We start from the raw sequence: 57,520 nt of genomic DNA, 5'->3' as shown, positions 1-57,520 counted from the left end.
AGCCCGCCGAGCAGCCTGCCGCCAGCGTGGACCTCACCGCCTTTTATGAATCCCTGGCGGCAAACAGCACCAACATGCCCGCCATGATGCAGGCGGACGGAGAGACTCTGGATGCCTTCTACACCGGCCTGGGTGACATCAAGACCCGCCAGTGCGGCGTGTACATGGCCATGATCTCCGCGGCCGTGGGCGAGATCGCCCTGGTGGAGGTGGAAAACGCCGCCGACGTGCAGGCGGTGAAGGACATTTTCCAGGCCCGCATCAACTACCAGGTGGGCGATGACGCCAATCCCGGCGCCGCCTGGTATCCCGCCAGCATCGAGGGCTGGAAGAACAACTCCCGCATTGTCTCCAACGGAAATTACGTCATGATGGTGGCCCTGGAGGGCGCCGATGACGTGGTGGCCGCCTTCAACGCCCTGTTCGCGTAACAGCAAATGCCCCGGCACCGCGAAACGCGGCGCCGGGGCGTTTTTCATTCCAGTCAATCCTCCGCCAGGGCGAAGGCGGTGCGGACGAAGTCGTCCACCTCCTCCAGAGTGTCGAAGCAGGCGATGGCCACCTGGTTTCCCATGGTGCCCGCCAGGGCGTCCGGCATGCGGGTGAAGAGCTTTGCGTGGCTGCCGCAGCGCTCCTGGAGCTGGGGCAGGCTCAGCCGGTAGTGGTTCTCGTCCCGGCGGCCGGCGTAGATGCAGTAGGTGTGTGGGCCGTCATAGGTGTGGCGCAGCTCATCAAAGGCCACCATGTCCGCCCAGATCTGGTACACGTCGGCGCTCTGGCTGAAATTCAGCATATCCGGCGTAAAGCCGCCGGCGGGGCGCATGTTGACCTCCAGGGCCACGATGTCCCCCCGCTTGCCGAGGCCCTCCTTGCCCTCCGTCAGCCGGAAGAACTCCAGGTGGAAAAAGCGGCTGGCGGCGCCGAAGGCCTTCAGCGTGGCCTTGCCCGCCGCCTCCACGTCGGCGGGGACCTCCTTGTCCACGTAGTAATACGTGGGCACGCCCTCATTCACCATGTCCATGATGGAGTTGCGGGTGATGTGGCTGGCGGCGAAGAGCACCTCCCCGCGGGAGTCGCACACGCCGTCGTAGGTGGTGACCACGCCGGTGACGTATTCCTCCATGAGGTAGGGCACCGGCGGCAGATCATTGAAAAAGGCCACGGTGTCCTCGTCGCTTTGCAGCTTCCAGGTGGCGATGGCGCCCACGCCGTTGTCCGGCTTCACGATGACGGGATAGCCCACCTCATGGGTGAAGGCCAGAGCGTCGTCCAGGGTGGTGACGGGGCAGCACCGGGCGCAGGGGATGCCCGCCTTGCGGTAATACTCCTTCATGGCGAACTTGCTCTTGTACTTTTCGATCTCGTGGGACTTCAAGCCGGTGGTGATGTTGAAGTCCGTCCGCAGCCGGGCGTCCAGCTCCAGCCAGTATTCGTTGTTGCTCTCCACCCAGTCGATCTTGCCGTACTGGCCGGTGAAGTACCCCACAGCCCGCAGCACCTGGTCATAATTTTCCAGGCTGTCCACCCGGTAATACTCTGTCAGCGCCCGCTTCAGATCCGGGTGCAGTCCCTCATAGGGACAGTCGCCCACGCCCAGCACGTTGACGCCGTTTTCCTTCAGCCGGATGCAGAACCAGCGGTACGCCTCCGGAAAGTTCGGAGAAATAAAGACAAAGTTCAAAGTGAGCCCTCCCTGTTTATCACTTTATAGTATTGAATTATAGGCTCTTGCCGCCGCGATTGCAAGAGGAATTTCCAAGAGCCGCTTTATCTTGCCGCCACGTCCTTTTTATGGTAGGATACTGTCAGCAAAGGAGGAACTGCCCATGCACACGGAATATCACAAGGAATACAGTCCCCGCCTGGGCCGGGATATGGAATTTAAGGTCTACGGCCACGGCGGAAAGCCGGTTTTGGTCTTTCCCTGCCAGAACGGCCGCTTCTATGACTGGGAGGGCTTCGGCATGCTGGACACGCTGGAAGACTATCTGGAGGGCGGCAAGCTCCAGCTGTTCACCGTGGACACCATCGACGCCGAGACCGTTTCTTTGGTGGACGGCGACCCGTACACCAGGGTCCGCCGCCACGAGGCCTGGTACAACTACATCATGGAGGAGCTGCTGCCCCGCATCCGCCAGATCAACGGCACCGGACAGGACCTGCTGGTCACCGGCTTTTCCATGGGTGCCTATCACGCCGGCAACTTTTTCTTCCGCCGCCCGGACGTGTTCGACAGCGTCATCGCCCTGTCCGGCGTCTACGACACCCACGACATGTACAATGGCTACATGGACGAGGTGGTCTACGTCAACGACCCCTGCGCCAGCCTCTCCGGCATGCCGGAGGACCATCCGTACATCCAGCTGTATAACCAGCGCAAGATCATGATCTGCGTAGGCCAGGGCGCCTGGGAGGACCTGCTGCTGGCCGGCACCCGCCGCCTGGACGAGGTGCTCCGCCGCAAGGGCATCCGCGCCTGGGTGGATTACTGGGGTTTGGACGTGAACCACGACTGGCCCTGGTGGAAAAAGCAGATCCGCTATTTCCTGCCCAACGTGGTGGGGCAGCCTTGAACCGCGGCGAAAATTTCACCAGACAAAAGCAGCTTGCCCCGCAAGCTGCTTTTTGCGCGGTCCGGGTCATATTTCCCGTTTTTTTCGTGGTGCAGCCGATCAAAACCGCTATTCCGGGAAAGGCTGTCAAAGCGCGTCGTTTTTGCGAACGAATCAGGCAATGCGCAAAATACTTTGCAAACAGCAAAAAACAAGTATACCGGGAAGCGAGAATCTTTCCTTACGGGGTGGAATACAGTGACTGGAACCAAAAATTTAACGCCGCGCTTCAGCTTGCAGCAGATGCTCTATTGGGCGCTTTACGCGGGCCCCATCAGCTTCGCGGCGGCGTATCTTCTGGACAAGGGCTTCCGGCCGGCCCAGGTGGGTGTTGTTCTGGCCTGCGCCAACTTCGGCTCCTGCCTGCTGCAGCCGGTGCTGGCCAGCTATGCCGACCGGGCCAGACGGCCGGTTTTGCCGGGACTTTTGACGGCGCTGGCGGCGCTGAGCTTCTGCAGCTTCGCGGCCATGCAGCTGCTGTCTCCGCCGCTGCCGGTTTTTGCGGCGCTCTATCTGCTGGGGGTCCTGTCCTTTGACGTGATGGTCCCTCTTTTGAATTCCCTCAGCGTCTATTACAGTCTGCGCAATTACACCATCAACTACGGCATCGGGCGCGGCATCGGCTCTCTGGCGTTTTCAGCCGCCGCCTTGGCAGTGGGGCACATCATGGAATGGGCCGGCGCGGACTGGATGCCGCGTATAGAGCTGGTGCTTTTGGTGCTGTTCATTCTGGTCACACTGGGCTATCCCAAGGCGGACGGTACTCCTCCGGCGGCGGGCGGCAGGCAGAAACGAAGGAGCGGCTGTTCTCTCGGTGTCTTTTTTCTGCGGTACAAATGGTACAATCTCTCCTTGCTGGGCGTGCTGTTCCTGGCCATGTTCCACGCAATGACGGAGAATTATCTGACCGAGATCGTGCGGCGGCTGGGCGGCGGCAGCGGCAGTGTGGGCGTTGCCCTTTTTGTGGCGACGCTGGCGGAGGCGCCGGTGCTGTTCTGCTTCAGCCGCATCCACGGCCGGTTTTCCAGCGGCACGCTTTTGAAGATCTCCGGCGTGATGTTCACGCTGAAAGCAGTGCTGTTTCTGGCCGCGGACAGTATTCCCGCCATCTATTGCATTGAGGCGCTCCAGCTGGTCACTTACGCGCTCCTTTCGCCGGTGCAGGTGTATTACGCCCGGGAGCGGGTTTCACCGGAGGATATGGTCAAGGGACAGTCCATGGCCACCGCTTCTTACGCGCTGGGCTGCGCCCTGGGCAATCTGACCGGCGGCCAGCTGATCGGCGCCTTGGGCGTCACGGCGATGCTGGCGGCGGGCGTTGCCATGGCGGCGGCAGGAACGCTGATCCTGTTTCTGACCCTGGGACGAAGAGACCGCCTGCCGGAAGAAAGCGCATAAGGTCCCCTGCCGGCCGGCGGCGGAAACGGAAAAATGAAAAGCGCTTCCTTTTTATACCATACTTGCACAATTTTGAGTGGTGGCTTCAAAAAAGGTTCCGCCAAATTGTGGAATCCGTTAAGAAAATTTGTGGAAATCTCCCCTAAAAGTAAATAAACGTCGAACGATACCGCACATCAGCGGCTTTTCCCGGAAACGCGGACAACGTCACAAAAGAAGAGAAATTCGCCAATTTTGCAAGTTCCCCTGTGTCGACTTGCAAAATCAAAAGGGGAACGGAGGGAGAAAACGTGCGGAAGCTCTGAAAAACTGGAAATCGCGCAGTTGCAGAAAGGCGCAAGAAAGTCTGGCGTCCGAGAGCATCTTGCACAAAAATTTAAGGATTAAGCTTTCCCTATTGACGAAAACCACCAAAGAGGACTATAATTTGAGCACAAGGATCTTGCAAAATAGACTTGCAGAACCGATTTAATTGAGGAGGATGTTTGAAATGAAGAAATTTGTCGCGTTGCTGCTGGCGCTGGTCATGGCGTGCAGTCTGGCTGCCTGCGGCGGTTCCAGCACCCCCGCCACTCCCGCCAGCTCCGACAGCAGTTCCGCCGGGAGCGAGACCGTGGAACTGAATGTGATCGCTGCCCAGTACGGTCAAAACACCAACGCCTGGTGGGATAACTTTGTCAAGGAATTCAAGTCTGCGTATCCCAACATCGACTTGACTGTGGAGGTCGTCTCCTGGAACGACATCTATACCAAGGTCAACACCCGCATCGCCAACGGCCAGGCGCCCGACATCCTGAACATCGACGTTTTCGCCGACTACCAGGCTGACGGCCTGCTCCTGCCCGCCAAGGACTTTGTCTCCGAGGAGACCTATGCCAAGATGTATCCCGCCTTCCTGGAGCAGTCCAATGTGGACGGCACCATCTGGGCCATTCCCGACCTGGCTTCCGCCCGCGCCATGTACTACAACGCTGACATTCTGGAGGCTGCCGGCGTGGAAGTTCCCACCACCTGGGAGGAGCTGACTGCGGCCTGCGAGGCCATCAAGGCCTATGATTCCAGCATCTATCCCTGGGGCATTGATATGACCACCGACGAGGGACAGGCAGCCTTCGCGTACTACACCTGGAACAACGGCGGCGGCTTCGTGGACGCCAACGGCGAGTGGGCTTTGAACAGCGCCGAAAACGTTGAGGCGATCGAGTACGCCATCGGCCTGGTGAACGCCGGCTATACCAACACCGACCCCGCCAACGACACCCGCTATGCCCTGCAGGATATGTTCGGCGCCGGCCAGGTCGCCATGATGATCGCCCCCAACAGCCTGCCTACTTACGTGGCCGACGGCGGCTATGAGGTCAACTACGGCGTGGCCGCCATTCCCACCAACACCGGCTCTTCCGTCTCCGCCGGCGTGATGGACCGCTTCATGTGCTTCGACAACGGCTATTCCGACGCCGAGATGGAAGCCATCAAGACCTTCTTCGATTACTTTTATGAGGACGAGCGCTACTCCGCATGGGTCGAGATGGAGGGCTTCCTGCCCGCTACCTCCACCGGCGGCGAGATCCTGGCTGCCGCTGACGAGAGCATGGCCGCGTGGGTCGACATCGTTGGCTCCAGCAACTTCTATCCCACCGCCAAGGCTGAGTGGGCCGATGTGAAGCAGGGCGTCATCAATGTGGAGCAGCAGGCTCTGCTGGGCGGCAACGTTCAGGAGCTGCTGGACGCGCTGCAATCTGAGATCGCCGGATAAGCCGAAGGGTACGTTCCCTTCCATCAGTTAAGCAAAGACACGACCATGGGCCGGGCTGTAATGGCCCGGCCCATTTTTTTCCGCAAAGGACCTCCCGCCTGGCAGGCGGAAACAGGGAGCCGCGCAGTCTATTTCAAAGTGCTGCCCGCTTCCGCACTTTGAAATGGATTGCGGCGCGACAGGAAAGCATACCGCTCTGTTCAATTTTTTAAGGGGGTGTATCCGTGAAAAAGAAATGGAGAACCGTAGAACCCTATATTTGGATTCTGCCCAGCATTATCCTAATGGCGCTTTTTATCATTCTGCCCATCTTCTATGTGTTTAAGATGTCTGTCAGCGAGGTCAGTAAGGCAGGCTTGATCAAGGGCTTCGCGGGTCTTGCCAATTTTACCAAGGTTCTGAAAGGCGCGGCCTTTGGGCTGGTGCTGAAGAACACCGTCATCTGGACAGTGGCCGTCGTGGGCCTGTCCACGCTTTTGGGCTTTATCCTGGCGATGATCCTGAACAACAAATTCCATGGCCGTAAAATCGCCCGCGCCATCGTGGTGTTCCCCTGGGCCACCACCCTGGTCATCCAGGCAAGCGCGTGGAACTTCATCATCAACACCGACTACGGCACGCTGAATACGCTGCTGCTCCGTCTGGGGATCATCGATCATGCCGTCAACTGGACGCCCACCGCCGGCGCTTACTTTGCCTGGGAGATCGCCTGCGGTATCTTCGTGACCATTCCCTTTGTCACCTTTACCGTGTTGTCCGGCCTCCAGAGCATCGACAGCTCCTATTACGAAGCCGCCACTGTGGACGGCGCCAACTTTTGGCAGAAGCTGTCCAATATCACCATTCCGCTGGTGCGTCCATCCTTGACGGTGGCCACTGTGCTGAACATCATCTATGTCTTTAACTCCTTCCCCATCATCTGGACCATGACCAAGGGCGATCCGGCCAACCACACCGACACACTGGTGACATACCTCTATAAGCTGGCCTTCTACAACGGCAAGCAGGGTGAGGCCGCCGCGGTCTCCGTCATCGGCTTTTTGATCCTGCTGGTCTGCGCCAGCGTCTATATGGTCAGCACGCTGCGAAAGGAGGACAAGTGATATGAGTACTCCCAACGCCATTGGCAAGAAGCCGGTATCGGTGAAAAAGACGATCCTGCGGCTGCTGTTGTATTTTGTTGTCCTGGATGTCTGCGTCATTACGCTCTACCCTTATTTCGCCATGCTCTGCACCGCCTTGAAGAGCCGTGCCGAGATCTTCTCCATGGAGGGCACGATCCTGCCTGTCCATGCCCTGTGGTCCAACTTCATTGACATCTGGAAAAAGGCCCCCATGGGGCGGTACATGCTCAACTCCGTCCTGATCGCCGGCGGCTCCACGCTGATCGCCATGATCTGCGGCATTCCGGCGGCCTATGCGCTGGCCCGGATGGATTTCAAGGGGCAGACTGCTTTCCTCGGCTTCATCATTGTTTCCCAGATGTTTGCCCCGGTGGTCCTGCTGATCGGTATCTACAAGGTCATGATGGTGCTGCATATGACTGACAGCATCATTGGCTTGATCTTCTTGAACGCGGCATTCAACCAGGCCTTTACCATCTGGCTGCTGCGGGGCACGTTCTTGAGCATCTCGCCCGAAATGGAGCAGGCCGCCAAAATCGACGGGTGCAACAAGCTCCAGGCCATGTTCCGGGTGCTGCTGCCCGTGGCCGCCCCCGGCATCGTCACCACGTTGATCTTTATCTTCATCAACGCCTGGAACGAGTATACCGTGGCGCTGACCTTGATCGCCACCGATACATACAAGCCGCTGACCGTCGGCATCAACATCTTCAACGGCTACAATATGATCGAATGGCAGTGCCTGTTCGCCGCATCCCTGTTCGCCATCATTCCCGTGGTCATCCTCTTTATGTGCATTGAAAAGAACCTGGTCAGCGGCCTGGCTTCCGGCGGCGTGAAGGGATAATAGGCCCATCTTTCAGAAGTGAAGTGATTATGATGCGTTCTGCGGATGCAAAAGCAAAAATCAGTATCAGCGACAACGAATGGCTGGATGGCTATACGCCTCCCTGCAATGACTGATGAGGAACAAAATTTGATACTACAAAGGAGCAGTATACAATGAGAGAACCTGTATTGGTCATTATGGCTGCCGGAATGGGTTCCCGTTTCGGCGGATTGAAGCAGATCACCCCAGTCGACGATCAAGGTCATATTATCATTGACTATTCCCTGTATGACGCGTGGAAGGCCGGCTTCCGCAAGGTGGTATTCATCATCAAGCATGAAATTGAAGCGGATTTCAAAAAGGCCGTGGGCAGCCGCATGGAGGAATTCTTCGATGTGCGGTATGTGTTCCAGGAGGTAGACAAGCTCCCCGAGGGCTTTTCCGTGCCGGAGGGCCGGACAAAGCCCTGGGGCACCGCCCATGCCATCGCCTGCGCGAAGGATGCCATCGACGGTCCCTTTGCTGTTTTGAACGCGGACGACTATTACGGCACCACCGCCATCAAGACCATCTACGACTTCCTCAAGGAGGAGCGCCGGCCCAACGAGCACGCCATGGTGGGCTACCTGGTGCGCAATACGGTCACGGAAAACGGCTACGTTTCCCGCGGCGTGTGCACGGTGGAAGACGGCTTTTTGAAAACCGTGACCGAGCGCACCCACATTGAAAAGCGGGGCGGCGACGCCGCCTATACCGAGGACGGAGCGCACTATGTGGACCTGCCCGGCGACACCGTGGTATCCATGAACCTCTGGGGCTTCCAGCAGGAGCTGCTGGAGCAGTTCGTGGACGGATTCCCCGCCTTTTTGGAGGAAAACCTGCCTAAGAACCCCTTGAAATGCGAGTACTTCCTGCCCTCCGTGGCCAATGCCCAGATCCAGAAGGGCCTGGGCACCATCCGCGTTCTGCCCACGGAGGATGTGTGGTATGGCGTGACCTATTCCGAGGACCTGCTGTCCGTGAAGAACGCCATCCAGACCATGAAGGACCAGAAGATCTATCCCCAGGAGCTGTGGATGCAGCCCTCCGCCGCCTATCACTTCCCGCTGGAGGGTGCGCCCTTCTCCCTGGAGCGCTATGGCTGCGGCCACATCAATCAGACGTATCTGCTGGTCACCACCTCCGGCCGCCGCTATATTCTCCAGCGCATCAGCGACGCCTTTGACGTGCCCGCCTTGATGAAGAACATCGAGGCCGTGACGAAGTTCACGGCGGAGCACACCAGCGACCCCCGAGGCGCCATGAAGCTGGTGCCTACTCTGGACGGAAAGAGCTATTACCAGGACGGGACCGGCTGCTACCGCGTCTACGATTTCGTGGAGGACAGCATCTGCCTCCAGGCGGCGGAGACGCCGGAGGACTTCTATGAGAGCGCCGTGGCCTTCGGCTCCTTCCAGCAGCTTCTCTCCCAGTTCCCGGCGGAGACCCTCAGCGAGCCTATCCCCAACTTCCACAACACCATTGACCGCTACCGCATCTTCCATGAGACGCTGGACAAGGACCCCTGCGGCCGGGCCAAGGACGCCCAGCCGGAGATCGCGTTCGCGCTGGCCCGGGAGCAGGAGGCCGGCACCCTCCAGCGGATGCGGGAAACTGGCGAGCTGCCCCTGCGGGTGACCCACAACGACACCAAGCTGAACAACGTCATGCTGGACGAAAAGACCCGGAAGGCGCTGTGCGTCATTGACCTGGACACGGTCATGCCGGGTCTGAGCGTCTATGACTTCGGTGACTCCATCCGTTTCGGCGCGGCTACCGCCGCGGAGGATGAGACGGACCTGGGGAAAATGACCATCGACCTGGAGCTGTTCCGCATTTACACCCGGGGCTTTTTGGAGGCCTGCCCCGGCTTGACGGATAAGGAGATCGAAATGCTGCCCATGGGCGCCAAGACCATGACCTTGGAGTGCGGCGTCCGCTTCCTGACGGATTACCTGGACGGCGACCACTATTTTGCCGTGCACCGGGAAGCCCACAACTTGATCCGCTGCCGTACGCAGTTCAAGCTGGTTTCTGAGATGGAGGCCAAGTGGGAGCAGCTGGTGCAGATCGTAAAGGAGGAAGCCGCAAGATGACGATTTTGGTAACAGGCGGTATGGGCTATATCGGCAGCCACACCTGTGTGGAGCTGCTGAACCGGGGGCTGGATGTCGTCATCGTGGACAACCTGGTCAACTCCAGTTCCGAGTCCATGAAGCGCGTCCAGGCCATCACGGGCAAGACGCCTGTGTTCTATGACCTGGACGTTCGGGACGAGGAGAAGCTCTCCCGGGTCTTCGAGGAGCATCCCATCGACTGCGCCATCCACTTTGCCGGGCTAAAAGCAGTGGGTGAGAGCGTGGCAAAGCCCATGCTCTATTATGACAATAACCTAAACTCCACCATCACCCTTTGCCGGGTCATGGAGAAGTACGGTGTCAAGCGCTTGATCTTCTCCTCCTCCGCCACCGTTTACTCCGGAGACAACGAAATGCCTTTAACGGAGGACTCCAAAACCGGCAACTGCACGAACCCCTATGGCTGGACCAAGTATTTCGGCGAGCAGATCCTCCGCGACCTGGCGAAGGCCGACCGGTCGTGGAGCGTGGTGCTGCTGCGCTACTTTAATCCGGTGGGCGCCCATGAAAGCGGCACCATCGGCGAGGACCCCAAGGGCATCCCCAACAATCTGATGCCCTTTATCTCCCAGGTGGCCGTGGGCCGCAGGGACCATCTCTCCGTGTTCGGCGACGACTATCCCACGCCCGACGGCACCGGCGTGCGGGACTATATCCATGTGGTGGATCTGGCCCGGGGCCATGTGGCGGCTATCGACTATCTGATGAGCCATACCGGCTCGGAGGTGTTCAACCTGGGTACCGGCACCGGATACAGCGTGCTGGACATGGTCCACGCCTTTGAGGAGGCCAACGGCGTCAAGATCCCCTACGAGATCACCCCCCGCCGCCCCGGTGACCTCCCCACCTGCTACGCGGACCCGAAAAAGAGTGCGGAGGTGCTGGGCTGGAAGGCGGAGCGTACACTGGTGGACATGTGCCGGGACAGCTTCCGCTGGCAGAGCCAGAACCCTAACGGCTACGAAAAATAACAGCATTTACCGCGCACGGTAAAAATCAAACACCTCTGTTGCCCGCCCCGGCTTCAGAGGTGATTTGATGAACACGAAAAACCTCTGAAATCTTTTGACAGAGTTGCGTTTATCTGTAAGGAGTGCTGATGTATGAACCTGTATGGAATTGAGATCGACAGCAAGAATGTACCCGAGCTGGACCCCGCATTTATCCCCATTCTGAAGTTCAACCGCGCTTTCTTGAAGGATGCCGCCAAGCCCGTCTCCATCGCGGTGGAGCGAGCCGGCGGCCAGATCGCCACCACCCACACCTTTATCCACGGCACGCCGGAAATGGCCGCCGCCGACCGCTATTATATCGACCGCCTGGTGAAGACTGAACTGTGGATGAAGGGCGGCTACAAGGTGTATGTGAACGACAAGGACATCTACGACTATCTCCGCGGCGTGTACTGTGAGGGCGGAGCACGGGCCTTTGACTGGGAGTTCATGGCCGATGTCTTTGAAAAGCCCTTTGAGGTGGTCTTGACCGGAGACATCCCCGAAACGCTGGATAAGCCCGTTCCTATGGGCGGCCATCTGGAGGGCTGCCGCATCGGCTTTGACGCCGGCGGCTCCGACCGCAAGGTCTCCGCTGTCATCGACGGCGAAACGGTTTTTTCCGAGGAGGTCGTGTGGCTGCCCAAGGTCAATCCGGACCCCACCTACCATTACGAGGGCATCGTTTCCGCGCTGAAGTCCGCCGCGGCCCATATGCCCCGGGTGGATGCCGTGGGCGTCTCCTCCGCCGGAATCTACATCAACAACCGCACCATGAAGGCCTCCCTCTTTCTAAAGGTCCCCAAGGACCTGTATGAGGAGAAGGTGAAGGACATTTATATCCGCGCCATCACCGACACCTTCGGCGACGTGCCCTACGCCGTCGCCAACGACGGCGATGTGTCCGCTCTGGCCGGCACCATGAGCCTGAACGACAACAACGTGCTGGGCATCGCCATGGGCACCAGCGAAGCCGTGGGCTATGTGGACGAAAACGGGCAGATCACCGGCTGGCTCAACGAGCTGGCATTCGTCCCCGTGGACGCCAGCCCCGACGCCATGCAGGACGAGTGGTCCGGCGACATCGGCTGCGGCGTGAAGTACTTCTGCCAGGACGGCGTGAACAAGCTGGCGCCCCGGGCCGGTATTGAACTGGACGAAAGCCTGTCCCCCGCCGAGAAGCTGAAGGTCACCCAAAAGCTGATGGAGGCGGATGATCCGCGGGCTGCCAAGGTCTACGAGTCCATTGGCTGCTACCTGGGCCACACCCTGGCGTACTATTACGAGAAATACGGCTTCCGCTATGTGCTGCTGCTGGGCCGCGTCATGAGCGGCAAGGGCGGCGACCTTCTGCTGGAAAAGTGCCAGCAAGTACTGAACGACGAGTATCCCGAGGCTGCCGCCGGCTTCAAGCTGACGCTGCCCGACGAGAAGTTCCGCCGGGTGGGCCAGTCCATGGCCGCCGCCAGTTTGCCGGAGCTGAAAAGGTAAACGGCCGCATCGGTTTCAGCCGAGCTGGCACTTCTTTCGGAACACGGAGGACGTGTCTTGCTTTGCCGATGCCACAGGCTGCCGCGATATCACGCAGGTCAAGCGGGGCTTGGCATCGGTCAGCGGCACAGGTAAGGCAGATACGGCTTCTGTGCCCCGTTGTCCCCGCTTCCATTCTCCAGCTCCGCAGGGAGACTGGGCTTATGCGGCGGACGAGGCTGTCCTGCCCGCGTTCTGAGTCTTTATACGGTTTTCTATGCAGCAAAAACCTCCGGCTAGCCGGAGGTTTTTGCTGCATAAGCGAGAACGTTTTTGAGGCATTGACTTCCCGTCCCGCACCCAACCGCGAACCCAGCGAAGCGAATCGCGGTTGGAAAGGAGGATCGACGGAGTGAATGAGCGATGACTTTTTAAAATAAAAAGTCGTCGCGAACGATACGAAGTCCGCGACGTGGAAAGCGCGAACACTTTCGAGGCACAGCTTTTAGGTCTGCACCCAAAACCAAATCGAAGCCCAGCGCAGCGGGTTCGATTTGGAGAGGAGGAGCAGCGAAATGAGCGCGCTCTGACTTTTGTAAAAAGTCGGAGCAAGCGATATGCAGCTTGCTCCGACGTGGTGCGGGCATGGGGACTCGAACCCCAACGCATCACTGCACGAGAACCTAAATCTCGCATGTCTACCAATTCCATCATGCCCGCAAATATGAGCGGCAGGGCTGCCTGCCGCTATTTTGTTATCCTCTGTTTTTACACGGCGAGGAACCGAGGCGGAGCGCAACGCTTGATCCGCGCTTATAAAAACAGGACAAGCCTGCTTTTACCATAGGCTGAATGCGGCCAGTGACGAAACAGAAAACCTTCCCTGTAGTGACAGCACCCAAATCTCGCATGTCTGCCGATTCCCTCACAGGCGCGTATTGCGTTTTCAAAAGGCCCAAAGACAAATGTAGTATACCACATTCTGCACCCTTGAACAATAGGAAATTCTGCGCTACAATGAACAAAGAATGATAAAGAGAGGTCCTTTGTTTTATGTCAACTCCTTGCGTCGCCGCGATCCATGACATGTCCGGCTTCGGCCGCTGCTCGCTGACAGTGGCCATTCCCGTTCTCTCCGCCATGGGCGTCCAGTGCTGCCCCCTGCCCACCGCGTTCCTCTCCACCCACACCGGCGGATTTGAGAACTTTACCTTTCTGGATATGACAGACGAAATGCCCAAAGTTGCCGCCCACTGGAAATCCCTGGGGCTCCGCTTCCAGGCCGTTTACAGCGGCTTTCTGGGCAGCGAACGGCAGATCGGCATCGTGGAAGATTTTATCCGGGATTTCCGCACGCCGGACAGCGTCGTGGTGGTGGACCCGGTCATGGGCGACCACGGTGATGTCTATCAGACCTACACGCCCGCCATGTGCGCCGGCATGGCCCGCCTTGCGGAGCAGGCGGATGTCATCACCCCCAACTTGACGGAGGCCGCCCTGCTGCTGGGCATCCCCTATGACGCCCTCCCCGCCGGGGAGGACGGCTGCCGGGAGATCGTGGAGCGGCTGAGCCTGGGTGGCCGCCGTTCCGTGGTGCTCACCGGCGCCTCCACCGCTCCCCACCTCACCGGCGCCATGTGCTTTGACGCCGCCTCCGGCCGCACAGAAGCGGTGCAGACCCGCCGCGTGGACCGGGAGTTCCACGGCACCGGCGACGTATTCGCCAGCGTTCTCACCGGCGCCCTGGTCCACGGCCGCTCTCTGGCGGAGGCAGCCGGACAGGCGGTGGAGTTTATCCGCGCCTGCGCGGAACGGACTGCCGCCGAAGGCCTTCCTCTCCGGGAGGGCGTGGACTTTGAGCCGCTGCTGGGGTTTTTGACAGGGGGAGCGTCATGACCGCCATGCCCTCCCTGCGCCGCGTCAACGTGCTCTACACCCTGGTACAGCTGACCTACTGGGCCGCCTTCGCCGCCTTTGCCGGCTACCAGACCGCCCTGCTGCTGGGCCGGGGCTTTTCCAGCGGAGACGCCGGCGTGTTCGCCGCCACCCGCTGCCTTGCCGGCATCATCGCCCAGCCGCTGCTGGGTGGGTGGGCGGACCGTCACCAGACCGTTCCCCTCAAGCGCATCCTCTGCGTCTGCCTGGGGCTGGGTTTGGCGGTGAACGCGGTGTTTTACTGCACCCGCCTGGATTTCTGGGGCACCGGCCTTATCTTCCTGGCTCTGGGCGTGCTGGATCTGAACATCTATCCCCTGCTGGACTCCTTGGCTGTGCAGTTCATCAACGCCGGTCTGAACGTGAATTACAGTCTGGGCCGGGGTCTTGGTTCCTTTTCCTACGCCGTGGCCTGTGTGGTGTTGGGACGCCAATCCGCCGCCTGCGGCACGGAGTCCGTCCTGCTGACCCACATGGCTCTGCTGGTGCTTCTCATGGCCATCATCGCCGTGTATCCCACCTTCCCCACAGAGGTTCTGCCGCCTCAGACCCAGCGTACCCGCCCTCACTCTATCGGCCAGATCCTCCGGTCCAACCCGTCTTTTTCCCTCATGCTGGCGGCGGTATTTTTTGTCATGACCGCCATTATGCCCATTGTCAGCTTCACGGTGAACATCATCACGGACCGGGGCGGCGACACCTCCCACCTGGGACTGGCCCTGTTTCTCATGGGCGCCTCGGAGCTGCCCGCGGCGCTGCTGTTCCCCCACCTGTGGCGGCGGCTGGGCAGCCGGGGCATGATGGTGCTGTCCGTGGCCTTTATGGCGCTTAGGCCTCTGCTGTTTCTGCTGGCGCCTTCTCTGCTGTGGGTCCTGCTGGTCCAGCCCAGCCAGATGCTGGGCTACGGCCTCTTTACCCCCGCCTCTGTCTATTACGCCAACGAAAACGTCTCCCCCGCCGACCGGGTCCAGGGCCAGGCCATCATGATGATCGCCTCCAACGGCCTGGGCGGCATGGTCGGCAATCTCATCGCGGGCTATGTCATCGACCTGGGCGGCGTCAACGCCATGCTGGCGCTGTGCACCGCCGTCGGCGCCCTGGGCCTTTTGCTGGCCCTGGCAGCCGTCCGCCTTTCCCGCAGGCAGGCGTAACGCCTTTTTCGTGTTTTTTTTTGCGGCTTTAGGCCGCATCATAAGGAGGTTTCATATGAAAGTACTTCTGCTCAACGGCAGCCCCCACATGGACGGCTGCACCGCCGCCGCTTTGCGGGAGGTTGCCGCCACCTTGGAATGTGAAGGGGTGGAGACGGAGATCCTCCACGTGGTGGGCCAGCCCATCCGGGGCTGTACCGCCTGCCGCCGGTGCAAGGAGGCTCCCGGCCGCTGCGTGTTTGACGACGACCTGGTAAACCGCGTTCTGGAAAAAATGGAGCGCTCCGACGGTCTGGTCATCGGCTCGCCGGTGTACTATGCCTCCGCCAACGGCGCCCTCATCTCCCTGCTGGACCGGATGTTCTTCGCGGGAGACTGCTTCCGCTACAAGCCCGCCTGTGTGGTCTGCTCCGCCCGCCGGGGCGGCGCCACCGCCACCTATGACCAGCTGAGCAAGTATCTGGCCATCAGCGGCATGATCCAGGTCCCCTCCTGCTACTGGAACATGGTCCACGGCACGAACAAGGAAGAAGTGGTCCGGGACGGCGAGGGCATGCGGAACATGCGGGTGCTGGGCCGGAACATGGCCTGGCTGCTGCGGGTCCTGGAGGCCGCCGGAAAAACAGTCCCCCTGCCGGTGCTGGACCCACCTGTCAAGACCAACTTTATCCGTTGACAACGCTTTTACAAAAACACGGGACACGCCGGATGGCGTGTCCCGTATGTTTATCACTCATCGGTCAGCGCGGCCCCAGGCAGGCGCCGCGCTGTATGGCTTGTATGTAGAGGTAAGGACCTTTTCGAACACCCGGGCCTCCGGGTCCTCGATGCGCTTGAGGATCTGCTCTCCCGCGGCCAGTCCCAGCTCCTCCACCGGCTGGATGATGGAGTCCATCTGGTTCTCATACAGCTGGTAAATCCCGGAATCATAGTCCACAAAGCTCACCAGGTCGATGTCCTGGCCCAGGCGGATGCCCCGCTTGTGGAGGTGGATAATGGTCTCGCCGCCCATGAGGCCCTGGCAGACGATGATGGCGTCGCACTTTTGCTGCAGCAGCTCGTCCAGGCAGGTGTGGGCGCTGTCCTCCATGGAGTTGCCGTAGCGGATGAGGGACTCATCCTCCGGCAGGCCGCAGTCCACAATAGCCTGCTGGTAGGCGGAGATCCGCTCCCGGGTGGTGGACAGCCGGGGCAGGCCGCCGATGATGCCGATGCGCTGGGCGCCCTTCCCGGCCAGGCGGCAGACGCTGCGGTAAATGGGGCGGAAGTTGGATACACAGATGGAGGAGTATTTCTTCACATCGAAGGTCCGGTCCACCAGCACCACCGGAAAGCCGGCGGGGATGAGGGAATCGAACCGCTGGAAATCATCCATGGTGCTGGCAATGAGCAGCCCGTCCACCAGACCGGCGGACAGAAGGCGGATATTGTTCTCCTCCCGGTCCATATCCTCCTTGGTGTTGGCAATGATCAGATGGTAGCCGTGGGCCGCCAGGCAGGTCTCCACGGACTCGATCATGGTGGCGAAGAACTTGTTGGCAATATCAGGTACGATAAAGCCCACGGTCTTTTTCTTGCCGGTGCGGAAGCTGCGGGCGGAGGCGTCCGGCGTATAGCCCAGCTCCGAGATGGCCTGGTACACCTTTTCCTTGGTCTCGCTGGAAACATAACGGGTATTGTTGATGGTGTGGGACACCGTGGCGGTGGAAACGCCCGCCAGCTTGGCCACATCACTGATCGTCACTTTCATAGGCTTTTCCTCTTGCGTAATCGGTTTTCACATTACGTAATCTATTTTTTCTTTCAGTATAAGGCCCTCTGTTTGATTCGTCAAGCACTTTTCCCCATATTTCCCCGCATCTTTGTCCAAAAATACGTTTTTCTTATCAAAAATTACAATTCAAAACCCGGATTGTTATTCGAAATGACAGTTGCCAAAAAGTTTCCCGTGTGATAGTATACTCGTGTAAATCGATTAAGCAAAACGTTTGCGCAAACGTTTTGACGGCAGTTCTCTGTTCCGTCTATTTTGAAAGGAGTTTTTTTGACTATGAAAGCCAAAATCGGTATCAATGGTTTCGGCCGTATCGGCCGCCTCGTTTTCCGCGCTGCCTTGACCCACGATGATGTGGAAGTCGTCGGTCTGAATGACCCCTTCATGAACCCCGAGTATATGGCCTATATGCTGAAGTATGACAGCACCCACGGCAAGTTCCCCGGCGAGGTCTCCGCTGAGGACGGCGCCCTGGTGGTCAACGGCAAGAAGTACCCCGTCTTCACCGCCATGGACGTCAAGGACATTCCCTGGGCCTCCGTCGGCGCTGAGTATATCTGCGAGTGCACCGGCAAGCACCTGACCAAAGACCTGTGCCAGGGCCACATCGACGCCGGTGCCAAGCACGTGGTCATGGGCGCCCCCTCCAAGGACGACACTCCGATGTTCGTCATGGGCGTCAACAACAGCAAGTACACCTCTGACATGAAGTTCGTGTCCAACGCCTCCTGCACCACCAACTGCCTGGCTCCCATCGCCAAGGTCTTGAACGACAACTTCGGCATCGTCGAGGGTCTGATGACCACTGTTCACTCCGTCACTCCCACCCAGAAGCTGCTGGACGGCGCTTCCTTGAAGGATTGGCGCGGTGGCCGTGCTGCCACCGGCAACATCATCCCCTCCTCCACCGGCGCCGCCAAGGCCGTGGGCAAGGTCATCCCCGAGCTGAACGGCAAGCTGACCGGCATGTCCATGCGTGTTCCCACTCTGGACGTGTCCGTGGTGGACTTGACCGCCAAGCTGGCGAAGCCCGCCTCCTACGAGGAGATCTGCAAGGCCATGAAGGCCGCCTCCGAGGGTGAGCTGAAGGGCGTTCTGGGCTACACCGATGAGCCCGTGGTGTCCTCCGACTTCCTGGGTGATCCCCGCACCTCCATCTTTGACGCCGAGGCCGGCATTGCGCTGACCGACACCTTCGTGAAGGTCGTGTCCTGGTACGACAACGAGTGCGGCTACTCCAACAAGATGGTGGAGCTGATCGCCTATATGTGCTCCGTCGATAACAAGTGATCCACTCCACAGGATCGTTGTTTTACAGTGATGCAGCTGCCCGGGCCTTGCCCGGGCAGCTGCATTTCTTTTAAGCCTTTCCGTATAAAACCCAAATGGGCAGGCAAAGCCCGCCCATTTCAAGATTTTAGCTCCGCAAAAATACTTGTACGCCGCTTTGCGGCGGCATGGCTCCGCCATGCGGACAATCCTGCCGGGATTTTCCCCCATACATAACATTTCCCCCCATCCACGTCGTCGCAAAGTCCGCTTTGCTCCTGTTCCTCATTCGGGGAAACCTGCGCCCGCTCCCTTGCTCCTCCTTTTCCCGCCGTGACCGCTTCGCTGGGTCCCGGTGGGAGCTTATTCATGCGGACAATCCTGCCGGGATTTTCCCCCATACATAACATTTCCCCCCATCCACTCCAGCGGTGAATGGGGGGCTTACGCATTGATTGGATTGTCCAATGGCCGCTACCTCTTACTTTCTTAGATTCCGTCCGGTGCGGGGGAAATGAAAACGGGGAACTTAGGGTCTCGCCAATCCTTAAAACATCAAGTACACGCAGTCAACTGCTCTGGTCACTGCCAAAACATGCTCGTGTGGCTCATCATAGTGAGGAATGTTTCGTCTTTGGGACTTCCGAAGTTTCGCTGTTTTTTATAATTTTAGATTCGGACGGTTCAAGATTTCTGGAATCTCCGAGCTTGCTAGCCCATGGGACTCACTCCTTTCCTGTGTCTATAATATACAATAGTCTCTCAAATTTGTCAACTATCTTTATGCTATTTTTACAATTTGCACAAGATGAATCGTTTTCGCTTTGTCGCTATGCACAATTGTCCTCATATTGCGGACAGCTCGTTCCAAAACCGTTCCAGCGCAAACGTTTCGCTCTGCCAAAAGCCCTCCAGCAGCCGGTCCAAATTTTCCTGGCTGTGCTCGATCTCACAGCTGAAGCGCCGCAGCGCCTCGCCAAGTCCGCACACCGCCGCCAGACGCTCCACCGTCAGCACCGCCAGCACGCAGAACTGCACCCGCCCCAGCACGTCACCGTCGTTGACCGCCTTCAGCGGATAGCGGAACAAGAAGTACGCCGTGATCCGCTCCAGCAGGGCCTCCTCCCCCGGTGCCGGGGCCGCTTGCTCCGCCTGCTTCAAAAGTGCGGTCCACTCCGGCTCCAGCGTCTCCAGCTCCGCCAGGTATGCCAGTGCCTCCGGAAACAGGCCCGGTCCGCCGGTGGCCCGCTCCGTCCACTTGGGCTGCCAGCCGGCAATGAGCTCCGCCAGGTCCTCTTCCCGCTCCCGGTCCAGGCACAGCTGCACCTCCAGCGCCAGGGCCAGCACCTCTGCCAGCCGGCGCCGCAGGGGACGGCTGCGGTCCCCCGTTACCTCCAGCATCCGCTGCCGCAGAGGCAGCAGCCAGGAAAGCCACGGGTCTCCCGGCTCCTCCACACCGCCTGACTCCGTCTCCCGGAAGGTCAGCGATTCCCGGCTCCCCAGCAGCAGAGCGTTGGCCGCAGGGCAGCTGGCGGACAGGGTGATCTCCCGGAACGGGCCGTACTCCTCCGTGAACCGGGGGTGCTCCCGGCAGGTGACGCTGGTAGCCGCCTCTCCCAGCCGCCTATGGATCTCACAAAGGTTCTCCCCGTCCAGAAAGGGACACCTGCAGCCGTCCAGTGGAAAGCAGAGATCCCCCTCCTGGTCACGCTGCAATACGGAGCGCAGCCTTTCCCCGAAGGGACCGGGCTCCGCGGCGTAGCGGCGGGCGGTATCTTCATCAATGACCACCTCCCACTTGGCGCAGCAGGTATGGGGGCAATCCCCCGCGAGGCAGCGGAACTGTTCAAAATAATCCGGTACGCGCAGCAGCATGGCGGTTTCCTCCCCTGCGGGCGGCGAAAATTTTTCACCGCGTCGGTTTTTGTTGAAAAAGCAACAGACTTTTCAGAGGTATTGTAAGATAATTCACCTGTCAACGCAAGTCCCACGTTTGAAATGTGAAAAAGGAGATACACTATGGTACGTCAGATCATTGAGATCGATTCTGAAAAATGCAACGGCTGCGGCGCCTGTGCCGCGGCCTGTCACGAAGGCGCCATCGCCATGTGGGACGGCAAAGCCGTCTTACTGCGGGACGACTACTGCGACGGCCTGGGCAACTGCCTGCCCGCCTGTCCCACCGGCGCCATCACCTTTGTGGAGCGGGAGGCCGCTCCCTATGACGAGGCCGCTGTCCTGGCCAAAAAGGCCGCCGCCCTCCGGGGCACCGCCCCGGTGACCCGGTCTGCCTGCGCCGGCAGCGCGGTCCAGGCCCTGCGGCCCGCGGAGACCGCGCCGACGGCAGCTGAGGCCGGACCCGTTTCGTATCTGGCCCAGTGGCCTGTGCAGCTGAAGCTGGTTCCGGTGGAGGCGTCGTTTTTCAGCGGCGCCAGACTGCTGATCGCGGCGGACTGCGCCGCCTATGCCCGTTCGGACTTCCACCGGCGGTTCATGGCCGGCCGCGTCACGGTCATTGGCTGCCCCAAGCTGGATGAGGGAGACTACACGGAAAAGCTGGCGGAGATCATCCGCCGCAACGACATCCGGGAGGTCACCGTGGTCCGCATGGAGGTGCCCTGCTGTAGCGGCATCCAGCGTGCGGCGGAGACCGCCCTGCGGCAAAGCGGTAAGTTCATCCCCTGGCAGGTGGTGACACTGGGCCGGGATGGAAATATCATTGAGTGAATCGGAGGAAATCCCATGAATGCCACTGTCAACGACGCCTGTATCGGCTGCGGCCTGTGCGCCGGCACCTGTCCGGAGGTCTTTTCCATGGGGGACGACGGCTTCGCCCACGGCGGTGCCGTGCCGGAGGAGCTGCTGGACCAGGCCCAGGAAGCCCGGGACGGCTGCCCCGTCAGCGCCATCAGCATTGCGGATTGAACCATGGGAAAAGCCTGCCCGCGCCGAAAGGCGTGGGCAGGCTCCAGTCTGTCTAAAAATTCTTTTCGACAGACTGGAGCAAGTTTTCCAGAACTTAAAAAGTTCTAAAAAACTTAGATTTCAAACGAAAGACACCCCTCCTGGGTTTCTTTCGTAACTATCTTCCTTCCCGCTTTCCAGCAGTTCACCCTTTTTCGACAAGCTTAAGCCTGCCCGCGCCGAAAGGCGTGGGCAGGCTCTTTTTCGCTTTTTCGTTTTACAGCTCCGGGCAGCGGCGCTTTTCCTCGTACATCCGGCGGTCCGCCTGGTCCAGCATGGCGGATAGGCACGTATGGTCCGGCTGGAACGAGTCTGTGTAGGCATAGCCGAAATCCGCCGTGGCCACCGCCGTTACGGCGGCGCGGAGCTCCTCGATCTTCCGCAGGACCACCTCTTCGCCGCAGTCCGTCAGGATGACCACAAATTCGTCGCCGCCGAAGCGGATGACGGAATCCTGCGCGCGCACATGCTCTTTCAGCACGTCCGCCACCTGCGAGAGGATCTGGTCCCCCGCCAGGTGCCCCTGGGTATCGTTGACAGACTTGAACTGCCGCAGGTCCAGCAGAATCAATCCGACCCGGGAGCTTCCACGGCCGCGGTTCCAGTGGAGGAACGTAAATTCATTGAGGTAGCGGCGGTTGAAGGCCTGGGTCAAGTCGTCCCGGTACAGCTTCTCCTGGATCTCCTCCATCCGCTCCAGCAGCGTCTTGCCGTCCTCCTGCCGCTCCAGCAGCACCTGGTCCGACACATGGCTGACGATCTCCAGCACGACCTCCATCCGCTCCGTTTCCAAAAGAAGCGTCAGCGGCTGGGAGACCACATAAAACACATTTTCCCGGATAAACTCATATTTTGTCCGGCGGCAGTTGCCGCTGGCAGCCTGCATACTGGTGCAGTTCCGGCAGCGGCAGTCCCTGTTCCACACATGGAAGCAGCTGTACGGCGCCCGGGTAAGGGAACCATCCTCCTCCAGCGTCAGCACCGCCGTGTCTGACGGGTCCACCAGGCGCACCACGTCAAAAATCGGTGCCAAGCTGCGGATCATCTCCCGCATCGCTTTCGCGGTGTAGCAGCAATTGGCCTCCATGAGCAGACCTCGCCCCCTCTCGCTGTTCCGGAAATTCCTGGAACAGAGTAGTTGGCTTTTATTATACATCCTTTTGGGGAAAAGGCAAGCCCATTTGACCGGAAACCGCCGCAGCAGATTCAAGTATTGTCCCGGCCGATGGGTTCCCGCAGCAGCAGACGCCGCAGGGCCTTGCCGTTGAAGGGGATGAGGGGGTAAAGGTATCCCTTGCCCACCATGGGCTTCGTGGTGGCCAGCAGTGCCAAAATGCCCAGAACGCCCAGGCAGAAACCCCACACGTCAAAAGCCGCCGTCACCAGCAGCAGCGCCAGCCGCAGCAGCTTGAAGGCGTAGCCCATCTCGTAGCTGGGCTGGGCAAAGCCCGCCACGGACACGAAGGCCATATACACCAGCACCTCCGGCCCCAGCCATCCGGCCTGGACGGCGAAATCACCCAAAATAAGGGCGCCCAGCATGGAAAAGGAGTTAGACAGGGAATCCGGCGTGTTCAAAGACGCCAGCTTCAACACGTCGATAAGAAACTCCACCACCAGCAGCTGCCACAAAAGGGGCAGCGACGCCGGCTCCGGGGAGGACAAAAAGTCCAGCCACGACGGCAGCCGCCCCGGCTCGCTGACCATCAGATACCAGGCGGGGGTGATGAGCAGGGAGATAAGAAACACGATGATGCGCAAAAGCCGCAGATAGGTCCCCACCAGCGGCGGGAAATAAAATTCGTTGGCCTCCTGGGTGAAATCGAAAAATGTGGTGGGCAGCAGCATCACCGAGGGAGAGGTGTCCACCATGACCACGATGCTGCCCTCCATCACTGAGGCGGCGGCGGTATCCGGCCGCTCGGTATAGCGGACCTTGGGAAAGGGGTTGTACCACTGCTTGGGGCGGATGGCCTCCGCCACGCTCTCCTGGCTCATGGAGAGGGAACGGGCCTGGATGGCCGACAGCTTTTCCCGGGCCTCCGCCAGCAGCTCCGCGTCCACCCGGTCGTCCAGATAGCACAGCACCACGTCCGTGTGGGACCGGGTGCCCACCTTCAGCCCCTCCATGGTCAGATGGGGGTCCCGGATGCGCCGCCGCAGCAGCGCCATGTTGGGCACCACCGCCTCCACAAAGCCGTCGTGGGCGCCCCGGAGCACCTTGCCGTCCGGCGGCTCTTGAACACTGCGGCTGGGATACTCCTTGGCGTCCATCAAAGCCGCGCCGGAAACGCCCTCCACCAGCAGCAGCGTCTTTCCCAGCAGCACCGAGGTGACGATGTCGTCCCGGTCTGTGCTGACATTCGCTTCCATGAATGTGACACACTGGTCCACAAAAGCCTGCATATCCCGCAGGTGCTCCACCGCCTCCGGGGACAGGCCCAGCCAGAAGGCGCCCATCCGCTCCAGAATGGCGTCGCCCCCAAAGCCGTCGATGACCCAGACGCGTGCCCGGCGGCCGCCGATGCGCAGGTCCCGGCTCACCAGGTCGCAGCTGCGGCCCACGCCCAAGGTCTCGTCAAACCAGCGGACATCGTCTCCATAGTTGTTTGTGATCTGTTCCATGCTCCACCTCCGTACATGGAGGTAGTGTGCGTCCAAGAGCCGCCGCATATTCCGAAAGCGCAGGTGATTCCCAATACATTTTGAAATATGTATTTCAAAATGTACGCTTTGTTTTCAAAAAGAGCGCCGGACGCATATGCGTCCGGCTTGTCAAACCTCTGGAAATTCCACGGTGAAGGTACTGCCCACACCTACCTGGCTCTCCAGGCTGAGCTTCGCCCCCAGGTACGCGGCGCCGTGCTTCACGATGGACAGTCCCAGGCCGGTGCCGCCGCTGGAGCGGCTCTTGTCCAGGCGGTAAAACCGCTCGAACACCCGCTCCCGGGCCTCCGGTGGGATACCGACGCCGGTGTCCGCCACCGCCACCCGGGCCCCCTGCGCCGTCTCCTCCACCGTGACGGTAACGGAGCCGCCGGGGCGATTGTAGGCCACGGCATTGTCACAGAGGTTGTAGAGGATCTCCTCCAAGATCTGGGGAACGCCCCGGGCAAGGGCTTTTCCGCCCCGCAGCTCCAGTGTGACCTGCCTGCCCTCCGCCGCCTGGCGCAGCTGGGCGAACACGCTCTGGGCCAGGGCATAGAGGTCCACGGTCTCCCACTGGCCGCCGCTCTCGCCCTCGTCCAGCCGGGAGAGCTTGATGATGTCATTCACAAGGTCGATGAGCCGCTGGGCCTCCCGGTGGATATTCCCGGCGAAATGGGGGATGTCCCCCGGCTGCACCAGGTCGTTTTTCAAGATCTCCGCCGTGCCCAGGATGGATGTCAGAGGCGTTTTCAATTCGTGGGACACATTGGCGGTGAATTCCCGCCGCAGCCGCTCCCGCTGCTCCTTCTCCGTCACGTCCAATATCACCAGCACCGCGCCGCTGACGGCGCCGTCCTGTGTGACGGGGCTGGCGATCACCTGTCGACAGCTGTCCTCCCGCTCCAAGAGCTGTTCCGTCCGGCTGCCGGACAGGGCCCCTTCCACGCAGCGGCGGAAGCCCGCCTCCCGGTTGAGGGCATAAGCGCTCTCCTCCGCCTGGGGCGGCTCCCCCCGCAGCAGCCGCAGGGCGGCGGTATTATAGGACAGGACCCGGGTCTCCCGGTCAATGACCAGCAGGCCCTCGCTCATATTCTCTGTGATGGCGGCAAACTTCTCCTGCTGCCGCTGCAGGTCCAGCATCTGCCGCTGGATCTGGCGGTTCTGGCCGCGGATGCGGCCCACCAGCGGCGCCAGCTCCTCATAGGGTGGGTCCCCCTCCATTTGACTGAGGTCCATGGCGTTGATGGGCGCCACCAACTGCCGTGCCACACGGCCCGACAGCCATAGGGCCAGCACCAGCGCCGCCAGCAGCACGAATGCCACCGGCTGCGCGGCCTCCAGCACCAGCAACCACACGGTGCCCTGTGTGTCCGACACCCGCAGCACGCTGCCGTCGGAGAGGCGCAGGGCGTAGTACAGGGTCTTTTTCCCCAGAGTGTCGGAATAGCGGGAGGCGTAGCCCTTCCCCGTCAGCAGTGCCTCCCGGATCTCCGCCCGGGCTGCGTGGCTGTCCATGTCCGCCGGGTCCTCCCGGTTGTCAAAGAGCACTGTGCCGTCCGCCGCCACCCAGGTGACGCGGCTGTCTCCCGGCAGCCCCTCCGTCAGATAGTCCATACCCGCCTGCTCCACACCCTGGGCGGCGTAAAGGGTCTTTTGCCGCAGCTCCTCCAGGACCCGTTCCTGGAAATAGCCGTGGAGCACCCCCACAATGAGCACAAGACTGGCGGCCAGCACCGCCAGGGACACGGCGGCCATGGAGCGAAAGATCCGTTTCGTCATGGCTCAGCTTTCCTCACCGATCTTGTAGCCGTAGCCACGGACTGTCTCCACATAGGAGCCGGCCTCCCCCAGCTTCTGCCGCAGCGTCCGCATATGGACGTCCACGGTGCGGCTCTCGCCGGTAAAGGCGTAGCCCCACACCTGCTGGATCAGCTGCTCCCGGGACAGCACCTGTCCCTTGTTCTTCAGCAGCAGGCACAGCACCTCAAACTCCTTTTGCGTCAGAGCCACGCTCCGGCCAGATACCTCCACGGTGTGCCGCCCCGGGTCCACTGTCAGCACGCCGCAGCGGTATACGGTGCCGTCCTTCTCCGTCCGCCGCAACAGGGCCCGGATGCGGGAGAGCAGCTCCATCATGCCGAAGGGCTTTGCCACATAGTCGTCAGCGCCGGCGTCCAAGCCGGTGACCTTGTCGTACTCCGTGCCCCGGGCCGTCAGCATGATGATGGGTAGCCGGGCCGTCCGGCCGGAGGCGCGGAGTTTTTTCAACACGGAAATGCCGTCCTCCTCCGGCAGCATGATATCCAGCAGCGCCAGGTCCGGCACCGCCTCCTCTACGGCCTGCCAGAAAAGGGACGGCAGGGCGAAGCCCCGGGCCTCCATGCTCTGGCTGTTCAAGGTGTAGATCACCAGATCCCGGATGCTGTCATCGTCCTCCAGTAAGTAGATCATAAGGGCCTCCTATGTTTTAGGGTCTGCTCATTCGGGAGGAGGAAGCCTCCCCCCTTCTCAGATGAGCTGCTGGTCATTGATGGCGAGCTTGAATTGCAGTCCCAGCTTCTCCGCCGCCTTCCGGCAGAGGATCATCCGCTGCATGAAAATTTCGAAATAATCCATGATGGAGCCGTATTCCGTGTCCACGGACAGCTCCAGCTTGATAAGCGTGTGTTCCCCGTTGATCTTCAAATCCGACTTCTTCACCGAGTAATTTACCCGGTCATGGATATCAAAGGTCGTCTTGTCCCGGTTGCGGACCCGGCTGCGGCGCACATCGGACTTGTCCGCCAGGATGAGGGCCGCCGCCACGGCGTTCACCGGCTGGCCGGTGCCCTCGTCGTGGTTGCCGATGGCGGTGATGATGGTGGCGATCTCCGCCGGGTCACAGTTGAGGTTATCCAGAATCCGAAACGCCATGACGGCGCCGGACTGGGAGTGGTCGATGCGGTTGACCAGATTACCGATGTCGTGAAGATACCCCGCGATCTTCACCAGCTCCACAGTCCGCTCCGGATAGCCCAAGGTCTTTAGGATATAACCGGCCGTCTCCGCCACATGGGTCACGTGAGCAAAGCTGTGCTCTGTGTAGCCCAGGGCGATGAGGGACTCATCCGCCCGCTGAATATAGGTGCGGATGGTCTCATTGCTTTTCACATCTTTGAAGGTCAGCATGGCACCCTCCCCTTTTTCCCGGGAAGGCGCGCCTTCCCTCATTTTAGTCGTCAGAGGGATGGACGCCTGTCAAGGAGTACTCCACCCACTCCGCCACATTGGTGGCATGGTCGCCGATGCGTTCGAGATACTTGCCCACCATCAAAATATCCAGCCCCACCTCGCCGGCGGCGGCATCGGCGGCGATAAGGTCAATAAGCTCTCGCTTCACCTGCTCGAACAGCGCGTCCACCCGGTCGTCCGCCGCCCGCACGGACCGGGCCAGCGCCAGGTCGCCCTTCACGAAGGAATCCACGCTGTCCGTCACCATGGCAATGACCGCTCTGGCCATCTCACCGATATGAAGGCGGCTGAGACTGTCCGTTAGGTGAATAAACCGGGTCAGCTCGGCAATATCCGCTGCCTGGTCGCCGATGCGCTCCAGGTCGGAGATCATTTTCAGCGCCGCGGAGATCTCCCGCAGGTCCCGGGCCACCGGCTGCTGCTGCAGCAGCAGCTTCAAGCAGAGGTTCTCCACCTCCCTCTCCCGCTGGTCAATGTCCTTTTCCGCCTCTTCGGCCACGTCCGCCAAGGTCGCGTCGCCCTTCAGCAGCGCCTCCGCCGCTGCGGAGATGGCATCCTCGCAGACGGCACCCATCTGGATGAGTCCCACATGCAGCTTTTCCATCTGCTCGTCAAACTTATTTCTCATAATGCCTCCTCATCCGAACCGTCCGGTGATGTAATCTTCCGTGCGCTTATCCTTCGGCGTGGAGAACAGCTGCTCCGTCCTGCCGAATTCCACCAATTCCCCCAACAGGAAAAAGGCGGTATTGTCGGACACGCGGGCGGCCTGCTGCATATTGTGGGTCACCATGATGACAGTATACTTGTTTTTCAGCTCCGCCGCAAGGTCCTCAATCTTAGAAGTGGAAATGGGGTCCAGGGCGCTGGTGGATTCGTCCATCAGCAGCACCTCCGGCTCCACCGCCAGGGCCCGGGCAATGCACAACCGCTGCTGCTGGCCGCCGGAGAGGCCCAGGGCGCTTTTTTTCAGCCGGTCCTTCACCTCATCCCAGATAGCCGCCGCCCGCAGGGAATTTTCCACGATCTCGTCCAGCTCCACCCGGGAGTGGACACCGTGGGTCCGGGGGCCGTAGGCCACATTGTCGTAAATGCTCATGGGGAAGGGATTGGCCTTTTGGAACACCATGCCCACCTGCTTGCGCAGCCACGTGGGGTCCACGCTGTCATCGTAGATGTTCCGGCCCTGGTAATCCACCTCCCCGGTGATGCGGACAGAGGGGATGAGATCATTCATGCGGTTCAGCGTCCGCAAAAAGGTGGATTTGCCGCAGCCGGATGGGCCGATGAAGGCCGTGATCTCGTGGGCCGGGATGTCAATGTTCACACTGTGGAGGGCGTGGTTCTGGCCGTACCACAGGTTCAAGTCCTTTGCCTGCAAAATCGTATCCATATCGTACTCCCGTTATTTTTTTAGTTTCCTGCCCGCGAAGCCCGCGGCCAGGTTGATGAGGAAGGTCAGCAGCATTAGGATGGCCGCGATGGCGAAGGCCACGCCGGTCTCTCCCCGCTCATTGGCGTAGACATACAGCGCCACCGTCAGCGTGGCGGAGGAGGACTGGAGAGCCTTGACGAACCCATTGAGCACCAGGCCGAAGCCCGCGGTGAACAGCAGCGCCGCACTCTCACCCACGATGCGTCCCACCGCCAAAATACAGCCGGTGACGATGCCGTCCACGGCGCCGGGCAGCACCACAGTGCGGACCATATGCCACTTCCCCGCGCCCAGGCCCAAGGCACCCTCCCGGTAGGACTGGGGAACGGTCTTCAGGCTCTCCTGGGTGGTACGGACGATGGTGGGCAGGATCATAATGACCAGCGTCAGTCCGCCGGCCAGGATACCCGGTGCCAGGCCCAGCTTCTGCACGAAAAACAGCATGCCCACCAGGCCGAAGATGATGGAGGGGATGCCGGTGAGGGTCTCAGTGGCAAACTCGATGAGCTCCACCACCCTGCGGTTCGTGGCGTACTCCGTCAGATAGATGGCGGCACCCACGCCCAAGGGCAGAACGATCAGCATGGAAACCAAAATAATATACAAAGTATTTAATATATTAGGCAAAATTCCGATGGTATCCTTAATATAGCTGGTCTGGGTGGTCAGCAGCTCCCAGGTGATGTTTCCCAGGCCCCGATAGAAAATATAGCCGATCAGAAATACCAGCAGAGCGCAGGTAATGCCGGCGCAGAGCCACAACAGCGCCCGCAGACCCTTGTCATAAGCCCGCCGGCGGGGGGAGAGTGTTTGCTCCATGGTCAATCCTCCTTCCGCTTTTTCAGAAACACGTTCAGCAGCACGTTGATGAGCATGATAAACAAAAACAGCACCAGGCCGATGGAATATAGGGCGTTGCGCTGAAGGCTGCCGTAGGCGGCGTAGGACATCTCCGAGGCGATGGCTGTGGTGAGGAAGCGGACGGAGGTAAACAGGCCCGGCATGTTGGCCACGTTGCCGGAAACCATGATGATGGCCATGGCCTCGCCGATGGCCCGTCCCACGCCCAGCACCACAGCGGTGGCGACACCGCTGCCGGCGGCAGGCAGAGACACCCGGAAGCAGGTCTCGATCTCCGTGGCGCCCAGGGCCAGGGAGGCCTCCTCATACTCCCGGGGCACCGCACGCAGAGCCGTTTCGGACACGTTGATAATGGAGGGCAGGATCATGATGGCCAGCACCACGATTGCCGCCAGCAGGCAAGCGCCGGAGCTGAGGCCGAACAGGCGGCGGATAGCGGGCACCAGCACGATCATACCCACCAGGCCGTACACCACGGAGGGGATGCCCGCCAGCAGCTCCACAGCGGTCTTGATGACCCGGGCAGCCTTCGGCGGCGCCACCTTTGCCAGGAATATCGCCGTCATCAAGCCAATGGGCACACCGATGACCACAGCGCCGGCGGTGCCGTAAACGGAGGTGAGGATGAAGGGCAGGATGCCGTAGGAGGGCTCCACCGTGGTGGCGGTGGGAGCCCAGGTCTTGCCCAGCAGGAAGTTCACAAGGCCGATCTCGCGAATGGCGGGCAGGCCGGAGACGATCAGATAAATGCTGATAAACAGCACAAAGGCCACCGCCACCACACCGCACAGCAGAAACAGCAGATGGAAGCACAGCTCCATGGCCTCCCGGCCGCCTTTCCGTCCGGCGGAGGGGCCGCCGCTGGAGTTTCGGCTCTTCCCTGCCGCGGGGCTGCGGGCAGGTGCCTTCAGCGCGTTTTCCATTTCCATATCGGTACTCCTTCCAGTCACGGAAACAGCCTCCACCCCGTTTTTTGGCGGGTGGAGGCGTTCCCTTGGGGGATGTGTCAAGCCACAGGCACTGCGCCGGCGGCACGGATCAAGTCGCACGCGGCGGAGGAGGTGGCGAAGTCGAAGAAGGCCTGGGCCTGGTCGCTGAGGGCCGCGCCGTCCTTTGTCACCAGGACGAAGGGCCGCTGGATGGCATAGCTGCCGTCCAGAACGGAGTCCTCGCTGCACACCACGCCGCCCACAGTAAGGGCCTTGACGGTGTCCTTCCCTTCCACGGAGGACAGGGAGGCGTAACCGATGGCGTTGGGGTTGCCTGCCACGGCCTCGATGACCGCGCCGGTGGAGGTCAGCTCCTGGGCAAGCTTGCAGGAATCCTTGGTGCCGGTGATGGTCTCAAATCCATCCCGGGTGCCGGAACCGGCCTCACGGCCGATGCAGGAGATCTCGCCGCTCTCGCCGCCCACTTCGCTCCAGTCGGTGACCTCGCCGGTAAAGATCTTGGCGATCTGCTCCACAGTCAGGTCAGCCACCTGGCTGGCGGGGTTGACGATGACGGCAATGCCGTCCAGCGCCACGGTGGTGCCCACCAAGCCGGCGGCAGTCTCCTCATCCTTCAGTGCCCGGGAGGAAAGGCCGATGTCGGCGCTGCCGCTCTTGGCAGCCTCGATGCCGGCGCCGGAACCGGTGGCGTCATAGGTAACGGTGACGCCGCTGTTGTCAGCCATGAACTGCTCGCTCAGAGCGCCCATGACCTTTTCCATGGAGGTGGAACCATTCAAGGCAACGGCGCCGGACAGGGCGGCGGGCTCCGCCTGGGCGGGCTGTTCCGTCTGGGCAGTGCCGGACTGTTCCTGGCTCTTGGAGGAGCCGCAGGCGGCCAGCAGGCTCACGGCCATGGTCAGCGTCAACACAAGCGCAAATACTTTTTTCATGAGAAATAACTTCCTTTCATCATATGTCTGTTGCTTTGTGCCATGGTCATAGTATAAGCAGTCCCACGTAAAATCCGTCACCGCCGTTTTGTAAAGTCTGTGTAAAAATAAAAACCCGGGGCCGCTTGAACTGCGGTCCCGGGTTTTTCCGTATCCGTATTACAAGACGGGAGACTGGATATCTTCTTCCCGGATGCCATGCTTTTCCGCATAGCCGGTGAGCATGAGGGTCAAGGCGCCGTCGCCGGTGACGTTGCAGGCGGTGCCGAAGCTGTCCTGCAGGGCGAAGATGGCAAGCATCAGAGCGGTGCCGTCGTTCTGGAACAGCAGAATGCCGGTGATGAGGCCCAGGGAGGCCATGACCGTGCCGCCGGGGACACCGGGGGCGCCGATGGCAAAGATGCCCAGCAGCATGCAGAACAGCACCATGGTGCCCAGGGAGGGTACGGAGCCGTACAGGATCTTGGAGATGGTCATGACGAAGAACACCTCCGTCAGCACGGAGCCGCACAGGTGGATGTTGGCGAACAGGGGAATGCCGAAGCTGACCATGTCCTTGCGGAGAACACTGCTCTTTCGGGCACAGTTCAAGGCCACGGCCAGCGTGGCGGCGGAGGACATGGTGCCCACGGCGGTAAGGTAGGCGGGGCCGTAGTGCCGCAACACCTCCCAGGGATTCTTGCCGGAGTAGGCGCCAGCCAGCAGATACAGCACCGCCAGCCAGATATAGTGACCCAGCATGACGATGATGATGATCTGCAGGAAGGCGGGCAGCTGGCGGGTAATCATGCCCTCAAAGCTCAAGTTGCAGAAGGTGGCGGCGATATAGAAGGGCAGAACGGGGATGATGACCTTGCTGACGATGGCCAGCACGATGTTCTGGAACTCCGCCAGCAGGTCGATAAAGCGCTGGGACTTGGTCCAGGTAGCGGCAAGGCCCACAAGGATGGACAGTGCCAGGGCGCTCATGACGCTCATGATCTGGGGGATGTTCAGCTCAAACACCACCGCGGGCAGCTCCCGCAGTCCCGCCACGCTGGTGTCGATAGACAGGTGGGGGATGAGGGCGTAGCCGGCGCCCATGCTCATAAAGGCGGCGCAAATGGAGGACACATAGGCGATGATAACCGCCACGCCCAGCAGGCGGGAGGCATTGGCCCCCAGCTTGGTGATGGACGGCGCGATAAAGCCGATGATAATCAGCGGCACGCAGAACGTGATCAGCTGGCCCATGATATACTGCAGGGTGACGATCACCTTCATTACACGCTCCGGGAACACCAATCCGCAGAGAATGCCCACAAAAATGCCCAGAAGCAGCCGGAACGGCAAGCTGCCAAACAGTTTTTTCATGATAGTAAACCCCTCTCAATTCAAAAAATCAGTTCACGTCCGGTCCATTCCGGACGCGGCACGGCAAATTTCTTCTGCCATCCCTCCCTTTCGTGTTTTCAGTTCCTTGGTATCTCCTATTAATTTATATCATACTCCCGGGGAAGTTATGTAGTCAATGTTCCTTTCCCACTCGCCGGTTATCGCCGCAGGTGTGAACCGGCGAGCCGGTTTCCCGACTGCCCTGCGCGTTCTTTTTCATACGGCTTTCCCCGCTCTTGCGAAAAGGACCCTGCCTGTATTGCGGAAATCCCGCAATACAGGCAGGGTCTTTCATGGAAGCTTGAAAAAGCTTAGCAGAGGGACATTACAGATTCTCGTCGTCCAGAATGGCGCCGCGGTTGGCGGAGGTGACCATGGCGCGGTAGCGCTTGAGGTAGCCGGACACCTGCTTGGGCGGCTGGGGAACGGTCTCGGCCTTCCGGGCCGCAATCTCCTCCTCAGAAACCAGCAGGTCGATCTTGTGGCCGGGAATGTCGATGGCGATCATGTCGCCGTCCTGCACATAGGCCATGAGGCCGCCGGCCGCCGCCTCCGGGGACACGTGGCCGATGGACGCGCCGCGGCTGACGCCGGAGAACCGGCCGTCCGTCACCAGCGCGCAGGTGGAGTCCAGGCCCATGCCAGCCAGGGTCGCCGTGGGGCTCAGCATCTCCCGCATGCCGGGACCGCCCTTGGGGCCCTCGTACCGGACCACCACCACGTCGCCCGCCACTACTTTCCCGGCGTACAGGCCCTCGCAGCAGGCCTCCTCGCTGTCAAAGCACTTGGCGGGGCCCGTGTGCACCAGCATCTCCGGCAGCACCGCGCCCTTCTTCACCACCGCGCCGTCCGGTGCCAGGTTGCCGTACAGCACCGCCAGGCCGCCGGTCTGGGAGTAGGCGTGCTCCCGGTCCCGGATGACGTTCTCGTCCATGATCTCCGCCTTGGCGATGCGGTCCGCCCAGGTGCCGTCCACGGTCCGGGCGGAGGGGTCGATGAGGCCCATGCTGTCCAGCCGCTTCATCACGGCGCTGAGGCCGCCAGCGTTGTTGAGGTCCACCAGGCAGTGGACGCCGGCGGGGTTCAGCTTCACCAGGTGGGGCACCGCGTCGGAAACGGCGTTGACGCCCCGCAGGTCGAACTCCAGCCCCGCCTCGTGGGCGATGGCCGGCAGGTGCAGCATGGTGTTGGTGGAGCAGCCCAGGGCCATGTCCGCCGCCAGGCCGTTCTTGATGGACTTCTCCGTCACGATGTCTCGGGGGCAGATGTTCTTTTCCACCAGGTCCATGATCTTCATGCCTGCGTGCTTGGCCAGCAAAATGCGCTGGCTCTCCACGGCAGGGATAGTGCCGTTGCCCGGCAGGCCCAGGCCTTGTCCGCCACGGGATACAGGGAGCTCAGGTCGGTGACCTTGCCGCCGGACTGGTTGTTGTTGCAGTCGCCGAAAACGATAGAAGTGGGCATTGATCCCATCGTATTGGGCGTGCTGATCACTGTGGTCATCGGCGTGGGCCTGGTGACACCTCCCGTGGGCATGTGCCTGTATGTGGCGGCGGACCTCATGGACCTGCGGGTGGGCAAGGTCATGCCCTACCTCCTCCCCTATATTGCAGTGACGTTCCTTGTGATCGCCCTTCTGATCGCATTCCCCCAGCTCATTACCGTGCCCGGCAGTCTGATCGCCTCCGGCGCCTAACCGGCATTTCAAGCTCCCGGCATAGACGGAGGGCCTTTGGCAAGACCGCGCATAAAGGCCGGGGACCGTATGGTCCCCGGCCTTTTATCATTGATAATATACGCCAAGTACGCTTTTATGCGGCTTTGTAAAATCTCCCACCTCAATATCCATGCCGATCTCAAAGGCCCGGTCCCAGGGGAAACGGTAGTTGGACAGCTCCACGCCGCCCCAGCCGGCAAGCCCGCCGTTTTCAGCGCTCCGGTCCAGAGAGACGATGCAGTTGCTCCGTTCCAGGTTTTTCACTACGCTCCGGGCGGCGGCCTCCATGCCCTGCTCCAGCCGCCGCAAGATGGTCTCCCGGTCTGTGTCCGGATTCCAGAAATTGTCGGGGCTGGCGCCCAGGTCGTTTCGGATATAGGCCAGCAGGTCCTCCCGCACCACGTTTTTGTAGCAGAAGTCCTTGAGGATGCTGTCCGCCAGAGTCTTGGCAAACGCTTTTTCCTCCCCGGGCGAGGTCTCGCCATGCTCCAGATGGGCATACCGGGCCACGCCGTGGCTGAGGGCCGTGCCGGTGACGATGGCCATGTCCAAAAAGCCGGCGTAGCTCAAAAGCCAGCCCAACTCCACCTGCTCCGTCAGCGCCTCATGGAAAGCGGTGCCGTATGCTCCGTTTCCGGCGTCGATGAGAATGGTGGGCCAGCCCCTCTCCCGGCACTCCTTCAGCGCCTCGATGAGCTGGGTGTAATACGTTCCGCTGTTTTCCGCGGCCTGCGGCTGGGTCAGCACCAGGACCTGCAAGCCCGCCGCCCGGTAATTTCCGCTTCTTGTCAGGGCGAAGAACGCCAGATGCTCCTCCATGATGTCATCCAGCGGCTGGAAATCATAAGCGCAGGCCGGCTCCTTCTCCGAGCCGCCGAAATACCGCACCGCCGCCGTGCCACCGCTCCAGCCGCGCTCCTCCAGGTACAGCTTCGCCACCGCCTTGAAGGCCAGGTCATCCACGCCGGAAAGCAGGGCGTCTCCCGCCCGCAGGCGGCTGCGCAGGTAGGCGATCTCATTTTTCTGAATACACTCCTCAGCGGAGGAGTCGTCGATGCCGATGAGCACCCGGAAGTTTCCGTACTCCCTGCCGCTGACCACTTCCATCATCCGGTCGGACAGCTCCAGCTTCCGCCGCCGGGCGGAGAGGTACGTATCCGCCTGCTCCTCCGTCAGGCCGAAATCCGCCGCCCGCAGGAGCGCTTCGCCGCTGCCCAGCCGGTAATCCGCCGCAATGGCCTCCACCGTCAGCTCCGCCCCGGCAGCCTCCTTTCTGGGCGCCGCGCCATAGGCCCGCAGGGCGTTGTACTCTTCGATGCCAAAGCCCGCGTACCCCACGGTGGGCGCCAGGCGCATAACGCTGTCCAGCAGCCACACCCGGTTGTTTTCATCCGCCGCCAGGGCCGTCAGCAGTCCCCCCAAAAGCTCCCGGTCTGTCATGACGGTTCCGTCAGACAGCGTGACGGCCAGCGTCTCCGCCGTGTGCCGGGAGTTCACCAGTCCCCCGGAGAGCAGCTGGTCCATGGACAGGATATAGCGGTCGCAGCCCGCCGCCTCCTGGTCCAGCACCCACTCATAAAGCGCCGCTATGTCGCCGTACTGGGTGCCGTTTTCGTTCGTGGGCTGCCCATCCAGCCGGGTGCGGTACAGATCTGCCTCCGGCATAGCCAGGCTATATCCCACAGACTCCGCCAGATACACTACCCGCTCCACGTTGTCCGGCCGGTCGTCCAAAGGCACATAGGCAATGACCGGCCGCTCCTCCGGCGTTTCCTCCGCCGGAGCCGGGGTCCTCACGCCGCAGCCCGCCAGCAGAACGCAGGCTAAGGCCGCCGCCAAGATCCGCTTTTTCATGGCTACCTCCATTTCAAAAAGAGCGGAGCCTCCGCCCCGCTCTTTTTCACGCCGGTATCGCTCTTACAGGCCGAAGGCCCCCAGGTTCAGTCCGCCGGTCACGCCGGACATGCCCTTTTCCATGGCCTCGTCCGCCTGGCGCAGGGCCTCGTTGACGGCGGACACCACCAGGTCCTGGAGCATCTCCACGTCCTCCGGGTCCACGGCCTCGGGCTTGATGGTCACAGACTGGACCACTTTCTTGCCGGTGACCTTGGCCTCCACAACACCGCCGCCCACGCTGGCGGTAAAGACCTGGGCCTCCACGGCCTCCTGGGCAGCGGTCATCTGCTCCTGCATCTGCTGGAGCTTCTGCTGCATCTCCGCCTGGCGCGCCGCGCCGGACACTTTGCCGTTGGTGAATCCACGGCGAGCACTGTATCCCATAGTATGATTCTCCTTTACTTGATCTGGATATTATCGAACTGACTGCCGAATTTCAGCAGGTTCTGCAAATTTTCCCGGGGCGTTGCCTTGGGCGGCTCACCCACCCGGAAGGTAAGGCGCACCGGCATGCCGGCGGCCTTGGACGCCTCCTCGCCCAGGGCGGAGCGGACCCGGTCGTTGTCCAGCCGTCCCAGGGTGATGTCGTCGGGAGCGTATACCGTCACCGTGTCCCCCTCCAAAGAGCCGGTGCACATGTCCAAAAACGCCCGGTACATAGGAGGCAGGCGGCCTTTGCAGCCCTCCGCCAGCGCCCGCCACCAGTTCCCGCCGGCAGCGGCCGGGGCGGCCTGGGGCGTGGACGGAGCAGGTGCAGGGGGATGCTTTTGCGGTGCGGGCTCCGCCGGAATATCGAACACCCGCTCCCCCGGCTCCTCCGCCATGGGCGGCTCTTCCGGCAGGGGCGGCTCCTCCCAGGGAGGCACGTCCTCCGCCGCCGGTGCGGCCTTAGGCGCCGCTTTCGGTTGCGCTTTCCCCGTGGGCGGAGGCGCCGTGCTCTGTTCCACAGCGGCTCGGATGACCACGCCCCGGGCCTGGGCTTCCTCCAGCCGCTGGATACGGGCCTCCAGGGCCGTCAAATCGCCGGAGAGGGACTCGTCACACAGCCGCAGCAGGCACAGCTCCGCGTCCGTGCGGCGGTTGGAGCTGTAATACAGGTCGGCGGTGGCTTTTTGCAGGGTGGACGCCAGATAGATGAGGCGGCTTGCGGAGATCTCCTTCCCCAGCCGGTCCAGCGTGGCGGAATCATATCCCCCGGACAGCAGGGCCGCGCCGCCCTCGGGGGCTGTCCGCCGCAGCAGCAGGTCTCTTGTCAGCGTGGAAAGCTCGCCCAGCACCGCACCCACGTCCTTGCCGCCGGCGTAGAGCTGGTTCAAAAGCAGCAGCGCCGCCTTGGCGTCCCGCCGCAGCACACATTCCATCAGCTGGGCGGTCTGCAGGTTGCCCGCCAGGCCCAGCACCTCCAGCACGGCGGCGGAGTCGATGGTGCCGCCGGCGGCCGCGCACTGGTCCAGCAGGGAAAGGCCGTCCCGCAGGGCTCCGTCCGCCAGACGGCTCAGCAGCTCCGCGCCGTCGGCGGTCAAGTCGATGCCCTCCTGCCCAGCCACGTAGGTAAGGCGCTTCGCCACGTCCTGGGGGGTGATGCGCTTGAAGGAAAACCGCTGGCACCGGGAGAGGATGGTGGCGGGCACCTTGTGCAGCTCCGTGGTTGCCAGAATGAACATCAAGTGCTCCGGCGGCTCCTCCAGAATTTTCAGCAGGGCGTTAAAGGCCGCAGTGGACAGCATATGGACCTCGTCCACGATGTACACCCGCTTTTTCACATTGGCCGGAGAATAGATGGCCTCGTCCCGCAGGGCACGGACCTGGTCCACGCCGTTGTTGGAGGCGGCGTCCAGCTCCAGCACATCCAGGAAGCTGCCGTTTTCGATGCCGAGACAGCTGGCGCACCGATTGCAGGGGTCGCCGTTCACCGGATGCTCGCAGTTGACGGCCTTGGCCAGGATCTTGGCGCAGGTGGTCTTGCCGGTGCCCCGGGTGCCGGTGAAGAGGTAGGCGTGAGAGGTGCGGCCCTCGGCGACCTGCTTTTGCAAAGTCTCTGTGATATGGGACTGGCCGATGACGTCAGAAAACGTCTTGGGCCGCCATTTTCGATACAGGGCCTGGTACATAGATGCCTCCTTGAGATATGGGAAGTCCTCCGTACGCAGCTGCGGAACCGGCACCCTCGCGTCACATGGAACATCCCGCTTAATGCTGCTCGGTTCCCCGCCTGACATGGTTCGCGGGGTTACATTGCGCGAGACCGGCTCCGCAGCTGCTTGCGGAGGACTTTTCAACCAATAGCTTATTTATTTTACTATATCCTTGTGCGATTGGCAACTGAAAATTTTTGTTTTCCAGAAAAAATCGCTCTTTACAATTAAAAATTTTATGGTATAATACTTTTTGCCGTTGAAATATCGGCGGCAAATGGGGGCGTAGCTCAGCTGGGAGAGCGTACGGTTCGCATCCGTAAGGTCGAGAGTTCGATCCTCTTCGTCTCCACCAAAAAGAAAGACACGACAAAAGTCGTGTCTTTCTTTTTTGATTCCGCGCCGCATGGCGGCGCTCCGCCCTTCGGTGATTGAAATGCTCGGCGGAAGTGAATTCCTCCTCCGCCAAGGTTTTGCCTGCGGCAAAACGCTTGTGACGCGCCACTCGGCGCGGCCGCCAGAAGGCGGCCGCATTTACGGTGTTTTGATGTTATAAAAAGAAAGGCACGACGAAAGTCGTGTCTTTCTTTTTGTGGTTGTATTCCTCTCTTCGGGATTGGCCTGCCGGGAGGACACTGCTGGCTCCCACAGGGATACGGTCCGGGTCAATAGTCGGAAAAAACGCGGGAAAACACTTCCAGCAAAAACAGGTCCTTGTGACTGCTGAGGGACATTTCCGTCAGCGCCTCGATTTTTTCCAGACGGTAGAGCAGGGACTGCCTGTGGATATGCAGCTCCCGTGCGGTCAAACTGATATTATAGTTGCAGTCGATGAACTTTGCCAGCATCCCCATTAGGTTGATGCCGGAGTTGACATCGTATTGCTGCAGCCTCGACAGCGTTTCATTCGCCATTTCAACGATTTCGTCGTTGTTGGAGAGGACGGAGAGAATTCTTGCTTTCTGGGTGTCTTGATAGGTAAACTGATACTGCTTCGTTTTGGAATTCAAGCAGTATAGTAGTCCTTCCCCACCGTCAGGGCATCCGCGCCGCCCACCGCCAGGGTTAGCGTCTTTTCCGCTTCTTGCAAGGTAAGTGTCGGGAGGCCGTCATAGTCAAAGTCGAACCGGCCGTCCTCATACCAGGCCGCCGTGACGCGCTCCCCGGAGGCCGCCGTCACCGTCAGATACGGTCCTTTCCGCACCCACATGAGATACACCCGGCTGTCCAGCCCGGCCAGGGAAAGAAGGCGCTCCAGCTCCGCCTGGGTGGTGACGGGACAGGTCTGAACAGCTTCCAGATCGGAAAACAGGGAGGTGATGACCCACAGCTCCTCCCGGCTCACCTTCCGCTCGGCGCGGGCACCCTCGGTGTCCGGATACGTCCAGGCCACCTCCTCCACCTGCGGCTTCACATACGTCAGCAAAAACGCGGCCTTGGCGGCGCAGGCGTCGAAGCCGTCCGGGTCCGCCGGGGCCTCCCGGAAGTTCAACAGCAGGCTGCGGCTGTCAGCCATGGCGGCAGCCGCCACACTCCCCGGCACATTCCCGCAGGCGCCGGAGGTCAGCAGCTCCAAAAACGCCGGCAGCACGTCCTGCCCCGCCAGCGCGTCCAGGGAAAGGGCAGCCGCCTTCTCCCATCCCAGGTATTCCAGCAGGGCCCGGATGCCCTGGGCGGAGGAGCCCAGGGCCTTGACATCCCGGTAGCCCAGCTTTTTTGCCCAGCTGTCCAGCGGGGCACCGTCACAGTAAAAGGTCGTGGTGCGGGAGCCGCCGTCCGTAGGGAAGGCGTAATCCACCCGATCCGCGTCCGCCGTTAGGGCCAGCAGCAGGCACGCGGTGTTTCCCATCCAAAGCTCCTCCCTGTCATCCAGTTCCTCCGCGAAGCGGATGCGCAGCACCATATCCTCCCCGGATGCAAACGAGGACACCTCGTATTCCCCCAGGCCTCCAACGCCCATGGCGTCCAGCAGCGCCCGGACAGCCTGGCTGTCCGCCGACCGCTCCACCCGCAGGTCAAAGAGCGTCCGGGCCAGGTCTTTCTGACTGTCAAAGCTTCCGGTGCCGCCGGTGGAAGTCACCAGCCGGAACCGGACCACCGTGTCGTTGGCCCCGACCGCGCCGGCTTTCGCTTCGTAGCCGGTAACGGCGCCGCCGGGCTCCGTGGACAGCAGGAAGGTGTACAGCAGCGCCTCATCGTTCCCATTCAGTGAATGGCGTTCGCTGTCCTGCAAACGATCCGCTCCCGCGAAGGTGCCGGCGCCGGTATAATGGTCCTTGGGCAGTTGGATGGTCCAGGTGGCCTTTGTGCCGTCCTGTATGGAGAGGCGGCAGCGCAGCTTCCCGCCGAAGCCCTCCCCGTCAGAGGCGGCATCCGCCGTCAGCGTGCCGGAAAACTGCCGGGACATAGCGCCGCCGTTCTCTTGAAAGCCGTCAAAGACACATGGCTCGCTGAAGAGCAGCTGTCCGTTTTCATACACATCCTCGTAAATGGCCCAGGACTGGATGGGCTCCTGGAGGCCGCAGGTAAACTCCGCTGTTCCGCTGCCCTTCACCCGCACCCAGCTGGACGTTTTCCCGCCGGAGGTACACACCATCCACACCACCAGCACCACGGCCGCCGCCAGAAAGGCCACCCGGGGCGTCTCCTTCTTCCAGGCCAGCACGTGTTTCACCCGCCGGGCGGCGTCGTGCCCCCCAAAGGCCAGGGCCGCCGGAAACCGCCGCTCCATAGCGAAGGACACCAGGGATAGGCTGTATCCCCGCTTCACCTGGTCCCCCAGTTGGGCAAGCACCGCCTCGTCGCAGCGCATTTCCAGGTCCCGGCAGAACAGCACCCAGCAGAGCCATGCCGCCGCATCCCACCAATACACCGCCAGGATCAGGCAGCTCAGCAGCTTCCACCACTGGTCTCCCCGCCGCAGGTGATACCGCTCATGGGCCAGGACGTAGGTCCACTCATCACTGTCCAGATGGAAAGGGATGTAAATGCGGGGTTGGACGTAACCCAGCACGAAAGGGGTGGGGATGGCGTCGCACTCCCAGACGTTGCCGCCGTTCCACACGGCGGCGGAGACCTGCCGCCGCAGCCGCAGCCAGGACCAGACGCCGTAGGCCAACAGCGCCGCCAGTCCCACCAGCCAAACCACCGCCGCTCCCCGCCAGGCCAACGCCTGCCAGTCCACGGCAGCCGCCGGAGCGGGTGGGGAAATGACCGCCGCCGGGGCTGTCACCGCAGGCGCCGCCGGGGCGGAAACAGCTGGGGAAGCGGCAGCCACCGCCTCGCTGTATTCCGCTACCCGATCCAAGGGCCGCAGGTTGAAAATGCTCCAGGGACGCACCTTCCATTTCACGGGGCACACCAGCCGCAGCCACACCGCCCACCACAGCGCCAGGCTGTATTTTTTCGGAGCGTTCAGCTTCGCCAGCAGCCACCGGACCGCCAGCACCACCCCCATCACCGGCAGGGCCGTTAGCGCCAGGGATACCAGCTGGCGGAACACGGTCGTCAGCAGCTCCATCCTCACCCCTCCTTGTGGGCGTCAATGAGACGTTTCAGCTCCTCCGCCTCCTGTGCCGACAGCCGGCGTCCACTCATAAACGCCGTCAAAAACCCCGGCAGAGAACCGCCGAAGGCCTTATCTACGAACTCCCCCGCCGCTTCCGCCGTCACCGCCTCCCGGGGCGCCAGAACGGTGACGGTGCTGTTCTCATTTCGCAGCAGCCCCCGGCCGCACAGCTTCTTTAAAACCGTGTAGGTGGTGGACTTCTTCCACCCCAGCTGCTCCCGGCACAGCTCCACCAGCCGCCCGGAGCCCACCGGAGCCGACGCCCACACCACCTGCATGAAGCGGTACTCACTGTCACAGAGATGATATTGTTCCATGTTCCGTCCTCCTTGGTCTATATTTATCGACCTTTCTTTTAAGTCTATAATAGACCTCCTCTGTCAAGCACCATTTTACCATCCCCAAGCATGGAAAACGCCTCGAACCGGGTCTCCGGTCCGAGGCGTTTTTTCAGTTTGTCAACCGCTCCACGTAGGAGCGCATCTCCTCCTTGGAGCGGACGGCGTGGGCGCCGTTGATGACGGCCTGCTGCTCCGTCTCCGGCAGAGCGGCGAAGCGGGCCATGGCCTCCGGGTGCTGGGCCAGGGCCATGCCAAGGCCCAGGGGCAGTTCTTCCATATGCATCACCTCGACCCTAGTGTGCGCCGGAGCGGGGCGGTCAATACACCAAGAACAGGTTCAGAAGCGCCGCCAGGTCTCCGGCAGGCAGATAGGTGGTGCCGCTTTCAAAGAAGCAGGCACCGGAGAGAGTCCATTCCCCGTCGGCAGTCTGTGCCGTGTCCTGTCCGGGGAGAACGGAGAACAGCAAGCTGCCGTCAGCCTCGGACACCACGGCGCCCCGGCCCTTCACCCACTCCACCTTGCAGCCGGCAGCCTCCGCCACAGCCCGGATGGGCAGCAGCACCTCCCCGTCCTTTTCCTTGGTGGATACGGTCAAGTAGCCGTTGGGCGTCTTGGGAAAGCCGTCTCCGGGCATGTGGATGCCGCCGTATTCATCGTACCGCAGCCAAGTCCGGTAGGCGTAGGGGAACAGCAGCACACGGGTCACGGCGCCGTCGCTGTCCGTCCAGGCCAGGAATTGGGAACCCGGCTGCAGGTCCTCCAGATGTACGATCTGGCGGGTTTTCCAGGGGAGGAGTTCCGCCTGAACGGTGATTTGCAGACCCGGCTCCTCAATGTTCAGCCCCAGTCCGCTGGTGACAGCAACTTCCACAGAAACCAGCGGGCCGTCACGGCTGATGGAACCCGTCTGTTTGATCCGCGCGACCTGGTAGTACAGGGGCGCGCCGAAGTCCGCCGGGATACCAGCCACCACCACTTCAGCAGCAGCTTGGGGCGGCAGGCTCAAGGTCATGGCAGGGCCCACCCAGGCATAGATGACCTCCCCGTCCCGCAGCTCCCGGTCCAGAGGCAATCCGGTCACAGCGTCCACCACAGGCGCGGTGTCCGAAAGATGGAGGATGATCTCGCGATACGGATCGTTTTCGTTGCTGTTTTGGACCAGTATCGCCCCATTTTCCAATCTGGTCACACGGCCCCACACCCGGACAGGGGCCAGATAGGCAGGCACCTCGGCATCGGCGGTATCCATCTCGGCGGCGAAGGCCGGCAGGACGCACACCACCGCGGCGCACAGGGTCAGGGCAAGGGCGCGGGCAATTATCTTCTTCACGGAAATTCCTCCTCTTTGTCTATTTTTGGTTTTATCATAGCGTTTGTTGATAAAGACGGCAATACAAAGGAAAAAGTTCCCGGGGCAGGAAAAAGCCCCGGAAAAATTCCGGGGCTTTTTGCGGTGTTTCGTTATTTCTTGCCGCCGTGGAGGGCTTTCATGCGCTTTTCGTGGTCCAGAATGGACTTGCGCATCCGCAGGCTCTTGGGGGTGACCTCCAGCAGCTCGTCGTCCGCCAGGAACTCCAGGCACTGCTCCAGGCTCATCTGCTTGGGGGGCACCAGGCGCAGGGCGTCGTCGGAGCCGGAGGCACGGGTGTTGGTCAGCTGCTTTTTCTTGCAGACGTTGACGGTCATATCCTCGCTGCGGGGATTGACGCCGATGATCATGCCGCCGTACACGGGAACGCCGGCGCCGATGAACAGCGTGCCCCGCTCCTGGGCGTTGAACAGGCCGTAGGTGATGGACTCGCCGGTCTCGAAGGAGATCATGGAGCCGTTGCCCCGGCGCTGGATGTCGCCCTTGTAGGGGGCGTAGGAATCAAACACGGAGGCCATGATGCCCTCGCCCCGGGTGTCGGTGAGGAACTCGTTGCGGTAGCCGAACAGGCCGCGGGCGGGGATGAGGAACTCGATCTTCATACGCTCGCCCACGGGAGTCATCTCCAGCATGTCGGCCTTCCGCTGGCCCAGCTTGTCGATGACGGCGCCCACGCAGTCGCCGGGCACGTCCACCACCAGCCGCTCAATGGGCTCGCACTTGGTGCCGTCGATGGTCTTATACAGCACGCGGGGGGGAGACACCTGGAACTCATAACCCTCCCGGCGCATGGTCTCGATGAGGATGGACAGCGACATCTCGCCCCGGCCCGCCACGTTGAAGGCGGTCTCCTTGTCGGTGTCGGTGACCCGCAGGGACACGTCCTTCAAGGTCTCCCGGTACAGGCGCTCCCGGATCTGGCGGGAGGTGACGAACTTGCCCTCCCGGCCGGCGAAGGGAGAGTCGTTGACGGAGAAGGTCATCTCCAGGGTGGGGGCGCTGATCTTCACAAAGGGCAGCGCCTCCACGCAGTCGGGGGCGCAGATGGTGTCGCCGATGGTGATGTCGGGAATGCCGCTCATGGCGATGATGTTGCCGGCGGTGGACTCCGTGACGGCCTTCCGGGCCAGGCCGTCGAACTCGTAGATGGCGGTGGCCTTGGCCTTGCGGAGCACGGCCTCGGGGTCGTGATAGTTGCAAACGGCGATCTCCTGGTTCTGCTTCAGCGTGCCCCGCTCAATGCGGCCGATGGCGATCCGGCCCACGAACTCATTGTAGTCGATGGAGCTGACCAGCATCTGGAAGGGCTGGTCGGTGTCCGCCTCGGGAGCGGGGATATACTCCAGAATGGTCTCAAACAGGGGGGTCAGATCGGTGCCCGCCACCTCGGGAGAGTAGGAGGCGGTGCCCTGCCGGCCGGAGCAAAACAGCATGGGGGAATCCAGCTGCTCGGGGGTGGCGTCCAGATCCATCAAAAGCTCCAGCACCTCATCCACCACCTCGTGGATGCGCTGGTCGGGGCGGTCGATCTTGTTGACCACCACGATGACCCGGTGGCCCAGCTCCAGGGCCTTGCTCAGCACGAAGCGGGTCTGGGGCATGGGGCCCTCGGCGGCGTCCACCAGCAAAATGACGCCGTTGACCATTTTCAAAATGCGCTCCACCTCGCCGCCGAAGTCAGCGTGGCCCGGGGTGTCCACAATGTTGATCTTGGTGTCCTTGTACTGGATGGCGGTGTTCTTCGCCAGGATGGTGATGCCCCGCTCACGCTCCAGGTCGCCGGAGTCCATCACGCGCTCCACGGTCTCCTGGTTCTCCCGGTACACGCCGCCCTGCTTGAGCATCTCGTCCACCAGGGTGGTCTTGCCGTGGTCGACGTGGGCGATAATGGCTACGTTTCTCAGATGTTCGTTCTGCATAAATGAACGTCCCTTTCTTTCTCGTCTCAAAAGGTCTGCACCTTGATATTTACACACAGTTTGTCATTATAGTCCGCTTTCCTTTCAATTTCAAGATAAAAGTCCACATTTTTTCAATATTTCCCGGCTTTTTCTCCGGCAAAACAACGATTCGTGAACCAGCGACGTTTTTTACCAAATATCTCTGTCCCCCGCCTGTGTTTTTTGGTCCTCCGTACATTGACATTTGTCCGCCGGCAAACTTATAATAAAAAAGCTGTGGCGGAAGCGGCGCCAGCGCCGCACGTTCCGCCGCAAGTATTGTGGTCCGCCGGGACCACCCAGGAGGCATCCCCATCATGTATCGCATCAAGACATTCAACAAGATCTCTCCCGTAGGCCTGAGTCGTTTTGACCCGGATCTGTATTCCGTCGGTGACGATCTCACCTGCGAGGACGGCATCCTTGTCCGCTCCGCCAAGCTGCAGGACTACGAATTTCCCGACAACCTGCTGGGCATCGCCCGGGCAGGCGTCGGCGTCAATAACATCCCCCTGGACCGCTGTTCCCAGGCGGGCATCGCTGTGTTCAACACCCCCGGCGCCAACGCCAACGCCGTGAAGGAGCTGGTCCTGTGCGCCATGCTCATCGGCTCCCGGGACGTGGACGGCGCCATCCGCTGGGTCCGCCAGCAGGTGGACGCCGGCGTGGACGTGACCACCGTGGTGGAAAAGGGTAAATCCGCCTTTATCGGCCCGGAGATCTACAAAAAGACGCTGGGCGTCATCGGCCTGGGCGCCATCGGCTCCCTGGTGGCCAATCTGGCGCTGGATCTGGGCATGGACGTGTACGGCTACGACCCCTTCCTGTCCGTGGATTCCGCCCTGCGGCTGGACCGCCACATCCATGTGGTGCAGGACATCCACGAGCTCTACAAGCGGGCGGACTATATCACCATCCACATTCACTTCACCCCCAAGACGGAGAAGATGATCAACGAAAAGGCCATCGCCAGCATGAAGCGGGGCGCCCGGTTCATCAACCTGGCCCGGGGCGAGATCGTGGATGACGACGCCATGCTGGCGGCGCTGGACACCGGAAAGGTGGCCACCTATGTGACAGACTTCCCCAACAACCGTATCGTCCAGGCGCCCCATGTCATCGCCATGCCCCACCTGGGCGCCTCCACGCCGGAGAGCGAGCAGAACTGTGCCGTCATGGCGGTGGACCAGCTGCGGGACTATCTGGAAAACGGCAACATCCGCAACTCCGTGAACCTCCCCAACGTGACGCTGGAGCGCAGCGGCGTCATGCGCATGTGCATTATCCACAAGAACATCCCCGCCATGCTGGCCAGCATCACCACCCTGTTGGCTACCGACGGCGTCAACGTGGAAAACCTCAGCAACAAGTCCAAGGGCGATTACGCCTATACCCTGGTGGACCTGGGGTCCAAGGTTGAGCAGGCCGTCATCAACGACGTGACCCACCTGCCCAACGTCATCCGGGTCCGGGTCATTGAGTAAAGCAATCCAAAAGAGGAAAGCCGCCGGCGGCTTCCCTCTTTTTCGCGGATTGACAGGCGGAGCGAAAACGGGTAAAATGAGCTCTGCCGGTCCACCCTGTCTCCGTAGCTCAGCAGGATAGAGCATCCGCCTCCTAAGCGCACGGACATCAATTACCGATGGCACCGTTTTTCTCACAATTTGATATTCGTGCGCATGATTTGCGTCTGTAGCTCAGTTGGATAGAGCGCGAGCCTCCTAAGCCCGAGGCCCCCGGTTCGAGCCCGGGCAGGCGCACCAAAAACGCTGTAATCTCAATGGATTGCGGCGTTTTTTCTTTTTGAAAATCAATGAAAGATACACCGAGATAGGAGAAAGTAAAACATGGTTTTGCCACGATTGGCACCAGATAATTATATCGAACCATTTTTCGTATTTTCCGTTGTTTGGCACCACCTTGGCACCACGGCACTCAACCGCTTATTTGCAACCTTGATTCGATATGAGGGATGTGAGCGCACTTAAAAGTTCCGGGGATTGCTGAAGCTGCAAGATGATACTCTGCACATCTAAGGCGGGCGCTGGCTCGGCAGGTGCTTGGACGCCACGCAAATCAGGATTTGCATAGAAGGCGCTTTCAAACTTCTGCGCATTGACCTTGCGATCTTCGTCGAGAATGTGTGCATAGACCTTTGTGACCATATCAGCCTGCGAATGTCCGGTATCTCCCTGTGTAGCCTTAATGTCACCATGGTTAAGTTTCAGCTTGTAGGTAGTGCTGGAATGACGGAGAGAATGAAACACAACATCGGGGAGCTGTGCGTCCCGCTTCAAGCGTCGGAATGCGTTGGAAATTACGGTTTCCTCACAAGGGCGTCCATTTGGCAGCGCCACCACAAGGTTATAGTCGAGATATTCGCTACCGAGAAATTCTTTCTGCTTGTCCTGTGACGCTTTCCATTCCCGCAGAATGTAGGCAACCGTCTTTGGCATCCACACTTTGCGAACGCTGCTTTCTGTTTTGGGTGTTTTCAGCACGATCACGGTGCTGGCATCTTCCAAATACATTGTTCGGGGGAATTTCTTGATGATTTCTTCTTCCCCCAAAACAGCGAGAGAATCTTCACGCACACGCACCAGTTCTTTCTCCACACATAGATAAGCATTGTCGCTGGCAATATCCGCATCTGAAATGTGAATATTGTCCCAAGTCAGACCGACAATCTCGCCAATTCGCAAGGAACACGCAAAAGAAAGATTGATTGCCACATACAATCTCCCGTCTTTGCACTCGTCAAGTGCTTTGCGAATAGTAGCAGCATCCCATATTTCACGGGGCTTGCGCTTGATTTTCGGAAGCGTTGTATTTTCAAAGGGGTTCTTTGCAATAATGTCCCAGCGCACAGCTTGACCGAAAGCACAGCGCAGCAATTTGTTGATGCGTTCGATATTGGCAGGTGTCATATACTCCGTTTTGCTGTATCGGTTCTTATAAGTGGGGCATTTCGTCCTTTGCAGCGCGGAGATAAACCGGTCTGCGGCGATAGAAGTCACATCCTGCATCAGCGTACTGCCAAGTTTTGGATTGATGTAGTTGCGGATCAGTCCCGTATTGGCTTCATAGGTGCTGGGACTCCATTTCTTTGTTCCATATAGGCTCACAAAATCCTCAAGGAACGCGGCAACGGTCGTTTTGCTGGGGGCAATAAAAGTTCTGGAGCCTTGTTTGTACTCAATTTCAGCTTTGCGGTGTTTCGCTTCTGCCTCCGTATCAAACGATTCCCATTTTTGCTTTTTCTCTCCGTCCTCATTGAGATAGTAATAGACAACATGGTATTTGGTTTGATGAGAAAGACCCGTTGATCCATATCCGTACCCACAACACCGACTTGAAGAAGCGGCTTGCCGCCTATGACACAGGACGAAATCGCGGTCATGGACGGAGGGAAATGTATCTTGCAGCTACGCGGGGTGCGCCCGTTCTTTTCGGACAAATTCGACATAACGAAGCACCCGAAATACAAGTACCTGTCCGATGCAGACCCGAAGAACGCCTTTGACATGGAGAAGCACTTGCGCCGCCGCCCCGCTATCGTCAAGCCCGATGAAGTCTTTGACTATTACGAGATTGACGCGGCAGACTTGCCGGAAGATACAGAAGCGTAAAAGAAAAGGACAGGGAAAAGACCTTTGCATTATGGAAATGTGCATAACTGCCTATTCCGTCATGGAAAACGCCGTTCACAGCACATGGAAAAGCAAAGGGCAGCTTTCCCATGTCCTGCAAACAGCGTTTCCCACAACTCCATAAGCAAGGCAGTTATACACATTCCCACAATGCCGACTGCTACGACGAAAACCGCACCCTCTCTTTCTTTCATTCATAAGAGCAAAAAAACTTAAAGGAGGTATCACAATCAGAAACGTAAACACAGGCTACATGATACGCGCCCCCACTCCCCCGGCGCAGCACACAGCGGCAGAAGCCGCAGCCCTTACAACTGAATACCGCCGCGCCGCAGACATTTAGGCGGCGTGGGGAACCCGCCGAACCCCGGCGGGCTTATGACCGCGGCAGTTACCAAAACTGGCCGCCGTTTTTTATGCCCTTTTTCGGGCAGCCGCACACGCGGCAAGAAAGGAGAACTTTATGGCATTTTTTAATTCGGCAGTAGGCGTTTTGCAGACCCTTGTTATCGCTCTTGGAGCTGGCCTTGGTATCTGGGGCGTGATTAACCTCATGGAGGGCTACGGCAACGACAATCCGGGCGCGAATGCTCATGTACGGTAAAGAAGCAAGCAACCGAAAACAATAGATAGACCGCCAGCACTACACTATTCCGAACCAAAGACCAAAAGATAAGCATTTTGAGAAAATCTAAACTTTTGGATTTTCCTACAATGCCGACTACGGCGGAATCCCTCCCACTCCTTATATATTTCTTTCTGTATACATTGAATTTGTATTTAGTAAAATGCAGACAACACCACGGATCGGCTTTTGGCTGGACAATTCCAACCAAACACCGCAGCAGACAGTAGAAACCATTCTGAACGTTAGGAAGCCGGTATGATTGTTACATATAAGGGGAAGAAAAATTTCTTTTAGATACTTGTTTTCCTAAAACTGATGTGATATAATAATTCTATTCCAGAAAAGGAGTAAAAAATATGCGGCAAGGTATTCTTAAATAAAACTATAATCAAATAGTGGGAACAAAGGATTATGATAGTCCCTTTTGTAGGGGCTTAGTTTTTTGTACCCAATTTAAGAATACTTTTGCCTTATCAATTTTGACATATCCCCAAAAACAGCACTCACAAACAGGTGTATGCTGTATATGTGTATGTCCGCAAATTATCATCCCCAGTGGTAAAAGTATTTTACTGCTGGGGATTTTTATGCCCTTCGGGGCAGTAAAGGGAGGACAATCACATGAAAATAATCAATATTGGAATTCTTGCCCATGTAGACGCTGGAAAGACGACCTTGACGGAGAGCCTGCTATATGCCAGCGGAGCCATTTCAGAACCGGGGAGCGTCGAAAAAGGGACAACGAGGACGGACACCATGTTTTTGGAGCGGCAGCGTGGGATTACCATTCAAGCGGCAGTCACTTCCTTCCAGTGGCACAGATGTAAAGTCAACATTGTGGATACGCCCGGCCACATGGATTTTTTGGCGGAGGTGTACCGCTCTTTGGCTGTTTTAGATGGGGCCATCTTGGTGATCTCCGCTAAAGATGGCGTGCAGGCCCAGACCCGTATTCTGTTCCATGCCCTGCGGAAAATGAACATTCCCACCGTTATCTTTATCAACAAGATCGACCAGGCTGGCGTTGATTTGCAGAGCGTGGTTCAGTCTGTTCGGGATAAGCTCTCCGCCGATATTATCATCAAGCAGACGGTGTCGCTGTCCCCGGAAATAGTCCTGGAGGAAAATACCGACATAGAAGCATGGGATGCGGTCATCGAAAATAACGATAAATTATTGGAAAAGTATATCGCAGGAGAACCAATCAGCCGGGAAAAACTTGTGCGGGAGGAACAGCGGCGGGTTCAAGACGCCTCCCTGTTCCCGGTCTATTATGGCAGCGCCAAAAAGGGCCTTGGCATTCAACCGTTGATGGATGCGGTGACAGGGCTGTTCCAACCGATTGGGGAACAGGGGAGCGACGCCCTATGCGGCAGCGTTTTCAAGGTGGAGTATACAGATTGTGGCCAGCGGCTCATCTATTTGCGGCTATACAGCGGAACGCTGCGCCTGCGGGATACGGTGGCTCTGGCCGGGAGAGAAAAGCTGAAAATCACAGAGATGCGTATTCCATCCAAAGGGGAAATTGTTCGGACAGACACCGCTTATCCGGGTGAAATTGTTATCCTTCCCAGCGACAGCGTGAGGTTAAACGATGTATTAGGGGACCCAACCCGGCTCCCTCGTAAAAGGTGGCGTGAGGACCCCCTCCCCATGCTGCGGACGACGATTGCGCCGAAAACGGCAGCGCAAAGAGAACGGCTGCTGGACGCTCTTACGCAGATTGCGGATACTGACCCGCTTTTGCGCTACGAGGTGGATTCCATCACCCATGAGATCATTCTTTCTTTTTTGGGCCGGGTGCAGTTGGAGGTTGTTTCCGCTTTGCTGGCGGAAAAGTACAAGATTGAAACAGCGGTGAAGGAACCCACCGTCATTTATTTAGAGCGGCCGCTCAAAGTGGCCAGCCACACCATCCATATCGAGGTGCCGCCCAACCCGTTTTGGGCATCCATCGGACTGTCTGTTACACCACTCCCGCTTGGCTCCGGTGTACAATACGAGAGCCGGGTTTCGCTGGGATACTTGAACCAGAGTTTTCAAAACGCTGTCAGGGATGGTATCCGTTACGGGCTGGAGCAGGGCTTGTTCGGCTGGAACGTAACGGACTGTAAGATTTGCTTTGAATACGGGCTTTATTACAGTCCGGTCAGCACGCCGGCGGACTTCCGCTCATTGGCCCCGATTGTATTGGAACAGGCATTGAAGGAATCGGGGACGCAGCTGCTGGAACCTTATCTCTCCTTCATCCTCTATGCGCCCCAGGAATACCTTTCCAGGGCTTATCATGATGCACCGAAATACTGTGCCACCATCGAAACGGCCCAGGTAAAAAAGGATGAAGTTGTCTTTACTGGCGAGATTCCCGCCCGCTGTATACAGGCATACCGTACTGATCTGGCCTTTTACACCAACGGGCGGAGCGTATGCCTTACAGAACTGAAAGGGTATCAGGCCGCTGTCGGCAAGCCAGTCATCCAGCCCCGCCGTCCAAACAGCCGCCTGGACAAGGTGCGCTATATGTTTCAGAAGATAATGTAACGTCTTGCGCAATGCAAGCGTTCATTGCTGGCTATTGCGAAATATCATTGATAAAATCAGTATCAGAGAGGAGAAACTATTTTGAACCAGGAACAGACGAATATTACAACAGGAAAGCAAATACGTCATCTGCGAACACAATTGGGAATGACACAGGAAGAACTAGCCGGGGAATTGAATGTTACCCGGCAGGCACTATCGAATTGGGAGAGAGATGTTAATGAACCCGATTTAAATATGTTGAAAAAAATTTGCTTTCTTTTTGGAGTCAACATGGACGATTTTGCGAAGGAGGTAATAACAAAGATGGAAACATATGAAAAAAAGGAGAAACGACAATTTAATAAGTACGATATGGCAATTGGACTTTTTTATGGTGTTGGTATATTTCTTGGCATTGGTATTTTCTTTGTTGGCGGTTTTATGACAATGTCAGGTGCAGGGTGGGGAGCATCACTATTTGGCGGTGGCTGTTTTTCTCTTGTATTTGGCTTGATATGCCATGCAGTTATTACATTGAGAAGAAATGACAAATGATGACATATCCATTTCCAAAAGGTGGATACGCAACCTAGCGGTTTATACAGGTATAGCCTGAGGCTTCCCAACCAGCCAAAACATAAATCACCACCAAATGGACTGACAGACTTTCTAAGAGGTTTCACTAGCCGGAAGGCTGGTTCCCAAGGAGAATACGTCAATGATCCTGCCTTCGATGATTATACCTCTATATTTTGTCTGGTGCATTAAGGAAACCTCAGACATGATAAAAAATGTTGCCCTATAACTTCTGATGGAGGGAGAAATCCTCCTTCTGTTATGTCTATATAGATTTATTAGATTGGACTTTGTAACTATTAACCAGTAGTCATTCTTGACTACACCATTATTATACTAGGAGAATGTAACTTCATGTTTGCTAAAAATTCAAAGGCATATTCTGTCTACCTGCTGATCCGATTTGTCTTTTCCCTGGCGGTTTCTATGTCCACAGTGCTTTCCATCGTGTACCACCTGGAGGTGGTGCAGCTGGATGCTTTCCAGCTTGTCCTGGTAGGGACGGTTCTGGAGACCTCCTGCTTTCTGTTCGAGATACCCACCGGTGTGGTGGCGGATTTGTATAGCCGTCGGCGCTCGGTGCTGATTGGAATGTTCCTCTACGGCCTGGGCTTTCTGATGGAGGGTGCGCTACCGTGGTTCGCGACGGTTCTGCTGGCCCAGGTTGTCTGGGGTTGCGGTGATACCTTCATCACCGGCGCTCTGGAGGCGTGGATTGCCTCGGAGGAAGAGGACAAACCCATAGACAAGGTGTTCCTGCGGGGCAGTCAAATGGGGCAAATCGGCGGCGTTCTGGGCGTGGTGCTGGGCACACTGCTGGGAAACATAAACCTGCAAATGCCTGTCATCTTGGGGGGCAGTTTGTGCTTGTTGTTGGGGCTGGTGTTGGTTCGCATCATGCCAGAAACCAACTTCTCCCCTGCTATTGAGGAACGGCAGGGCTTGCTTAAAGACTTTGTCTGCCTGTTCAAGCTCAACCTGGGCTTTGTGAAAGGCGCACCTGTGTTGCTGGCGCTCTTAGCAATCACACTATGCGGGGGACTTGCCAGTGAAGGCTTTGACCGGCTCTCCACCGCTCATTTTCTGGATGACACGGTAATACCCGTTATCGGGCCGCTGAACAGCGTCACTTGGTTCGGTGTTATCAGTCTTATCGGCAGCGGCTTAGGTATTCTGGCTTCTCAGTTGCTCATCGCCCGCATGGAGAAAAAAGGGACTGTCAGCCGAACCAGTGTGGTCATGTCCACCAGCGCCGGGTATATCCTGTGCCTGGTTCTCTTCGCGGTGGGGCGGAGCTTTTGGTTCATGTTGTTGATGTTCCTGCTGGCGGGGCTTATGCGCACCATCAAGGAGCCTGTGCTGGCCGCCTGGATGAACGACCATGTGGATGAGAAAATGCGCGCCACAGTCTTTTCCACCAGCGGACAGCTGGACTCTTTCGGGCAGATCATCGGCGGGCCTATTGTGGGGCTGGTAGCCCAGCAGGTGTCCATACCCTGGGGGCTGGTCTGTACCGCTTTCCTGCTGTTGCCCGCGCTGTTCTTAGTGCCGGTGGCGGGAAAGAAGCGGGATTGATATGGCATAGTTAAGTTTACTGACGAGCGGGAGATTACTTCCGCTCGTCTTCATTTAGTAGCGCAAAATTTGAGGACTCTTTATTTCCTTATTCGGTATAGCGGAGGCGGCTGTCAATTCGACATAATTTTCTTGTGATACTTTACCGTACATGAGCATTTTTTTAAGGTGTTCTAGTCCTGATGTGTCAAAGTATGCTGTTCCAATCCTTGGCACAGCCGAAAATAATCGGCACGGACAGGCTCACAAACCGAGGCACGGTCAAGATACCGGCCAATAAAGCCGCATAAAATGGCCGCTTCTTCCTCGGTATAGTTCTGCATCACGATTTCCCTCCCATCACACACGATGGGTATTGTACCATACCAGACCGGCAAAGGAAAGGCAAATCTTTTTTACTCCGTATAGTACATGGGGCGTCCTATGGCGGTAAATCCCGCCAGTCCCGTGATAACCACATTATTATGCCCGCTGGCACAATGGATAATGAGCAAATCGCCGTTAGCATCTCTGCCCCCGACAATGCCCACATGGGAATCGTCCGGATAAAATACCAAATCACCGGGGAGCGCATCGTCCCATGAGATGGGGGTGCAGTAGCCGTGCTGGGACATGGCCCCACCGCCGTGGCCAATGATGTAGCTGCCGTTTGTGGCGTTATAGAATACCCAATCGACGAACCCGCTGCAATCTACCCCATAAGGCCGGTAGGTTCCGGTGGTGGAGCTGCCTGCCGCCGTGACCTGCCGCAGCTCGCCCCATCGGGCGTCCCAGCCGATTGTGAGGCTCTTTCCGCCCCAAAAATAATTCACCTTGCCGACAAGAGAACAGGCGGTGCGTACCAGCGCTTCGCGCTCCGGCGACAGATCTTCCGGCAGATTGCGGATCAACGCCGCCGTGTCCCCGCTGACAGAGTACACATCATCGATCAGCTCCAGCAGGAGATCCCGCTGCTCCAGCAGCTCCTCCAGCGCCGCAATCTGGTTGCGGTTAAAACGGTAGGCGGTTTTCATTTCTTCCGCCGTTTTCGCAGAAATCGTGATGTAGAGGTTCCTTTCCGTCCAACCGTCATCGTCCTCGCCGCTGCCGGGATGGTGAATGACCTCAATGCGATGTGTAATGGTGGTCATATCCCAAAAGACCGCTTTCAGGCGGGCGATGCGGGCGGCGTCCATCGTGGCCACATCTGCGGCGTCCACCTCGTCGCTGCCCGCCACCTTCACCGCGAACACCGCCAGCACCTCCACCCAATCAGCAGGCTGGCCGGTCACGGAAATGGAATCGTAGTTGTCTGCCGTCTGCAACGCTTCCAGTTCAGCATTGAAGTCATAGTTGATCTGCGCTACTGCGGCAGACAAGGGGACCACGCCTGTCTCCCGACTTTCGTTGGAAAAGAGAATGCCGAACGGCGATGCCACAATAGCCGCCACAAGGATCACCGTCAGAAGCAGTACCAGCACTACTGCACCGCCGCCTGCGGTCAGGAGCGAGTTGACCGCAGACGCCACGCCCCGGCCCACGGTCTTTACCGCCCGTGCCGCTTTACCGCCCAGCTTCTTTGCTGTTTTGCCGCCGTTCTTTACAGAATCCTGAAGCATCGCCCGCTGAGCCTTTCTCTGCGTCGCCGCTCTTGCGCGGCGTGTGATGATCGCGTTGTTCGATGTTACATGGCCGGTTGGCCGAACACGCATGGTGCGCGTGGGCTTGGTCATGGCCTGTCTGCTCTTGGGAGCAAGACTGCCCCTGAACGACGCGCCCGGATTTCCTTTCTGCGGAGTGGTTATTGTACCTCCACGGTCGGACGGTGGAGGTACAATGTGCCGCTCTGCTGTTCTTTTCTCGGCAAGGTTCCGCCCATAGGCGGCTTTCGCGTCCCGCACGGCTTTCTGCCGCCCTCGCTCCTGCGGGGCGGCATTTGCACTTTTGGCGGTATTTGCGTTTTTCGGAGAGAAAGTCTGTTTTCCGACTCCATTTCGTGCAGCGGGTTGAGCCGGGGAAAAGTTATGTTCCGCTGGAGCGTTGATAGAGCCGTTTTCCACACCAATCCCCATATCTACCGGTTCTGTCGCTCTGCACTCTCTCGCCGTATTTACTTCGCCCTGTTGCTGTTTTTCTCGATAGTGCTTTATCATGCGCTGGGAACGATCCGCAGCAAGCGCCGTGCCACGGCGCATATTTTTCTCCACGCGGTCGGTGGCATAGCGCACGGGATCATGGCTCTCCGGCTCCTTTTCCCGCTGCCGCTTATCCATGTGCTGTTTCAGAAGGGAATCCGCGTCCTTGGGCGTGGGGTTCTTCAGCTTCGCCTTTGGCGTGTCCATGCCGGGTTTGATCTTCAAATCCTTCATAACATCAATCCTCACCCGGCTTGGTGGTCATCAGGCGATACAGTTCTGTATTCTTGGGCAGTTCATTGGCGAAAGGCACAATGGCTCCGCCCACCTTGATGAGCCCATGACCGGCAGGCGCGTTGTCCACATAGCTCATCTGCGTATCCGATGCCCCCAGCAGACGGGCAAGCTGCTCCTGGTCGGTGGTGGCCTGATTGAGCATCAGCAGAAATTCAGAGTTTGCGAACATCATCCGCGCCGTGTTGGATAGCAGACATTTGCATACCGCCCGCGCGTTGAGATATGAAGTTGTCAGCTCACATAGATGCTGTACTCAGTGTATTGAAACACGCCGTTTTTGTAGACATTCCATGCCTCCATAGAGTAA

The 57,520-nt window shown here is 59.4% G+C and carries 46 protein-coding genes, 3 tRNA genes, 1 other RNA gene and 6 pseudogenes (1 of these 56 cut by a window edge); 24 read left to right on the top strand and 32 right to left on the bottom strand.

Annotated features, from left to right (window positions below; genetic code table 11):
* Positions 1-431 carry the 3' portion of a DUF4358 domain-containing protein gene (locus tag ACTQ4R_RS05340; protein WP_441626547.1) on the top strand. It extends 328 nt beyond the left edge of the window, so only the last 431 of its 759 coding nucleotides appear in the window; the start codon falls outside the window, past its left edge; the stop codon is at positions 429-431.
* Between the two features lie 53 nt (positions 432-484).
* On the opposite strand, the gene ACTQ4R_RS05335 is transcribed toward ACTQ4R_RS05340, so the two are convergent.
* A complete protein-coding gene (locus ACTQ4R_RS05335) occupies positions 485-1,681 on the bottom strand; it encodes an ATP-grasp domain-containing protein (RefSeq protein WP_441626545.1) in 1,197 nt (398 codons plus the stop codon).
* A 145-nt stretch (positions 1,682-1,826) separates the two neighbouring features.
* Here ACTQ4R_RS05335 and ACTQ4R_RS05330 point away from each other — a divergent pair, with 145 nt between their 5' ends.
* From ACTQ4R_RS05330 to ACTQ4R_RS05295, 8 genes are all read left to right on the top strand, one after another.
* On the top strand, positions 1,827-2,573 hold the full coding sequence (locus ACTQ4R_RS05330; RefSeq protein WP_441626543.1) for an esterase family protein: 747 nt from the start codon (positions 1,827-1,829) through the stop codon (positions 2,571-2,573).
* Positions 2,574-2,810: 237 nt separating this feature from the next.
* Positions 2,811-4,010 (top strand): MFS transporter, encoded by a 1,200-nt coding sequence (locus ACTQ4R_RS05325; protein WP_441626541.1) that lies wholly within the window; start codon positions 2,811-2,813, stop codon positions 4,008-4,010.
* A gap of 490 nt (positions 4,011-4,500) precedes the next feature.
* Positions 4,501-5,766 (top strand): ABC transporter substrate-binding protein, encoded by a 1,266-nt coding sequence (locus tag ACTQ4R_RS05320; RefSeq protein WP_441626539.1) that lies wholly within the window; start codon positions 4,501-4,503, stop codon positions 5,764-5,766.
* Positions 5,767-5,990: 224 nt separating this feature from the next.
* The gene (locus ACTQ4R_RS05315; protein ID WP_441626537.1) at positions 5,991-6,869 is read left to right on the top strand and encodes a carbohydrate ABC transporter permease; all 879 of its coding nucleotides are present in this window, start codon (positions 5,991-5,993) and stop codon (positions 6,867-6,869) included.
* 1 nt (position 6,870) lies between these two features.
* On the top strand, positions 6,871-7,737 hold the full coding sequence (locus ACTQ4R_RS05310) for a carbohydrate ABC transporter permease (RefSeq protein ID WP_441626535.1): 867 nt from the start codon (positions 6,871-6,873) through the stop codon (positions 7,735-7,737).
* Between the two features lie 155 nt (positions 7,738-7,892).
* On the top strand, positions 7,893-9,854 hold the full coding sequence (locus tag ACTQ4R_RS05305) for a phosphotransferase (RefSeq protein ID WP_441626533.1): 1,962 nt from the start codon (positions 7,893-7,895) through the stop codon (positions 9,852-9,854).
* Positions 9,851-10,867, top strand: a complete 1,017-nt coding sequence (galE, locus tag ACTQ4R_RS05300; protein WP_441626532.1) for a UDP-glucose 4-epimerase GalE — start codon at positions 9,851-9,853, stop codon at positions 10,865-10,867. Before ACTQ4R_RS05305 ends, galE begins: the two co-directional genes overlap by 4 nt.
* 132 nt (positions 10,868-10,999) lie before the next feature.
* Complete coding sequence (locus tag ACTQ4R_RS05295; protein WP_441626530.1) at positions 11,000-12,379, top strand: ROK family protein; 1,380 nt, start codon at positions 11,000-11,002, stop codon at positions 12,377-12,379.
* 614 nt (positions 12,380-12,993) lie between these two features.
* On the opposite strand, the gene ACTQ4R_RS05290 is transcribed toward ACTQ4R_RS05295, so the two are convergent.
* A tRNA-Leu gene (locus ACTQ4R_RS05290) sits at positions 12,994-13,078 on the bottom strand.
* Positions 13,079-13,411: 333 nt separating this feature from the next.
* Between ACTQ4R_RS05290 and ACTQ4R_RS05285 the strand changes: the two genes are divergently transcribed.
* The 3 genes from ACTQ4R_RS05285 to ACTQ4R_RS05275 are packed head-to-tail and all read left to right on the top strand — an operon-like array spanning position 13,412 to position 16,120.
* The gene (locus tag ACTQ4R_RS05285; protein WP_441626528.1) at positions 13,412-14,254 is read left to right on the top strand and encodes a pyridoxamine kinase; all 843 of its coding nucleotides are present in this window, start codon (positions 13,412-13,414) and stop codon (positions 14,252-14,254) included.
* Complete coding sequence (locus tag ACTQ4R_RS05280; protein ID WP_441626526.1) at positions 14,251-15,444, top strand: MFS transporter; 1,194 nt, start codon at positions 14,251-14,253, stop codon at positions 15,442-15,444. Before ACTQ4R_RS05285 ends, ACTQ4R_RS05280 begins: the two co-directional genes overlap by 4 nt.
* A 55-nt stretch (positions 15,445-15,499) precedes the next feature.
* The gene (locus ACTQ4R_RS05275) at positions 15,500-16,120 is read left to right on the top strand and encodes a flavodoxin family protein (protein WP_441626524.1); all 621 of its coding nucleotides are present in this window, start codon (positions 15,500-15,502) and stop codon (positions 16,118-16,120) included.
* A gap of 57 nt (positions 16,121-16,177) precedes the next feature.
* On the opposite strand, the gene ACTQ4R_RS05270 is transcribed toward ACTQ4R_RS05275, so the two are convergent.
* Complete coding sequence (locus tag ACTQ4R_RS05270; RefSeq protein ID WP_441626522.1) at positions 16,178-17,194, bottom strand: LacI family DNA-binding transcriptional regulator; 1,017 nt, start codon at positions 17,192-17,194, stop codon at positions 16,178-16,180.
* Between the two features lie 300 nt (positions 17,195-17,494).
* On the opposite strand from ACTQ4R_RS05270, the gene gap reads away from it, so the two are divergent.
* Positions 17,495-18,508, top strand: coding sequence for a type I glyceraldehyde-3-phosphate dehydrogenase (gene gap / locus ACTQ4R_RS05265; protein WP_441626520.1), 1,014 nt, complete (start codon positions 17,495-17,497; stop codon positions 18,506-18,508).
* Between the two features lie 825 nt (positions 18,509-19,333).
* On the opposite strand, the gene fliB is transcribed toward gap, so the two are convergent.
* Positions 19,334-20,362: a flagellin lysine-N-methylase gene (gene fliB, locus ACTQ4R_RS05260; protein ID WP_441626518.1), complete on the bottom strand. Its 1,029-nt coding sequence runs from the start codon at positions 20,360-20,362 to the stop codon at positions 19,334-19,336.
* Positions 20,363-20,506: 144 nt separating this feature from the next.
* On the opposite strand from fliB, the gene ACTQ4R_RS05255 reads away from it, so the two are divergent.
* Together ACTQ4R_RS05255 and ACTQ4R_RS05250 are read left to right on the top strand one after the other, a co-directional pair.
* Positions 20,507-21,214: an ATP-binding protein gene (locus ACTQ4R_RS05255; protein WP_441626516.1), complete on the top strand. Its 708-nt coding sequence runs from the start codon at positions 20,507-20,509 to the stop codon at positions 21,212-21,214.
* A gap of 15 nt (positions 21,215-21,229) precedes the next feature.
* A complete protein-coding gene (locus ACTQ4R_RS05250) occupies positions 21,230-21,412 on the top strand; it encodes a ferredoxin (RefSeq protein ID WP_441626514.1) in 183 nt (60 codons plus the stop codon).
* Positions 21,413-21,668: 256 nt separating this feature from the next.
* Here ACTQ4R_RS05250 and ACTQ4R_RS05245 read toward each other — a convergent pair whose 3' ends face one another.
* The 14 genes and pseudogenes from ACTQ4R_RS05245 to ACTQ4R_RS05180 all read right to left on the bottom strand — a co-directional run bounded on the left by ACTQ4R_RS05245 (position 21,669) and on the right by ACTQ4R_RS05180 (position 34,347).
* Positions 21,669-22,538 carry a GGDEF domain-containing protein gene (locus ACTQ4R_RS05245; RefSeq protein ID WP_441626512.1) on the bottom strand — a complete coding sequence of 290 codons (870 nt, stop codon included), beginning with the start codon at positions 22,536-22,538 and terminating at the stop codon, positions 21,669-21,671.
* Positions 22,539-22,657: 119 nt separating this feature from the next.
* The gene (locus ACTQ4R_RS05240) at positions 22,658-24,076 is read right to left on the bottom strand and encodes a spore germination protein (RefSeq protein WP_441626510.1); all 1,419 of its coding nucleotides are present in this window, start codon (positions 24,074-24,076) and stop codon (positions 22,658-22,660) included.
* A 150-nt stretch (positions 24,077-24,226) separates the two neighbouring features.
* Positions 24,227-24,496 (bottom strand): annotated as a pseudogene (locus tag ACTQ4R_RS05235) (sensor histidine kinase); the annotation flags it as partial.
* Between the two features lie 204 nt (positions 24,497-24,700).
* A pseudogene (locus ACTQ4R_RS05230) lies at positions 24,701-25,240 on the bottom strand (histidine kinase dimerization/phospho-acceptor domain-containing protein); the annotation flags it as partial.
* Positions 25,241-25,882: 642 nt separating this feature from the next.
* Complete coding sequence (locus tag ACTQ4R_RS05225; protein WP_441626508.1) at positions 25,883-26,551, bottom strand: response regulator transcription factor; 669 nt, start codon at positions 26,549-26,551, stop codon at positions 25,883-25,885.
* A 57-nt stretch (positions 26,552-26,608) separates the two neighbouring features.
* Complete coding sequence (locus tag ACTQ4R_RS05220) at positions 26,609-27,268, bottom strand: HD domain-containing protein (RefSeq protein WP_441626506.1); 660 nt, start codon at positions 27,266-27,268, stop codon at positions 26,609-26,611.
* 43 nt (positions 27,269-27,311) lie between these two features.
* The gene (phoU, locus tag ACTQ4R_RS05215; RefSeq protein ID WP_441626504.1) at positions 27,312-27,959 is read right to left on the bottom strand and encodes a phosphate signaling complex protein PhoU; all 648 of its coding nucleotides are present in this window, start codon (positions 27,957-27,959) and stop codon (positions 27,312-27,314) included.
* Positions 27,960-27,968: 9 nt separating this feature from the next.
* Positions 27,969-28,724 (bottom strand): phosphate ABC transporter ATP-binding protein PstB, encoded by a 756-nt coding sequence (pstB, locus tag ACTQ4R_RS05210; protein WP_441626502.1) that lies wholly within the window; start codon positions 28,722-28,724, stop codon positions 27,969-27,971.
* A gap of 12 nt (positions 28,725-28,736) precedes the next feature.
* Entirely contained in the window at positions 28,737-29,585 is an 849-nt protein-coding gene (pstA, locus tag ACTQ4R_RS05205; protein WP_441626500.1) for a phosphate ABC transporter permease PstA, read from the bottom strand.
* Between the two features lie 2 nt (positions 29,586-29,587).
* Positions 29,588-30,448: a phosphate ABC transporter permease subunit PstC gene (gene pstC / locus ACTQ4R_RS05200; protein ID WP_441626848.1), complete on the bottom strand. Its 861-nt coding sequence runs from the start codon at positions 30,446-30,448 to the stop codon at positions 29,588-29,590.
* A 185-nt stretch (positions 30,449-30,633) separates the two neighbouring features.
* Positions 30,634-31,509 carry a phosphate ABC transporter substrate-binding protein gene (locus tag ACTQ4R_RS05195; RefSeq protein ID WP_441626498.1) on the bottom strand — a complete coding sequence of 292 codons (876 nt, stop codon included), beginning with the start codon at positions 31,507-31,509 and terminating at the stop codon, positions 30,634-30,636.
* 159 nt (positions 31,510-31,668) lie between these two features.
* Complete coding sequence (locus ACTQ4R_RS05190; protein ID WP_441626496.1) at positions 31,669-32,862, bottom strand: dicarboxylate/amino acid:cation symporter; 1,194 nt, start codon at positions 32,860-32,862, stop codon at positions 31,669-31,671.
* A gap of 346 nt (positions 32,863-33,208) precedes the next feature.
* A pseudogene (locus ACTQ4R_RS05185) lies at positions 33,209-34,255 on the bottom strand (dihydroxy-acid dehydratase domain-containing protein); the annotation flags it as partial.
* Positions 34,177-34,347 carry a hypothetical protein gene (locus ACTQ4R_RS05180; RefSeq protein WP_441626860.1) on the bottom strand — a complete coding sequence of 57 codons (171 nt, stop codon included), beginning with the start codon at positions 34,345-34,347 and terminating at the stop codon, positions 34,177-34,179. The pseudogene ACTQ4R_RS05185 and the gene ACTQ4R_RS05180, both read right to left, overlap by 79 nt.
* Here ACTQ4R_RS05180 and ACTQ4R_RS05175 point away from each other — a divergent pair.
* Positions 34,340-34,579 carry a TRAP transporter large permease subunit gene (locus ACTQ4R_RS05175; RefSeq protein WP_441626846.1) on the top strand — a complete coding sequence of 80 codons (240 nt, stop codon included), beginning with the start codon at positions 34,340-34,342 and terminating at the stop codon, positions 34,577-34,579. The genes ACTQ4R_RS05180 and ACTQ4R_RS05175 overlap by 8 nt on opposite strands.
* 87 nt (positions 34,580-34,666) lie before the next feature.
* Here the strand turns inward: ACTQ4R_RS05175 and ACTQ4R_RS05170 are convergent, their stop codons facing one another.
* From ACTQ4R_RS05170 to ffs, 4 genes are all read right to left on the bottom strand, one after another.
* Positions 34,667-36,454, bottom strand: a complete 1,788-nt coding sequence (locus ACTQ4R_RS05170; RefSeq protein WP_441626494.1) for a DUF4127 family protein — start codon at positions 36,452-36,454, stop codon at positions 34,667-34,669.
* 63 nt (positions 36,455-36,517) lie between these two features.
* Entirely contained in the window at positions 36,518-36,880 is a 363-nt protein-coding gene (locus tag ACTQ4R_RS05165; RefSeq protein WP_441626492.1) for a YbaB/EbfC family nucleoid-associated protein, read from the bottom strand.
* A 14-nt stretch (positions 36,881-36,894) separates the two neighbouring features.
* Positions 36,895-38,607, bottom strand: coding sequence for a DNA polymerase III subunit gamma/tau (gene dnaX / locus ACTQ4R_RS05160; RefSeq protein ID WP_441626490.1), 1,713 nt, complete (start codon positions 38,605-38,607; stop codon positions 36,895-36,897).
* Between the two features lie 41 nt (positions 38,608-38,648).
* Positions 38,649-38,748: signal recognition particle sRNA small type (gene ffs, locus ACTQ4R_RS05155), an RNA gene on the bottom strand.
* A gap of 162 nt (positions 38,749-38,910) precedes the next feature.
* Between ffs and ACTQ4R_RS05150 the strand changes: the two genes are divergently transcribed.
* Positions 38,911-38,986: transfer RNA gene (locus tag ACTQ4R_RS05150), tRNA-Ala, on the top strand.
* Positions 38,987-39,296: 310 nt separating this feature from the next.
* On the opposite strand, the gene ACTQ4R_RS05145 is transcribed toward ACTQ4R_RS05150, so the two are convergent.
* The 6 genes from ACTQ4R_RS05145 to typA form a co-directional block, all read right to left on the bottom strand.
* Entirely contained in the window at positions 39,297-39,641 is a 345-nt protein-coding gene (locus ACTQ4R_RS05145; protein WP_441626488.1) for a PucR family transcriptional regulator, read from the bottom strand.
* Positions 39,638-42,151: a M56 family metallopeptidase gene (locus tag ACTQ4R_RS05140; protein ID WP_441626486.1), complete on the bottom strand. Its 2,514-nt coding sequence runs from the start codon at positions 42,149-42,151 to the stop codon at positions 39,638-39,640. Before ACTQ4R_RS05140 ends, ACTQ4R_RS05145 begins: the two co-directional genes overlap by 4 nt.
* A 2-nt stretch (positions 42,152-42,153) precedes the next feature.
* Complete coding sequence (locus ACTQ4R_RS05135; RefSeq protein ID WP_441626484.1) at positions 42,154-42,516, bottom strand: BlaI/MecI/CopY family transcriptional regulator; 363 nt, start codon at positions 42,514-42,516, stop codon at positions 42,154-42,156.
* Positions 42,517-42,649: 133 nt separating this feature from the next.
* A complete protein-coding gene (locus ACTQ4R_RS05130) occupies positions 42,650-42,817 on the bottom strand; it encodes a hypothetical protein (protein WP_441626482.1) in 168 nt (55 codons plus the stop codon).
* A gap of 40 nt (positions 42,818-42,857) precedes the next feature.
* Positions 42,858-43,871 (bottom strand): stalk domain-containing protein, encoded by a 1,014-nt coding sequence (locus ACTQ4R_RS05125; protein WP_441626480.1) that lies wholly within the window; start codon positions 43,869-43,871, stop codon positions 42,858-42,860.
* Between the two features lie 131 nt (positions 43,872-44,002).
* Positions 44,003-45,829 (bottom strand): translational GTPase TypA, encoded by a 1,827-nt coding sequence (gene typA / locus ACTQ4R_RS05120; RefSeq protein ID WP_441626478.1) that lies wholly within the window; start codon positions 45,827-45,829, stop codon positions 44,003-44,005.
* Between the two features lie 338 nt (positions 45,830-46,167).
* Between typA and ACTQ4R_RS05115 the strand changes: the two genes are divergently transcribed.
* Both ACTQ4R_RS05115 and ACTQ4R_RS05110 read left to right on the top strand, forming a co-directional pair.
* Positions 46,168-47,334, top strand: coding sequence for a phosphoglycerate dehydrogenase (locus ACTQ4R_RS05115; protein ID WP_441626476.1), 1,167 nt, complete (start codon positions 46,168-46,170; stop codon positions 47,332-47,334).
* 202 nt (positions 47,335-47,536) lie between these two features.
* Positions 47,537-47,613, top strand: a tRNA-Arg gene (locus ACTQ4R_RS05110).
* A gap of 180 nt (positions 47,614-47,793) precedes the next feature.
* On the opposite strand, the gene ACTQ4R_RS05105 is transcribed toward ACTQ4R_RS05110, so the two are convergent.
* Complete coding sequence (locus tag ACTQ4R_RS05105) at positions 47,794-48,975, bottom strand: site-specific integrase (RefSeq protein WP_441626475.1); 1,182 nt, start codon at positions 48,973-48,975, stop codon at positions 47,794-47,796.
* Between the two features lie 249 nt (positions 48,976-49,224).
* Here ACTQ4R_RS05105 and ACTQ4R_RS05100 point away from each other — a divergent pair.
* The 5 genes and pseudogenes from ACTQ4R_RS05100 to tet(40) form a co-directional block, all read left to right on the top strand.
* A pseudogene (locus ACTQ4R_RS05100) lies at positions 49,225-49,479 on the top strand (type IV secretion system protein VirD4); the annotation flags it as partial.
* Between the two features lie 484 nt (positions 49,480-49,963).
* Positions 49,964-50,092: pseudogene (locus ACTQ4R_RS05095) on the top strand (Maff2 family mobile element protein); the annotation flags it as partial.
* 657 nt (positions 50,093-50,749) lie between these two features.
* The gene (gene tet(W), locus ACTQ4R_RS05090) at positions 50,750-52,669 is read left to right on the top strand and encodes a tetracycline resistance ribosomal protection protein Tet(W) (protein WP_441626473.1); all 1,920 of its coding nucleotides are present in this window, start codon (positions 50,750-50,752) and stop codon (positions 52,667-52,669) included.
* A gap of 81 nt (positions 52,670-52,750) precedes the next feature.
* Positions 52,751-53,206 (top strand): XRE family transcriptional regulator, encoded by a 456-nt coding sequence (locus ACTQ4R_RS05085; protein WP_001071126.1) that lies wholly within the window; start codon positions 52,751-52,753, stop codon positions 53,204-53,206.
* Positions 53,207-53,581: 375 nt separating this feature from the next.
* Positions 53,582-54,802 carry a tetracycline efflux MFS transporter Tet(40) gene (gene tet(40), locus ACTQ4R_RS05080; protein ID WP_441210890.1) on the top strand — a complete coding sequence of 407 codons (1,221 nt, stop codon included), beginning with the start codon at positions 53,582-53,584 and terminating at the stop codon, positions 54,800-54,802.
* Between the two features lie 173 nt (positions 54,803-54,975).
* Here the strand turns inward: tet(40) and ACTQ4R_RS05075 are convergent, their stop codons facing one another.
* From ACTQ4R_RS05075 to ACTQ4R_RS05065, 3 genes and pseudogenes are all read right to left on the bottom strand, one after another.
* The gene (locus ACTQ4R_RS05075) at positions 54,976-55,125 is read right to left on the bottom strand and encodes a hypothetical protein (protein ID WP_441626470.1); all 150 of its coding nucleotides are present in this window, start codon (positions 55,123-55,125) and stop codon (positions 54,976-54,978) included.
* Positions 55,126-55,197: 72 nt separating this feature from the next.
* Positions 55,198-57,150 (bottom strand): C40 family peptidase, encoded by a 1,953-nt coding sequence (locus ACTQ4R_RS05070; protein ID WP_441626468.1) that lies wholly within the window; start codon positions 57,148-57,150, stop codon positions 55,198-55,200.
* 4 nt (positions 57,151-57,154) lie between these two features.
* Positions 57,155-57,406 (bottom strand): annotated as a pseudogene (locus ACTQ4R_RS05065) (VirB4-like conjugal transfer ATPase, CD1110 family); the annotation flags it as partial.
* Between the last annotated feature and the right edge of the window lie 114 nt (positions 57,407-57,520).

The sequence above is a fragment of the Dysosmobacter sp. Sow4_B12 genome (genome assembly GCF_052116665.1).
Taxonomy (GTDB): domain Bacteria; phylum Bacillota; class Clostridia; order Oscillospirales; family Oscillospiraceae; genus Oscillibacter.
Note: the sequence above shows the minus strand (reverse complement) of the source record. Positions and strands in the feature narration are given on the sequence as shown.

Coding starts and splice junctions, on each gene's coding strand:
- ACTQ4R_RS05250 (WP_441626514.1), top strand. CDS start 21,230: ATGAATGCCACTGTCAACGACGCCTGTATCGGCTGCGGCCTGTGCGCC.
- ACTQ4R_RS05320 (WP_441626539.1), top strand. CDS start 4,501: ATGAAGAAATTTGTCGCGTTGCTGCTGGCGCTGGTCATGGCGTGCAGT.
- ACTQ4R_RS05135 (WP_441626484.1), bottom strand. CDS start 42,516: ATGGAACAATATCATCTCTGTGACAGTGAGTACCGCTTCATGCAGGTG.
- ACTQ4R_RS05310 (WP_441626535.1), top strand. CDS start 6,871: ATGAGTACTCCCAACGCCATTGGCAAGAAGCCGGTATCGGTGAAAAAG.
- ACTQ4R_RS05275 (WP_441626524.1), top strand. CDS start 15,500: ATGAAAGTACTTCTGCTCAACGGCAGCCCCCACATGGACGGCTGCACC.
- ACTQ4R_RS05070 (WP_441626468.1), bottom strand. CDS start 57,150: ATGAAGGATTTGAAGATCAAACCCGGCATGGACACGCCAAAGGCGAAG.
- pstA (WP_441626500.1), bottom strand. CDS start 29,585: ATGGAGCAAACACTCTCCCCCCGCCGGCGGGCTTATGACAAGGGTCTG.
- fliB (WP_441626518.1), bottom strand. CDS start 20,362: ATGCTGCTGCGCGTACCGGATTATTTTGAACAGTTCCGCTGCCTCGCG.
- ACTQ4R_RS05255 (WP_441626516.1), top strand. CDS start 20,507: ATGGTACGTCAGATCATTGAGATCGATTCTGAAAAATGCAACGGCTGC.
- pstC (WP_441626848.1), bottom strand. CDS start 30,448: ATGGAGCTGTGCTTCCATCTGCTGTTTCTGCTGTGCGGTGTGGTGGCG.
- typA (WP_441626478.1), bottom strand. CDS start 45,829: ATGCAGAACGAACATCTGAGAAACGTAGCCATTATCGCCCACGTCGAC.
- ACTQ4R_RS05240 (WP_441626510.1), bottom strand. CDS start 24,076: ATGGAACAGATCACAAACAACTATGGAGACGATGTCCGCTGGTTTGAC.
- phoU (WP_441626504.1), bottom strand. CDS start 27,959: ATGAGAAATAAGTTTGACGAGCAGATGGAAAAGCTGCATGTGGGACTC.
- ACTQ4R_RS05130 (WP_441626482.1), bottom strand. CDS start 42,817: ATGGAAGAACTGCCCCTGGGCCTTGGCATGGCCCTGGCCCAGCACCCG.
- ACTQ4R_RS05245 (WP_441626512.1), bottom strand. CDS start 22,538: ATGGAGGCCAATTGCTGCTACACCGCGAAAGCGATGCGGGAGATGATC.
- ACTQ4R_RS05305 (WP_441626533.1), top strand. CDS start 7,893: ATGAGAGAACCTGTATTGGTCATTATGGCTGCCGGAATGGGTTCCCGT.
- ACTQ4R_RS05115 (WP_441626476.1), top strand. CDS start 46,168: ATGTATCGCATCAAGACATTCAACAAGATCTCTCCCGTAGGCCTGAGT.
- ACTQ4R_RS05195 (WP_441626498.1), bottom strand. CDS start 31,509: ATGAAAAAAGTATTTGCGCTTGTGTTGACGCTGACCATGGCCGTGAGC.
- ACTQ4R_RS05330 (WP_441626543.1), top strand. CDS start 1,827: ATGCACACGGAATATCACAAGGAATACAGTCCCCGCCTGGGCCGGGAT.
- ACTQ4R_RS05165 (WP_441626492.1), bottom strand. CDS start 36,880: ATGGGATACAGTGCTCGCCGTGGATTCACCAACGGCAAAGTGTCCGGC.
- ACTQ4R_RS05075 (WP_441626470.1), bottom strand. CDS start 55,125: ATGCAGAACTATACCGAGGAAGAAGCGGCCATTTTATGCGGCTTTATT.
- ACTQ4R_RS05295 (WP_441626530.1), top strand. CDS start 11,000: ATGAACCTGTATGGAATTGAGATCGACAGCAAGAATGTACCCGAGCTG.
- galE (WP_441626532.1), top strand. CDS start 9,851: ATGACGATTTTGGTAACAGGCGGTATGGGCTATATCGGCAGCCACACC.
- ACTQ4R_RS05225 (WP_441626508.1), bottom strand. CDS start 26,551: ATGATCTACTTACTGGAGGACGATGACAGCATCCGGGATCTGGTGATC.
- ACTQ4R_RS05140 (WP_441626486.1), bottom strand. CDS start 42,151: ATGGAGCTGCTGACGACCGTGTTCCGCCAGCTGGTATCCCTGGCGCTA.
- pstB (WP_441626502.1), bottom strand. CDS start 28,724: ATGGATACGATTTTGCAGGCAAAGGACTTGAACCTGTGGTACGGCCAG.
- dnaX (WP_441626490.1), bottom strand. CDS start 38,607: ATGTACCAGGCCCTGTATCGAAAATGGCGGCCCAAGACGTTTTCTGAC.
- ACTQ4R_RS05190 (WP_441626496.1), bottom strand. CDS start 32,862: ATGAAAAAACTGTTTGGCAGCTTGCCGTTCCGGCTGCTTCTGGGCATT.
- ACTQ4R_RS05220 (WP_441626506.1), bottom strand. CDS start 27,268: ATGCTGACCTTCAAAGATGTGAAAAGCAATGAGACCATCCGCACCTAT.
- ACTQ4R_RS05280 (WP_441626526.1), top strand. CDS start 14,251: ATGACCGCCATGCCCTCCCTGCGCCGCGTCAACGTGCTCTACACCCTG.
- ACTQ4R_RS05180 (WP_441626860.1), bottom strand. CDS start 34,347: ATGCCCACTTCTATCGTTTTCGGCGACTGCAACAACAACCAGTCCGGC.
- ACTQ4R_RS05170 (WP_441626494.1), bottom strand. CDS start 36,454: ATGAAAAAGCGGATCTTGGCGGCGGCCTTAGCCTGCGTTCTGCTGGCG.
- gap (WP_441626520.1), top strand. CDS start 17,495: ATGAAAGCCAAAATCGGTATCAATGGTTTCGGCCGTATCGGCCGCCTC.
- ACTQ4R_RS05270 (WP_441626522.1), bottom strand. CDS start 17,194: ATGAAAGTGACGATCAGTGATGTGGCCAAGCTGGCGGGCGTTTCCACC.
- ACTQ4R_RS05285 (WP_441626528.1), top strand. CDS start 13,412: ATGTCAACTCCTTGCGTCGCCGCGATCCATGACATGTCCGGCTTCGGC.